We start from the raw sequence: 57060 nt of genomic DNA, 5'->3' as shown, positions 1-57060 counted from the left end.
GCAACGCAGCCGATAGGGCCGCCCTTTTCCGGCAACGGGAAAGGGCGGTTTTTTTTGGGGCTTGGTGTTGGGTCGCGGTGTCGGAGCGGAAGGCGTCGGGCCTGAAGGCCCTCCCACAACGTTCGGACCTCGTCGTCATGCGATGCGCATCGCATAAATCGCGATGCGCGGCACGCGGCGCCCGGTTCGGCCGCCGGATTGCGTTGTAACGGCAACGAAGGCAGGCAAACCCGCCGTGCTTTTATTCCCTTACAAGGACGCACCCATGGATGAGGTCGAATCCCCTTCCGGTATCACGACGCAGATCACCGACGAATTCACCGAACACGACCCGATCACCCAGCGCAACGTCAAATCCATCGCCGAGGCGCCGGCGCAAGCGGTCGCGACGATCTACATGACGCTGGCCCGTGCCATCTCGATCCTGCTCCAGAACGCCGTCGCCGCCCAGCAGTACGAACAGCACCTGGCAACGGTCTCGCTCTCCGAAGGCATCGCCCGGCTCTACGCCCACTCATCCGCCGCCAGCGACGGCGCGCAACGCCCGGAGACGAACATGAGCCAAGGCAACGAAAAACCGCTCGCGCCCGCAATCGCTCTGGGCAATGCGGCCGATGCGCCGACGATCGCATTCAAGGCCGCGGCGCGAGCCGACGATTCGCAACCCGAGCCCGACAATGATCCGGCCACGCTGGTGGAACGGTTGCGGGCTCAGATCGAAGCCGAACACGACCGCCAGCCGGTGTATTCCGGCATCAATCAACAGATCGAACAGGCGGTCAAACTGAGCAACCAGCAAGTGCTCGGCTCAGCCGGCGAAGTCGCCTACGCGCAGCGCGCCAGCGCCGACGCCTTCGTCGCCGGCTTGCGCCAGGTGTCCGACGCCCAGCATCTCCAACGCAAGCAGGCGCTGCAGGAGGCGGCGACCGCGGTGTGTCTGGATGCGATGCTCAAATCGCCGGAACACGCCGGCGACTACGCCGAGCTGTTGAAGATCATCAAGCACCTGGTTTGACGAACGCGCGCGGCGGTCAGCGCCGCGCGTTCCAGGCCGCCAGCAACACCGCGGTCGCGGCGGCGACGTTGAGGCTTTCGACCTTGCCGCTGCCGGGAATCGACAGACGCAGATCGCAGGCGGCGGCGAGTTCGCGGTCCATGCCCGCGCCTTCGGCGCCGAGCACGTAGATCAAGCGTTGCGGCAATGTCGCGGCGAATACGTCTTCGCCGCCGCTGACCACGGTCGCGGCCAGCACGAAGCCGGCGCTGCGCAACTGCGCCAGAGCGTTGTCGGTGCGGCCCATGCGCACCATCGGCACCGCCTCGGCGCCGCCTTCGGCGACCCGCGCGGCCGCGCCGGAGACGCTCAGCTGCGCGTCCTTCGGCAACAGCACTGCGCCCACGCCGAAGTGCGCCGACGAGCGCAGGATCGCGCCGAGGTTGTGCGGATTGCCGACGCCGTCGAGCCAGATCGCCAGTTGCGGGCCCGAGCCCAGATCGCGCAGCCATTCCGACAACGACACCGGCTCTTCGCGCAGCACGTCGGCGACCACGCCTTCGTGATGGCTGCTGGCGGCGAGCTTGTCCAGATCCTGCGACTCGACCACGCGATAACCGACCCGGTTGGCCACGCACCACGACAGCAGCGGTTGCAACTGCGGAATGCGCGGCGCGTCCAGATACAGCTTGCGGATCGCTTCGGGGCGGCGCGCGAATACCGCGCGGATGGCGTTGATGCCGTACAAGCGCAGCTCCGCGTCGCGGCGCGCGCGCGACGGCGAGGGCGAATCGAATCCGTCCTCACCCAGGGGCAAGGCGAATTCGTCGTCGCGTTCGCGATAGGCGCGCTCGGCGCGCGGCGGGCGATCGTGATGGCTGCGTTCGCGCGTATCGCGCACGTCGTCGCCGTGGCGATGGCGCTGCTCGCGGCGCTCGGAGCGATCGTGCGGATGGGCATGACCGCCGTGATGCGGCGGCGCGTCCGCCGCGGCAGGCACGGCCTCGCGATTGCGAGGCCCGCTGTTGCGATACGGGCCGCCGGCCGCGGGCGGTGCGCCGCGTTCGCCCGGGCGGCCATCGCGCGCACCCGGCGCCGGCGCGCCCTGACGCGGCGGCGCGGCGGGACGCGCATTGCGTTCGTCCTCGCGGCGCGGACCGCTGCGCCACGGGCTCGGCCCCGACCCTTGCCGGGGTTCCTGCTTGGGTCCCGGGCCCTGCCCGCTGTAAGGCTTGCGCGGACCGCGCGGCGGATCGTCACGTTGCATCGTTCAAACTCCTTCGTACTTTCGCGAACACGCGCAGGTCGTGCACTTGCCCGTGTTTGAAGACCGCGCAACGTTGCGCGCCCTCCTCGGTAAACCCGTTTTTCAACAACACCCGCGCCGAGGCCGGATTGTGATCCAGCACAGTCGCGCACAGACGATACAGCGACAGCTCGCGCATCACCCACGGCGCGAACGCCGCCACCACCCGGGTCATCAGCCCGGCGCCCCACAGCGAATGACCGAGCCAGTAACCGAACTCGGCCGCGTGCTTGCGTTCGCCCTTGCCCGGATGCGCGCCGATGCCGCCGCAGGCGCGGCCCTCGACTTCGATCGCGAACAAAGGCTCATTCAGATCGACGACCTGTCCGGACAGGAACAGCTCGCCGTCGCGGCGGGTGTAGGGATACGGGAAACGGTCGCTCAGACCGCGCGATATGCGCTCGTGATTGGCTTGCGCGACCAGGTCGTCGAGGTCGTCGTTGCGCCACGGACGCAGCACGAAACCATCGCCCCGCGGCGGCGGGCTGGCGGCTGAGGGGGGAAGGTTCATAGGATTAGCCTAATTACGTGGCCGCCGCGCTGCAAATCGGCTTGTCCGGCGGCCCCGCCCCTGATCACTCCCAACGGCCTTTCAACCGATGAAAATGTACATCCTGGTCCGCGACGACATCCCGCTCGGCTTCGCCATGGTCGCCGTCGCCCACGCGTCCCTGGCCGGTTACCTGAAGTTTCGCGACACCCCGGAAGTGGCTCAGTGGCTGGACGGGCCGTTCTTCAAAGCCGTGTGCAAGGTCAATGCGAGCGAATTCGAGAACGCCAAGCAAGTCGCCGATCACCTGGTGCTGACCGAATCGGCGCTGGACGGGCGCGAGGTGGCGATCGTGCTCAAGCCGCGAGAGGAATGGCCGAAGATGTTCAAATTCTTGCGGTTGTATCGCGAGGCGCCGGCTGCAAACTGAAGCAGATGCATTGCCCCTCCCACAGAGACTTCACAGTATCGGGGCCAGACCAGCGCCCCACCGCCACCGATCAGGCGTGACCACCCGCCTGCGGCGTTTCCTTCTCCAGCTTCTCCAACTCCTGCGCCACCGCTTCGGGCGAGCGGGTGAAGCGCGCCAGCAGCACGTAGAAGGCCGGCACGATGAACAGCGACAGCAGGGTCGAGAACGACACGCCGAAGATCACCACGATGCCGATGGTGGCGCGGCTGGCCGAACCCGGACCGCCGGCCAGCACCAGCGGCACCGCGCCGACCACGGTGGCGATCGAGGTCATCAGGATCGGCCGCAGGCGCACCGCCGAGGATTCGACGATCGCTTCGTGAATGCTGCGCCCTTCATCGCGCAGCTGATTGGCGAACTCGACGATCAAAATGCCGTTCTTCGCCGCCAACCCCACCAGCATCACGATGCCGATCTGACTGAACAGGTTCAGCGTGCCGCCGGTCATCCACAGGCCGATCAAGGCGCCGAGCACGCCCAGCGGCACGGTCAGCATGATCACGAACGGATGGATGAAGCTTTCGAACTGCGCCGCCAGCACCAGGTACACGACCAGCAGCGCCAGGGTGAAGGTCATCAACACCGCGCCGCCGGCCTTCTGGTATTCGCGCGATTCGCCCTTCCAGTCGATCTGCGCCTGCTCTGGCAATTCTTCCGCCACCGCCTGATTCAACCAGGTGATCGCCTCGCCCATGGTGTAGCCGGGCGCGAGGCCGGCGCTGATGGTGATCGCGCGCAGGCGGTTGAAGCGGTTGAGGCTGCCGGCTTCGGCCAACTCGTTGAGCGTGACCAGATTCGACAGCGGCACCAGGCCGCCGTTGCGCGCGCGCACCTGGATCGCGGACAGATCGGCCGGCGAAGTGCGCAGGTCGCGATCGGCCTGGACGATGACGTCGTACTCCTCGCCGTTCTGCACGAAGGTGGTGACGCGGCGCGAACCCATCATGGTTTCCAGAGCGTGGCCGATGTCGGTGACGCTCACGCCCAGATCGGCCGCGCGCTGGCGATCGATCTCCACCCGCATCTGCGGCCGGGTTTCCTTGTAATCCGAGTCGGCCGAGAACAAACCCTTGTTCTGCTCCATGCGCGCGAGCAGACGGTCGCGCCATTTGGCCAGTTCGCCGTATTCCGGACCGCCGAGCACGATCTGGATCGGCTGCCCGCGCGTGCGCACCAGGCCGCCGCCGACCTGCGGCAGCGCACGCACGCCGGTGAGCCGGCTCAGCTCGCCGCGCAAGCCGTCGGCGACTTCGGCCGTGCTCTTGTCGCGCTTGTCCCAGTCCTGCAGGAACACCGCGATGCGGCCGGTATGCATTTCCTCGCTGGCGCCGAAGCCGCCGGGCACGCGCGGGTTGTAGCGCTGGATGGTTTCGTTCGGGCCGGTGTGCGAGGCGACGATCTTCTCGACCTGCTGCACCTGCTTGACGGTGTAGTCGTAACCGGCGCCTTCCGGGCCCAGGATCGAAATCTGGAACGAGCCACGGTCTTCCTGCGGCGCCAGTTCCGAGGGCACGAACTTGAACAGCACGAAGCTCATCGCCAGCGCGACCAGCATCAGGATGCCGAACAGCCACGGCCGCTCGACGGTGTGATCGAGCAGGCCCTTGTAGCGCCGGCTCACGCCGTCCAGGCGCGCGTTGATCCAGCGATTGACCGGATTGGATTTCTCTTCGCTGTGCGGACGCACGAACTTGGACGACATCATCGGCGTCAAGGTCAGCGCGACGAACGCCGACAACGCCACCGCGCCGGCCAGCGCCACCGACAGTTCGCGGAACAAGCGCCCGGTGTTGCCTTCCATGAAGCCGACCGGCAGGAACACCGCCACCAGCACCGCGGTGGTCGCGATCACCGCGAAGGCGACCTGCTTGGTGCCGCGCGCGGCCGCGACCAGCTTGGGCTCGCCCAGGTCGGCGCGGCGCTGGATGTTCTCCAGCACCACGATCGCATCGTCCACCACCAGGCCGATGCACAGCACCAGCGCCAGCAAGGTCAGCAGGTTGATCGAGAAGTCGAACAGGTACAGCGGGATGAACGCGGCGATCAGGCACACCGGCACCGTCACCGCCGGAATCAGCGCGGCGCGGAAGCTGCCCAGGAACAGCCAGATCACGATCAGCACCAGCACGATCGCCTCGGCCAGCGTGTGGTACACGCGCTCGACCGCCGACTCGATGAAGATGGTGGTGTCGAAGGCGACGAAGATGTCCGTGCCCTGCGGCAGGCCCGGGCGGATCTGATCGGCGGCCGCGCGCACCGCGCGCGCCACGTCCAGGCTGTTGGCGGTGGAGGTCTTGACGATGCCCAGGCCGATGTTCTGCTCGCCGTTGCTGCGGTAATAGGCGCGGCGCTCGGCCGAGTCGAGCTGGATCTTGGACACGTCGCCCAGCCGCACCACGTAGCCGTCGGCGCCTTTCTTCAGCGGAATCTGGGCGAAATCGGCCGGTTTTTGATAGCTGCGGGCGACGCGCAGGGTGAAGTCGCGCGCCTGCGATTCGATGCGGCCTGCCGGCAATTCGACGTTCTCCGCGCGCAGCGCGGCTTCGACTTCGTTGACGGTGATGTCGCGCGCGGCCAGCGCGTCCTGGTCCAGCCAGATGCGCATCGCGTAGCGCTGCTGGCCGCCGATGCGCACCTGGGCGACGCCGTCCACCGAGGACAGGCGATCGACCACGTAGCGCTCGGCGTAATCCGACAGCTGCAGCGTGTCCATCTGCTTGGAGCTCATGTTGAGCCACAAGATGGGGTCGGCGTCGCTTTCGACTTTCTCGATCTGCGGCGGATCGGCCTCTTCCGGCATGCGGTTGGAAACGCGGCTGACCGCGTCGCGCACGTCGTTGGCGGCCGCTTCGATCTCGCGCTGCAGAGTGAACTCGATGCTGATCGAGGCGCGGCCGTTGACGCTGCGCGACTCGATGCTCTCGATGCCTTCGATGCCGGCCAGCGCGTCTTCCAGCACCTGGGTGATGCGGGTTTCCACCACCGAGGCCGAAGCACCGGGATAGGTCACGTCCACCGACACCACCGGCGGATCGATCGCCGGCAACTCGCGCAAGGTCAGGCGCGAGAACGCCATGACGCCCAGGGTGATCAGCAACAGGCTCATCACCGTGGCGAACACCGGCCGGCGGATGGACAGATCGGAGATATTCATCGACCGCCGCCCCGGCCTTCGCGGCGCTTGGGTTCGCCGCGCTTGGCGGCGACGTAGACGGGCGCCTTGCCCGCGGTCGCGTTGTTATCGCGGCTGCGTTTTTGCTCGTCATTCCCGCGAACGCGGGCTCCGCTTTTACTCGGCGTATGCCGAGCATCCAGTGTCTTTGACGCATCCGCACGGAAGTCGCTGGATTCCCGCGTTCGCGGAAACGACGAAATGAACAAACGCAGCCGTTCGAGCAGACCAGACGAATCAGCCATTACGGCCGTCCTTGCCCGCCGCCGCGCCGACGGACGACGCCGGTGCCGATGTCGCCGGCGCCTTCGCATCGGTCTGCGCCTCGCGCGTCTGCGCGGCGGGCGCCGGCGCCGCCGACACATCGACCTTGCTGCCGACCCGCAGCTTGCCGGTGCCATCGACGACGACCTTGTCGCCGACCTTCAGGCCCTCGACGATTTCCGCCAGGCCTTCGCGGCGCGTGCCGACTTCCACGTCGGCGCGTTCGACCGTGTTGTCCGGCTTGAGCCGGAACACATAGGAATCGGTGCCGACCTGGACCACGGAGATCTCCGGAATCAGCAGCGCCTGGCGCTCGGGCTGCAGCAAGGTCACCTGCACCAGCATGCCCGGCCGCAACAGATGATCGGCATTGGGGAAATCGCCGCGCACGGTGACCGCGCGCGTGGCCGGGTCGATGCGCGCATCGATGGTGCTGACTTCGCCCTCGAAACGCTTGCCCGGATAAGCCGCGCTGGTGCCGCTGACGCTCTGGCCCTTGGCGATGCGCGCCAGCAGGGTTTCGGGCACCGGGAAATCGATGTAGACGCGGTCGGTGTCGTCCAGGGTCGCGATCGGCGTGCCCGGCGTCACCAGCGAACCGGGGCTGACCTGACGGATGCCGAGCACGCCGGCGAACGGCGCGCGCACTTGGCGATCGCCGATATCGGCCTTCATCTGCTCGACCCGCGCGCGGGTGGCGTCGCGGGTCGCGCGCTGAGTGTCGAGCGAGGAGCGCGCGATGAGTTGCTGCGCCGCCAGTTCGGTCTGGCGCTTGAGCAACTGGTCGGCTTCTTTCGCGGTCGCCTCGGCCTGGGCCAGCGCGGCCAGCTGGGCGCGGCCGCTCAGGGTGATCAGCGAAGCGCCGGCGGCGACGTGATCGCCGCTGTCGAAATGCACGTCCTGGACGATCTCGCTGACCTTGGCGGTGACGGTGATCGACTCGCGCGCCTTGACGTTGCCCAGCGCCTGCACGGTGTCGTTCCACGGGCGCAGACGCACTTGCTCGGCGGTGACCGGGATCGGACGATCGCCCTGCCCGCCCGGACCCGCGGGCCCGCCTTGCGTCTTGCCGCCTTTGCCGCACGCGGCCAGGGCGATGGTCAAAGCAAGGATGCAGCAGGTGCGAAGTCCGGAACGTGGTGGCATGCGGTTCTCTGAACGGGGCCCGGTGAGGGCGGTGACGCGAATCTGGCGGGCGGCACAGCGGACCAGGCCTTCGATGCGCGCGACGAACGCCGGCCGCGCGGCGCCGAAGCCCCGAGGCTTCGGCCGGCGCGATTCTAGCGGTGGATCGTTAACGCTTGCGTGGGCCATTGGTTGACCACCGTATCGGCAAAATCGCCATCGCGCGCGGCGCGCGTCCCTCCAGGCCGGCCCGCCGGGGTCGTGGATGCGCGCCGTCGATGCCGCCGCGACACTGTGCGCCTGCGCATGTTGCAACGCGGTAACCGTCGCGACGCGGCCCGCGCGCGGCGCGGGGTTCATACTCGGCGCTTCCCCCAAGGAGCCCGTCCCATGATCCACGACAGCATCCTCGACACCATCGGCCGCACCCCGATCGTGCGCCTGCACCGCCTGGCGCCGGAGCACGTAAGCCTGTACGCCAAGGTCGAATCCTTCAATCCCGGCGGCTCGGTCAAGGACCGTCTGGCGCTGGCGATCATCCTCGACGCCGAACAGCGCGGCCAGCTCAAGCCCGGCGATACCGTGATCGAAGCGACCTCGGGCAACACCGGCGTGGCGCTGGCGATGGTCTGCGCGGCGCGCGGCTACAAGTTCGTGGCGACGATGAGCGAAACCTTCTCGGTCGAGCGGCGCAAGCTGATGCGCGCCTACGGCGCCAAGGTGATCCTGACCCCGGCCGCCGAGCGCGGCAGCGGCATGGTGCGCAAGGCGGCGGAACTGGCGCAGAAACACGGCTGGTTCCTGGCCCGGCAGTTCGAGAACCCGGCCAATCCGGCCTATCACCGCAGCACCACCGCGGCCGAGATCCTGCAGGACTTCGCCGGCCGTCGGCTCGATCATTTCGTCAGCGGCTGGGGCACCGGCGGCACCCTCACCGGCGTCGGCGAGGTGCTGCGCGTGGCCCGGCCCGAGGTGCGCGTGACCGCGTGCGAACCGGCCGGCGCTTCGCTGCTGGCCGGCGCGCAATGGCAGCCGCACAAGATCCAGGGCTGGACCCCGGACTTCGTCCCGGCCGTGCTCAACCGCGACGCCGCCCACGCGATCGTGCCGGTGGACGACGTGCTGGCCCGCGACACCGCGCGCCGCCTGGCTGCGGAGGAAGGCGTGTTCGTCGGCATTTCCGCCGGCGCGACCGTGGCCGCGGCGCTGGAAGTCGCGCGCGGCGCCGAGTCCGGCGCGGTGATCCTGGCGATGCTGCCCGACACCGGCGAGCGCTACCTCAGCACCTTCCTGTTCGAAGGCGTGAACGAAGGCAGCGACGAAGAGTGGTTGGCGTCGTTGGGCTGACGGCGGCAGCGGCGATCGGCTCCGGCGCTTTCTCGGTCGCTATACCGGCTTGAAGCGCCCGCAGCGGGAGTGTCGTCGTGGTTGTGTTGTCGCGGTCGCAGTTCGCTGCGGCCGCGATCAACCCGGCCGCTGGATAAAAGTCGCGAACGAGTTTCGCGACCGCCGCACCCCGATCAGCTCGCGACGAAATACCCGATCAAAACCAGCACGATGGCGATCAACGCCGCGGCGAGCAACATCCCGCCGTTGTTGTCGCCCGGGCTGACCGTGCGCCCGCTGTCGCCGATCACGCCGCGCTTTTTCCGCGCGGCTTCGTAATCGGCGATCCGGTTCACCGAATCGGTGGCGGAGTGGCCGAAGTTGGCCTGCAGCAATTGCGCCGCGCGCGTGCGTTCGCCCTTGAGGATCAGCATCAGCACCTCGGCCGGCAGTTGCAGCGTGAGCGAGTCGGCCGGCGCGGCGACACCGCCCAGCGCGGCCTCGCCTTTCTTGGCGTAAGCCTCGACCAGATCCTTCGCCTGGCGCAGATCCAGGCCATAGGCCTCGCGCACGATCTTGATCGCAACGATGGTCTGGCCGCGCTCAATCGCCTCGCGCGCGGCCTCGGGGAAGCCGGCTTTCGGCGCGCGACTGGTCGAAGCGTTTGCCGCGACCGCGGACGCCGCCAGCGCTCCGATCGCCAGGCGCCGTTCGTACTCCTCGACCGCGTCCTTCGCCTGGCGCAGGCCGATGCCCGGATTGCTGTCCAGCACCAGCTTGATCGCCTGGATCTTGTCCCCGGATTTCAGCAGCGTCGCCGCCTGCGGCGGCACGAAGGGCGCTTTGTTGTCCGACATCGCCGTACTCCCTGGCCATCAATCCATCCAGCCTAACGGGCCGCGAGCCGATCCGTCACGCCCGCGCCCGTCGCCTCAGCGCGAAGACCAGGCCAGTTTCACCCCGAATCCCAGCATCAGGCTGCCGACGATGCCGTCGAGCGTGCGCGCCACGCGCGCGCTGCGCATCGATGCGGCCATGCGCGCCGCGCCGAAGGCCAGCAGGCTCAGCCACACCGTGCCCATGAGGTAGTGCAGGCCGATCATCAGCACCGACTGCACCGCCATGTCGTCGCCCGGGGCGAGGAACTGCGGCAGGAACGCCAGATAGAAGATCGCGATCTTCGGATTGAGCGCATTGGTCAGCACGCCCTGCGCATAACCGCGCCACAGCGACGCGTTGGCCGGCGCGGCGCCGTCGATGTCGGCATCGGCGCGCGGACGCAAGGCCGAGCGCAGCGCCTTGGCGCCGAGGTAGATCAGATACACCGCGCCGAGCATCTTCACCGTCCAGAACGCGCGCTCGGAATACATCAGCAGCCGCGCCACGCCGAAGGCGAACAGCGACACGTGGAACAGGCCGCCGGTGAGGATGCCGGCGACCGTCGCCAGCCCGCGCCGCACGCCGCCGCTGAGCGCGTTGCCGATCACCAGAAACGTATCCGGTCCCGGCGCCACGGTCACCATCAGCGCCGCGATGGAAAAGGCCAGCCATTGGGTTTCCATGAAGTCTCCGTGCCTTGTGTTGGATGGAGCGGGGGCGACGCCGGCGGTCGCGGCGCGATCACCGATTCTGCGCAACCGGCGCCCGCGCCGGAAGTGCCGCGCCCTAACGAAAAACGCCGGCGCGAGGCCGGCGTTTTTCGCAGCGATCCAGGCGGTGACTTACGCCGCCGACTTCCACTGGCCCAGCGCGGCCAGGCCGTTGGCCTTGGCGCGCTCGTACACGGTCTGCTGGGCGCGGGCGTAGTTGCCGACCAGGTCCTGCGACCACAGCTTCAGCGCCGCCGACTGCATGGCGCGGCCGTAGGAGAACGACAGCGGCCACGGGTTCGGGCCCATCTGGTTCATGGCGTTGAGGTGCGCGGTCGCGTCCTCGTCGGACTGGCCGCCGGACAGGAACACGATGCCCGGCAGGGTCGCCGGCACGGTGGACTTCAGGCACTGCAGGGTCGCCGCGGCGACGTCATCGACGCTGGCCTGCTCGTGGGCGAGCGTGCCCGGCACCACCATCGAGGCCTTGAGGATCGTGCCTTCGAGCAGCACGCTGTTTTCGTACAGCGCGCCGAACAGCGAGCGCAGGGTGACTTCGGTGACTTCGAAGCAGGTGTCGAGGTCGTGGCTACCGTCCATGATCACTTCCGGCTCGACCATCGGCACCAGGCCCTGTTCCTGACACAGCGCGGCGTAACGGGCCAGCGCGTGGTTGTTGGCTTCGATGCAGGTGCCCGAGGGGATGTCGTCGCCGATGTTGATGACCGCGCGCCACTTGGCGAAACGGGCGCCGAGCTTGTAGTACTCCTCCAGGCGCGCGCGCAGGCCGTCGAGGCCTTCGGTGACCACTTCGCCCGGGAAGCCGGCCAGCGGCTGCGGGCCCTTGTCTACCTTGATGCCCGGGATGATGCCGTTGTCGGCCATGTGCTTGGCGAACGGCACGCCGGCCTTGGTGGACTGGCGCAGGGTTTCGTCGTACAGGATCGCGCCGGAGATGTATTCGTTGAGCTTGGGCGTGGTCAGCAGCAGCTCGCGGTAGGCGCGGCGGTTCTCTTCCGTGTTCTCGATACCGACGCCGGCGAAACGCTTGGCGATGGTGGCGGTCGACTCGTCGATCGCGATGATGCCCTTGCCCGGGGCGACCATGGCCAGGGCGGTTTCGGCAAGCTGTTCGATGCTCATGGAGATCCTGCGGCAGCGGTGGGAAGCCCGCGATTATAGCCGCTGACGGTGAACCTTGCCCCTTCGGCCGGCCTGTCGAATCAGGCACTTGCGCACGATTTGACCGACGTTCGCGGGTAACCGTTTACATCCGCCGCGGCTCGCGGGCCGTGCGAGGTTTCTTGCGGAAGGGGCTTCGGCCCCGAGGCTGTTCGATCCGACACTGCGATCTGAAAAGAAAGCCTCGGGGCCGAAGCCCCTCCCACAGGAAACCTCGCGGCCCGGACCCGGCCGGGGTTTACAGCTCGCCCAGGCCCTCGGCGCTGCCGCCCTCGCCCACCTGCAGCAGACGCAGGGTGTTGGTCGCGCCGTGCTGTTCCATGGTGTCGCCGCTGGTGAAGATCACCCGCTCGCCCTGGGCCAGCTTGCCCGAATCGAACAACTGCTTGACCACGTTGCGCGCGGCATCGCGCGAGGCCTGGCCGCGGCTGTCGAAATCGATCGGGTAGACGTCGCGCATCATCGCCATGCGCCGGCGCGCGCCGTCGTGGCGCGAGAACGCGTAGATCGGCGCGTTGGAGCGGAAACGCGAGAGAAAGCGCGCGGTGCCGCCTGATTCGGTCATCGCCACGATCGCGCGCACGCCGATGTGCTCGGACAGGAACATCGCCGCCATGGCGATGGCCTGGTCGGCGCGTTCCAGGTTGCGCGGCGCGGCTTCGAAATCGGTGTCGTGGTTGAACTGGCGCTCGGCGCCCAGGCAGATGCGCGCCATCGCCTCGACCGCCTTGATCGGATAGCGGCCGGCGGCCGATTCCTGCGACAGCATGACCGCGTCGGTGCCGTCGATCACCGCGTTGGCGACGTCGAGCACTTCGGCGCGGGTCGGGATCGGGTTGTCGACCATCGACTGCATCATCTGCGTGGCGGTGATCACCACGCGGTTGCGCAGCAATGATTCGCGGATGATCTTCTTCTGCAGGCCGGGCAGCTCGGCATCGCCGATCTCCACGCCCAGGTCGCCGCGCGCGACCATGACCACGTCGCTGGCCTCGACGATCTCGGCGAGGTTCTCGATGGCTTCGGCGCGCTCGATCTTCGACACCAGCGCGGCATCGCTGCCGGCGGCGCGGGCGATCCGGCGCGCTTCGTTCATGTCCTCGGCGTTGCGGCAGAACGACACCGCGATGAAGTCCGCGCCCAGCTCGGCGGCGATCAGGATCAGTTCCTTGTCGCGCTCGGTCAGCGCGCCCAGCGACAGGCCGCCGCCGAGTTTGTTCAGGCCCTTGCGGTCCGACAGCGCGCCGTCGTTGAGCACGGTGGTGATGATGCGCTCGCCGTCGATGGCGCCGACGCGCAGTTGCAGCAGGCCGTCGTCGAGCAGCAGCACGTCGCCGGGGCTGACGTCGCCGGGCAGGCCCAGGTAACTGACGCCGACTTCGCGCAGGTTGCCCGGCGGCGGGTTTTCCGCGGCGATCAGGTCGAAACGGTCGCCGGCCTTGAGCAATACCCGACCCTCGGCGAAGCGTTCGATGCGGATTTTCGGCCCGGGCAGATCGGCGAGGATGCCGACCTCGACCCCAACCCGCAGCGCGGCCTCGCGCACGGCGTTGGCGCGGGCGACCTGCGAAGACGGATCGCCGTGAGAGAAATTGAGGCGGACCACATCGACGCCGGCGGTGAGCAAGGCATCGAGCACGCCCGGCGGATCGGTGGCCGGGCCCAGGGTGGCGAGGATCTTGGTGCGTCGTGGGGTGGTGGACATGGCAGACTCTCTGGACTGTCGGCCAAGCTAGCACAGCTTCGCCACGCTTCGAACCGCGGGCCGGGTTACGGTCGCGCGCACCGCGCACACGCCACAGTACGTAACTGTCCGAGGTGGTCATGACGATGTCGAAACCCGGCGAGGCCATCGCCGCCGCGCTCGCGGCGCTGGAGGATTTCCCGCTGCTGCAGGGCCCGCGCGTGCGTCTGCGCGGGCCGCGCGAAGACGAGCGCGATGCGCAGGCCTTGTTCGCCTTGTTCGGCGACGAGCAGGTCATGCGCTATTGGAGCCGTCCGCCGATGCAGGGCGTGAGCGAGGCGCACGAGTTGATCGCGCAGATCCGCAAGGGTATGGCCGAGCGCAATCTGATCAACTGGGTGATCGCCGACGGCGACGACGCGGTGATCGGCAGCTGCACGCTGTTCCGCTTCGACGCCAACCATCGCCGCGCCGAGCTGGGCTATGCGCTGCATCCGGCGCAGTGGGGCCTGGGCATCGCGCGCGAAGCGGCCACGCTGGCCCTGGACTGGGCCTTCGACACGCTGGGCCTGCATCGCTGCGATGCAGGCATCGACCCGGCCAACGCGTCCTCGCGCGCCCTGCTGCACCGCCTGGGTTTCGTGACCGAGGGTGTGCAGCGGGAAAGTTTCTTCGTCGGCGAGCGGGTGACCGACAGCGAATTGCTCGGGCTGTTGGTCAAGGACTGGCGCGCGGCGCGGTCCAGGCACTGAGGGCGATCGGGGCGCGACGGCGTGCGGCCGTCGCCTCCGCATGCGGCAGCGCGAGCCCGCATACGCACCGGAGCCCGCGAACGAGCCCCGGCGCGGCTTGCGATGATCGGCTCAGTCGCAGATCCAGGTGCGTTTCTGGATGATGTCTGAGGTCTCGCCCCATGACAGGTATTGCCCGCCGCAATTGGCGGTGGCGCCGCCGATGACTTCGCCGGCGGCGTTGAAATACGTGATCGAGTAACCCTGCCACGGCGGAGCGGCCTTGACGCTGACGGTCAGCGCGGCGACGGCGAGCACTGCGGCGAACGACGACATTGCGATAACGCGCATGGCGATCCCTCCTGTCTTGGAAGAACGATGAATGCGGACGGCGCCGAGGCTTCGGCGCGCCGCGGGTTTGCGCCGGCACCGCCGGCATCGAAACGGGCGGCCGGTAAAACGGAAAGCTCCGGAGCGAACGGAGCCTTCCGCCCGTCACGCGCGCGACCTCGTCGTGGCCTCGCGCGAAGACCGGCCGGGCCGGTTTGCGATCAGCTTTCGACCGCGCAGCCCTGGGTGAAATGCTTGTTCGAACCGCTGGTGTCGCCCCAACGGCCGTCGGCGGCGCCGCAGCCGGCGGTCCACTTGCCTATCTGCGCGCCTTCGGCGTTGTAGTAGTACCAGGTGCCCTGCCAGCTGTTGGCACCGGCGCTGAAGGACATGCTGCCCATCAACGCGACCGCGAACACCGCGGCGAATAATCCGATACGACGCATGCTGTTGCTCTCCCGAGTAAGGCGGCGCCCATTCGCCGCTCGGGCACCGTAACCAACTGCAGTCACTTAGGGGCGGGTATTGGAGAGTCGAACTGTCATCACTTTGCGCAAACGTGATTGGTTTCGCTTTTGACGTTTTTGACATGCGTAAACGCGTGCGCAATCGCGGCGTTCGCGACGGCCGGGCCCCAGGATGGCCGCTGCCTGCATGTGCGCGCCGGAGCGATCGCGATCCACGCGGGTATCGTGCAGCGCACCATGATGCGGCGCGTTGCGCGCCCGGTTCATCCGACGCGGCGCGGGCCGGTGGAGTACATCGGCAGCAGCGGCAGGCGGCGCGGCGCCTGCGTGAGGCGTTCTTGCAAGAACGCCATCGAATGAATCGCGCCGCCGCCGCGGCAGATCGCGGTGAATCGCCGGCGCGCAACGCCCCGGCGATCGCGCTCAGGCCGCGAGCAAGCCCGGCAACTGCGTCGGCGCCGCCGCCAGGCGCTGCGCGCCGGCCTCGCGCAGTTCCTGTTCGCTGCCGAAGCCCCACAGCACGCCGATGTTGCCCATGCCGTGCTGCAACGCGCCTTCGATGTCCATGCGCCGGTCGCCGATCATCAGGCACTGCGCCGCCTGCAGGCCGAAACGGCGCAGCGCTTCGGCGATCAGATCGACCTTGTGAGTCAGGCGGCCGTCCATGGTCGAGCCGATCACGTCCTCGAAATATCCGCCGAACGGCAGATGCGCGAGGATCTTGCGCGCGTTGTTCTCGTTCTTGGCCGTGACCACGGCCATGCGATAACCGGCCGCGCGCGCGGCATCGAGCATGTCGCCGACGCCGTCGTAGACCTGGTGCTCGGTCCAGCCTTCGCGGCTGTAGCGTTCCAGATATAGGGCCACCGCCTGCTCGACCCGCTGCTCATCGACCAGCAGCGGCAGGAAGCTGGTACGCAGCGCCGGGCCGATCCACGAGCGCAGCACCTGCTCGCTGGGCACCGGATGCTGCAATTGCTCCAGCGCGTAGGAGATCGAGCGGGTGATGCCGACCGAGGAATCGATCAGGGTGCCGTCGAGATCGAAAAACAGCGTGGGCTTGCCGGCCTGGATCGACGCCTCGGACATCGCGCTCAACCCGCGCGCTGCTTGAGCGCGGTCACCGCTGGCAATTCCTTGCCTTCCAGGAATTCCAGGAACGCGCCGCCGCCGGTGGAGATATAGCTCACGTCCTGTTCGATGCCGTACTTATCGACCGCGGCCAGGGTGTCGCCGCCGCCGGCGATCGAGAACGCCTTGGACGCGGCGATCGCCAGCGCCAGGGTCTGCGTGCCCTTGCCGAAGGCATCGAATTCGAACACGCCGACCGGGCCGTTCCAGACCACGGTGCCGGCGTTCTTGATCAGCTCGGCGTAACGCACGGCCGTGTCCGGGCCGATGTCGAGGATCATGTCGTCGGCGCCGACCGCATCGACGGCCTTGACCGTGGCCGGCGCATCGGCGGCGAAGGCCGGCGCCACCACCACGTCGGTGGGCACCGGGATATCGGCGCCGCGCGCCTTGGCGTCGGCCATGATCTTCTTCGCGGTGTCGATCAGATCGTTTTCGACCAGCGACTTGCCCACGCCGTGGCCCATCGCGGCGATGAAGGTGTTGGCGATGCCGCCGCCGACGATCAGCTGATCGACCTTGCTCACCAGCGACGACAGCAGTTCCAGCTTGGTCGAGACCTTGGAACCGGCGACGATGGCCAGCAGCGGGCGTGCGGGATTGTCGAGGGCCTTGGCCAGCGCATCGAGCTCGGCCATCAGCAGCGGGCCGCCGGCGGCGAGCTTGGCGTGGCGGATGACGCCGTGCGTGGAGGCCTGGGCGCGATGCGCGGTGCCGAAGGCGTCCATGACGAATACATCGCACAAAGCGGCGTATTTCTTCGACAGCGCTTCGTCGTCCTTGCCTTCGCCGACGTTCATGCGGCAATTTTCGAGCAGCACCAGTTGGCCTGGCTGCACTTGCACGCCATCGACCCAATCCTTGATCAGCGGCACTTCGATGCCGAGCAGTTCCGACAGGCGCTGGGCGACCGGCGCCAGCGAATCGGCCTGGCTCCACTGGCCTTCCTTCGGCCGGCCCAGATGCGAGGTGACCATCACCGCCGCGCCCTTTTCCAGCGCCAGCTTCAGGGTCGGCAGCGCGGCGAGGATGCGCAGCTCGGAGGTGATGCGGCCGTCGTCGATGGGGACGTTGAGATCTTCGCGGATCAGCACTCGCTTACCGGCGAGATCGAGATCGGTCATGCGGACGATGGACACGGGGCCTCCTGGGGCAATGCGTAGGGGATGCAGCGGCCGGCGCGGGGCGCGGCTGGGGGTGGCTATTGTCGCGGGGCGGGGGCGCGAAATAAACCTTGGGGGCTGAATGGCGGGGGGCGATGGGGCTGGCGAGGTCTCAATTCCGGATGGCGGCGCATCGGATGCCGGTCTCGTAGCTGCCCCACCCCGCGCCTGCCACTGCCACTGCGGTTGCGGTTGCCGTTGCCGTTGCCGTTGCCGTTGCCGTTGCCGTTGCCGTTGCCGTTGCCGTTGCCGTTGCCGTTGCCGTTGCCGAGATTTTGCTTTGCCCCGGCTTCGCTTTGCTGTGCCCTGCTTCGGCTTCGGCTCTGGCTTAGCTTTTGTTGTTGCCGTTGCCGGGCGCCGCTAGTAACTCGCGAGACCGAAGGACACCCGGAGGGCGGCGCACATGGACGTGCGCCGGGTGCCACCTTGGGCAGGATGCCCAATGTGGCACCTGCCTGCGTCGGCATCGCACTCGTGGCTCTTGATTCGAAACAGTCCAAAGCCTTTTCTTTGGTTACTTTTGACCGAAGGAAATCCCGTGGGACTTTGTGGCTTTGGACAAAGAAAGTAACCCGCCGCTCCATGGCGGAAGCTTTAGGCGTTTGATCTTGCTCCTGCTCCTGCTTGAGGCTTCTTTTGCTCGTCATTCCCGCGAACGCGGGAATCCAGCGACTTCAAGCGTTCTCGCACGAAAGGCACTGGATTCCCGCGTTCGCGGGAATGACGGTAGGTGGTAATGCGCAAGTCTGATTGTTTCGATCATGTCTTTCGGTCTCCCGAGTTACTAGCGGCGCCAGGCCAGAGCTAAAGCAGCGCCGAAGCAGAATCTTGGCAACTGCAACGGCAAAAAAATGCCGCGGCCATCTATCACCGCCTCACGGTGCCGCGGGCTTATTCGACTTCAACAAACTGAAAGCAAACCCCGCCACGATCAACGCGCCCCCCACCAGCACCGCCCACAGCATGTACGAGTACCAATCGCGCTCAGGTTCAGCCGGCACCAACGCCGACGCCCCCGCCAGTGCCACCGCCGACCCCAACGTCGCATCGGCCGGTTGCCAGTCGCGTCCGCGCGAGGTGCGCAAGGCTTCGATCAGATGCGCCAACGGCGAATTCCCGCGCGCCGCGCGCGCACTGCCGGCGACCAATGCGTACGGCGGCTCGCCCTGCGCCAGGAACACCACCACCTCGGGCCGATAACCCAAGCGCAACACCGGCTCGCCCGGCACCGCGCCGTTCGCGCGCAAACGCCAGTGGCGATCGCGCACGGTCGAGGCCAGTTGCCGCGCCGCCGAACGGTCGCCCTCGCCCTTGCCGGCGACCTGATACGCCATCCACGGACCAGCCTGCGCATACCAACCCTGCTCTTCGTTGTCGCGGCTCTCAAGGCGCCATTCCAGCGCGTGATTGCCCGGCAACGCCACGTCGGCCTGCTGGATCGGGAAGCGGCCATCGAGGGTGTATTCGAAGGCGATGCTGCCGTCCTTGAGCTCCACCCGCCGGCCCTTGAGCTCGCGCCACTGCATCGGCGCACTCGCCGCGTTGCCGGCCAGTTCCGCGGTCACCGCGTTGATCTGCGCGGCCGATTTCGGGTCCTGCGGCGTCAACCGCAGATAACGCGCCTGTTCGCCGACCGCATCGAACACGATCCGCCGCTGCACCAGCCGCTGGCCGTCGCGCTGCAGATCGACCAGACGGCCGCTGCTGCCCAGGCTGCGCCAGTGATCGAGATCGTCGCTGGCTTCGACCCCGTAGGCCGCATCCAGCGCCGCGCCCGGCGCCCACTCCAGCTCCAGGGCCAGGATCGGCGCGCGCAGGCGGCTGGCGTCGATCAGCAATGACGTCTGCGGCAGCTTGGCGGTGTCGGCGGCGGTGCTGCGCGCTTCGACCCGGCGCAGGCGGCCGTCGGTTTCGACTTCGCTGACCAGTTCCCAACCTTGCGTGGCCGAACCCGACGGCGACGCCGGCAACGGGAACCACGGCAGCATCACGCGCTGCGGCGCGCGCGCGATCGGCTGCTCGGGCGCGAACACCGAGGCCGGCACGACCGCGCCGCTGCGATCGATCACGTCCACGTCGCGCAACTGCGCGCTTTGCGCCTGGCGATACACCGCTTCGTCCAGCACCACGCGATACGCGCCGCCGTCGTCGCGACTGAGTTGCAAGGACCACTGCTGCGCGTAGTCCTGGCGCGGGCCGGCCGTGGCGAGCAAGGGCAGCGCCGCCAACCACATCAGATAACGCTTCATGCCTGAGTCTCCTGCGGATTTCGATCGTTATCGGCGGAGCGGCTCGGTGGCGCCGGCGCGAAGTAACCGACCAGGGTGCACAACAGACCATAGGCGATGAACGAGGCGATGCCGAGCAGATTGCCCAGATGGCCGCGATCGACCACGACCAGCTTGGCCAGCACCACGCCCATCAACACCGCGCCGGCCAGCCACAGCCCGCGCTGGCCGCGGCGCGAGCCGGCGATCCAGCCGGCCACGCCGAGCACGCTCCACACCACGGTCAGGCTGGTCTGCACCAGGCTGGTGGAGAACATCGACGAACCCCATCCGACATGGCCCCAGAAGTGCGCGCTGCGCAGCACTTCGACGGTGATCAACACGAAACCGATCGCGGCCAGAATCGGCACCCGGCGCCGCCTCAGCGCTTCGCCGACCAAGGGCGTGGCGAGCCAGAAGCCGAGCATCAGCAAGGTCGCGGTCTGCATCAGCGACAAGGGATTGAGCAGCGGAATCCACAGCAGCGGATGCGGATTGGCCGGCGTCAGCAGGGTCAATGCCAGCGTCGCCACCAGCACCAGCATGAAACTGGCCATCGCCACGGCGCGCCATTGCTCGAAACGTTGCGCCACCGGCCGGCCGATGATCGAAGCGCGCCACAGGCTCAGCGCCGCCATCGCCAGCACCGGCAACAACAGCACCGTCGCGGTCCAGCCCGAGCCGAACGCGGCGACATCGTTCTGCATCGACAAACGCAACAGCCGGAACAAGGTCACGCCGATCGCCAATGCCCACGCCCACAGCCAGGCCAGATGGCCGAGCGCGAGTTCGGGCCCCGCGCGTTCGCGCAGATTGCTCAGGCTGCGCCAACCCAGTCCCGCGTACAGCGCCCACGCCGCCCAGCCCCACTCGGCGAACGGATAGCGGTGCGCATCGGCCTGCCACAGCGCCAACGGCAGCGCCGCGGCGAAAGCCAGCGCCGCGGTCAGCGACAAGGCCTTCCAGTCGTGGCGACGGAACACTTCCGCCGCCGCCCAGCCGGTCACCGCGACCAGCATCAGCACCGCATCGGCGCTGTTGCGGTCGGCGATGAAATCGGCGATCTCGCTGCCGGTCGCGCCCAGCCACCACGCCAGGCCCCACAGGTAATAGGCCAATGCCGGCGCGCGCGCGGCGTCGCGGCGATAACTCCATGCGCTGGCAAGGCCCGCCACGGCGATCAGTACCGCGCCGGCGAAGTTGGCGTTGAGTATCGGCGTGTAGCCCTCCCAGACCGAATCGCTGGCGCCGACGATGAAGGCGAACGCGGCCGCGATCTGCAGCCCCAGGCCGGTGAGCTGCGGCAGCAACCGCTGCTGGCGCAGGCCCAGCCACGCCAACGCCGCGCCTTCCAGCGCGAACACGCAGGCGGTGGCTTCCGCGGCCAGCGCCAGCGGCACGGCCAGGGTCGCGAAACCGACCGCCAGCAGCGCATACGGCGTGGACAGTTCGACGAAGCGCTGATCGCGGCGCAACCACCACGCCAGCGCCGCGTACAGCGCGCCCAGGCCGAGCGCGCAGAACGCCAGCGGCATGCGATCGCCGTCGAGCAGACCGGCCTGCAGGGTGAAGGCGATCAGCGGCGTGCCGAACACCAGGCAACCGTCGATGAGATCGCGGCGCCCGGCGGCGCGGCGGCGCGCGTACAGCACCGGGATCAACAGATAGAAGGCGAAGAACAACAGCAGGAACGGCTCGGTGGTCGAGAAATGCTCCGGCCGGTACTTCAGCACGCCCCACAAGGTGCCGATGCCCCAGGTGAAAGCGAAGCCGATCAGATTCAGCACCCGCCACGGACGCCACCACGCGATCGCGAAGATGCCAGCGTTGAGCACCGCGTAGTAACCGAACAAGGCGACGTGGTTGCCCGAACCGGTGGACAGCCAGATCGGCGCGAGGAAGCCGGCCAGGATCGCGAACACCGCCAGCGCCAGCGCGTTCTGCTTGACCGACAGCACGCCGGTGCCGGCGACCAGCACCACGCTGATCGCGAACGCCGCGCCGGCCGGGATCAGGCCGTAGAGCTTGAACGCGGCGAACACCACCAGCAGCAGCACGCCGATCGCCCCGCCCTGCAGGCTCAGCGCGAACACGCGCTTGCGCTCGCGCTGCTGCCAGCCGAACACCAGCCCGCCCATCGCCGCGACGGCGATGCCGGCGAGACGGAACTCCATCGGCACGTGCATCCAGCCCTGGTCGCTGGCGTACTTCAGCAACGCGGCGACGCCGGCGAGCAACACCAGCATGCCGACCTTGACCGGCACGTTGCCCTCGGTGAACCAACGCCGGACCCAGCGCGCGCCGAGAGTGAAGATGTCCGGCGGCGACGGCGCACGCGGTGCGCGTGGCGTCGGCGCGACGGGCGCGCGAAGCGGCATGGGCGAGGCCGCCGCGGCGGCCGGTCGCGGCGGCAACGGCGGCGGCACGGACGGCGGCGTGGCCGGGAACGGCGGCGGAGTCTGCGGCGCAGTCGCGGCGGGCGGCGCGGCGCTGGCGATCGGGCGCGCCGGCGTCTGCGGCAGCGCTTCACGATCGATGCGCTCGATGCGCTCGGCCAGGGTTTCGTCCTCGCGGCCGCGCGGTGCCGGCGGAGCGGCTGCGGACGCACGAAGCTGTGCCAGGGTCCGTTCCAGGCCCGACACCCGGGACTTGAGCCCGGAGATCTGGACCAGGGCGACGATGAGCAGCACCGGCACCAACAGCAAAGCCAGTACCAGCAAGACAATCAGTGCTTCCATCACAGTTCCCCGTTCCTTATGGCGGGCACGTTACACCAAGGCGCGGCGTATGGAAGCGTCGCCTTCACTCGCTATATACACGATTCATTCACCACATATCGCGTTGACGAAATCGCATAACCACACTATGTTGTGCCCGTCGGTGCCGATCTTGCGATCGGCTGAAAAGGGAAGTCGGTAGGGACGCGACCGCGAGCACTCGCGGCGGGGTCCGAAGCCGGCGCTGCCCCGCAGCGGTATGGGAAACGAACGGGTCATGGCACTGGGCGGTATGCCTGGGAAGCGACCCCGGTAGGAGGAACGAGAAGCGGGCGAAGAAAAGTGAGAACCGGGTCACCCCGTAGCGCTCACTTCTCTTTGCCCGTTTCTCGCTCCGAGTCCCGAGCCCGAAGACCTGCCGACAGCCGCGCGTCGCACAACCGCGCGGTACCGGCCCACAGGAGTCTTCGGGGGAAGACGGCCGGTGTCGCGGCACGACGGACCTCCGTCGCGCCCGTCCGTTCCGGCGCGCAGCGCCGAGCGGACCGTCCCGGACCTCGCGTCTCGGGCCGCGCGACACCCAGCCGACACACTCCCAAGCTCTGCGCCCGCGGGGGCACGGCCGCGCCACCGATGACACCGCGCGCGCGGTCCGTCGTCGCCGGCGCGTCCGCGTTCTCCGCACCGTGCACCCACGCCCCGGAGTAATGCCATGACCACACTCGCATCCGATCCGTCCCTCGCCCCCGCCACGGACGCCGCCGCCACTTCCAACGCCGCCGCCAAGCCGGCCGCAGCCCGTACCGCGCAAGACGCGCCCGGCTTCGCCCTGACCCCGCCCGCGGCCAACCTGACCATGAGCGTGACCAAGCGCAACGGTCGCCGCGAACCGGTCGATCTGAACAAGATCGTGCGCGCGGTGACCCGCAGCGGCGAGAACCTCTACGCGATCGATCCGATGCGCGTGGCCACCCGCACCATCTCCGGCCTGTACGACGGCGCGACCACGCAGGAACTCGACGAACTGTCGATCCGCACCGCCGCCCTGCTGACCGCGGAAGAACCCGAATACGGCCGCCTCGCCGCGCGCCTGCTCGCCGGCGTGATCGAGAAAGAAGTCGCCGGCATCGAAATCCATGCGTTCTCGCAGTCGATCCAGCGCGGCCATGAGCTGGGCCTGATCAACGAGCGCCTGGTGACCTTCGTCCAGGCCAACGCGCGCAAGCTCAACGACGCGATCGACCGCAGCCTCGACGCCAAGTTCGATTACTTCGGCCTGCGCACCTTGTACGACCGCTACCTGCTGCGCCACCCGACCGCGCGCACCGTCATCGAGACCCCGCAGCAATTCTTCCTGCGCATCGCCTGCGCGCTCAGCGAAGACGTCAGCGACGCGCTGGCGCTGTACCGCCGCATGGCGCAGCTGGACTACATCCCGTCCTCGCCGACCCTGTTCAACGCCGGCACCACGCACGAGCAGCTGTCGAGCTGCTTCCTGCTCGATTCGCCCGACGACTCGCTGGAAGCGATCTACAAGCGCTACATGGACGTGGCCAAGCTCAGCAAGTTCAGCGGCGGCATCGGCCTGAGCTACACACGCATCCGTTCGCGCGGCTCGCTGATCCGTTCCACCAACGGCCTGAGCAACGGCATCGTGCCGTGGCTGAAGACGCTCGACGCGTCGGTCGCGGCGGTCAACCAGGGCGGCAAGCGCAAGGGCGCGGCCTGCGTGTACCTGGAGCCGTGGCACGCCGACGTGGAAGAGTTCCTGGAACTGCGCGACAACACCGGCGACGAAGCGCGCCGCACGCACAACCTCAATCTGGCCAACTGGATTCCGGACGAATTCATGCGCCGTGTCGAGGCCGACGCCGACTGGTCGCTGTTCGATCCGTCCAAGGTGCCGCAGCTGACCGACCTGTGGGGCGAAGCCTTCGACCGCGCCTACCACGCCGCCGAAGCCGCCGGCCTGGCCGCGAAAAAGGTCAAGGCGCGCGACATCTACGGCCGGATGATGCGCACCCTGGCGCAGACCGGCAACGGCTGGATGAACTTCAAGGACAAGTCCAACCGTGCGTCCAACCAGACCCTGCGCGACGGCAACGTCATCCATCTGTCGAACCTGTGCACCGAGATCCTGGAAGTCACCTCGCAGGACGAGACCGCGGTGTGCAACCTGGGCTCGATCAATCTCTCCCATCACGTGGAGCTGTTTGAGGACGGCAAGGGCGCGTTCGATTTCGACAAGCTCGCCGAGACCGTGCGCCTGGCCGTGCGCCAGCTCGACCGCGTGATCGATCTGAACTTCTATCCGATCGAAACCGCCCGCCGCGCCAATCTGAAGTGGCGTCCGGTCGGCCTGGGCTCAATGGGCCTGCAGGATGTGTTCTTCAAGCTGCGCATGCCGTTCGACTCCGAGCCGGCGCGCAAGCTCGCGCAGGAAATCGCCGAGGCCATCTATTTCCACGCGCTGTCGGCGTCGAACGAGCTGGCGATGGAACACGGCAAGCACCCGTCCTTCGACGACACCCGCGCTTCGGTCGGCGAGCTGCAGTTCGAAGCCTGGGGCGTGACCCCGTCGCAGCCCGAGCGCTGGGACGCGCTGCGCAAGCGCATCGCCGAGCACGGCCTGCGCAACTCGCTGCTGATCGCGATCGCGCCGACCGCGACCATCGCCTCCATCGCCGGCTGCTACGAGTGCATCGAGCCGCAGGTGTCGAACCTGTTCAAGCGCGAGACGCTGTCGGGCGACTTCCTGGTAGTCAACAAGTACCTCGTGGAAGAACTCAAGAAGCTCGGCATGTGGACCGCCGAGATGCGCGACCGCATCAAGATGGCCGAAGGTTCGATCCAGTCGGTGACCGAAGTGCCCGAGACGCTGCGCCAGGTCTACCGCACCGCGTGGGAACTGCCGATGCGTTCGCTGATCGACATGGCCGCCGAGCGCGGCGCGTACATCGACCAGAGCCAGTCGCTGAACCTGTTCATCGAAAGCCCGAACATCGGCCAGCTCAGCTCGATGTACATGTACGCGTGGAAGAAGGGCTTGAAGACGACGTATTACCTGCGCTCGCGTCCGGCCACCAAGATCGCCAAGACCACGGTGAGCGCGCCGGCGACCAGCGCGCCGAAGCCTGAGTTGGTGCCGGTGGAGTTCACCGCCAGCGAGGCGATCGCGTGCTCGCTGGAAAATCCCGAGTCCTGCGAAGCCTGCCAGTAACACGCTCTGCTCCCTCTCCCGCTGCGCGGGAGAGGGCCGGGGTGAGGGCAAACGCACCATCTAGCTCGCGTCGTCGCCGACCCTCGCGCGCCCTCATCCGCCCTCCGGGCACCTTCTCCCGCCAGCGGGAGAAGGGAAGCAACATCCAAGGAATTGCCATGTCCACCGATTCAACCCGCCTCCTCCTCGATCCCGGTTTCGACCTCACCCTGCGGCCGATGCGCTACCCGCATTTCTACGAGATGTACCGCGACGCGATCCGCAACACCTGGACCGTCGAGGAAGTGGATTTCTCGCAGGACGTGAACGATCTCAAGCACAAGTTCGGCCCGGCCGAACGGCATCTGGTCGAGCGGCTGGTCGCGTTCTTCGCCACCGGCGACAGCATCGTGTCGAACAATCTGGTGCTGAACCTGTATCAGCACATCAACGCGCCCGAAGCGCGCATGTACCTGTCGCGGCAGCTGTACGAGGAAGCGCTGCACGTACAGTTCTACCTGACCCTGCTCGACACCTACCTGCCCGATCCGAACGAGCGCGCCAAGGCCTTCGACGCGGTCGAGAAGATTCCCTCGATCCGGGCCAAGGCCGAGTTCTGTTTCCGCTGGATCGATTCGATCCAGGGCCTGCACCGCATCGAGACGCGCGAGCAGCGCCGCCAGTTCCTGCTCAACCTGATCTGCTTCGCCGGCTGCATCGAAGGCCTGTTCTTCTTCGCCGCCTTCGCCTACGTGTACTACCTGCGTTCGCGCGGCCTGCTCAACGGTCTGGCCTCGGGCACCAACTGGGTGTTCCGCGACGAGAGCTGCCACATGGCGTTCGCGTTCGAAGTCATCCGCACCGCGCGCGAGGAAGAGCCCGACCTGTTCGACGCCGACCTGCGCGCGCAGGTGGTGAAGATGTTCGAGGACGCGGTGGAATGCGAATTCCAGTTCGCCCAGGACGTGCTGTCCGGCGGCGTGGTCGGCCTGTCGCTCAAGGACATGCGCCAGTACCTGGAATACTGCGCCGACCAGCGCATGGCCCAGCTCGGCATGCCGAAGCATTTCGGCTCGACCAACCCGTTCGCGTTCATGGACCTGCAGGACGTGCAGGAAGTGACCAACTTCTTCGAGCGCCGAGTCTCGGCGTATCAGGTCGGCGTGCAGGGCGAAGTGGCGTTCGACGAAGCCTTTTGAGGCAGGAACGAGTGCACAGGAGTGAGGAGTCAGTAAAAGCCTCCCTCGCTCACTTTGCACTCGCCCACTCGTTTCTCACTCCTCTCCACTCATTCCTGCCCCAATGACCGAAGCCCGCATGACCGAAATCGTCTTTCCCGACCACACCAATCACCTGGGGACGCTGTTCGGCGGCCAGGCGCTGGCGTGGATGGACAAGGCCGCGTTCATCGCCGCCTCGCGCTATGCCCGCACCGTCGTGGTCACCGCGCGTTCGGAGCAGATCGATTTCCATACCGCGGTGCCCAAGGGCGCGCTGGTGGAGCTGATCGCGCGCGTGGTCGAAACCGGCCGCACCTCGATGCAGGTTGAGGTCGATATGCTCAAGGAAGACTTGCTTACCGGTCAATCGCAGCTCGCAACGCGTGGGCGGTTCACCATGATCGCGCTTGGCGCCGACGGCAAGCCGACGCCGGTGCCGCCGCTGTCGCGTTGATGAGGGCCGGTGGGTTTCGATTCGACTTTCAGCTTGCGCTGTAAGTCCGAAACTGCGTGTCGGGGCTGAAGCCCCTCCCACAAAAGACTTCCGGCCTTCGCTGTTTCCATGACAGCGCGGTGCACTCGCTGCTTCGCGTGAACGTTGCTTGCGAATGCGCCGAAGTCTTTTGTGGGAGGGGCTTCAGCCCCGATGCTTTCCGCTCAGATAGCGAGCATCAGCGCCCCGCAGCCATCGCATCGCAATCGCTGCCCGCCTGCACGCAAGGCCGCAGCACATCGAAGGAAACACCGGCCCAACTGCGGCGCAGATCGATCCGCACACGCGGCCGATCGGCCAACACCGAGGCCAGCGGCTGACGGGTTTCGACCCGCAACGGCGCGGTTTCGCGACCGTTCTCAGGCATCACGGTAAACCGCAAAGTAATCGTCACAACTCCGCCACGCCCCCGCCGCTGACGCTGCTGCAAATCGCTCGCCACGCCGACCACGCTCGAGGCCTGCCCCCAATGCGCGTTGTACCGCGTCACGCTCAAGCCCAACGTACGCCAGGTCACCAGCAGCAACGCCACCGCCAACACCGCCGCCGGAATGCGCCATGCGCGCAGTCGCGGTCCCGAGGTCGCGCCGTAACCGATCGCCGCCAACACGACCACCACGCCGAAACTGCACGCCCGCCACGCCACGCTCGGCTGCGGTATCGCCGCCTGCGGGCCGGCGATCGAGGGCAGCCACAACGCCACCGCGACCACCGCGGCCGTCGCCGTCAGGATCACCGCGATCAGCTTCCACACCGCGGGCTTCGACAGATCGATGCTGTAGCTCTTGGGCGCGTCGCCGGACATGCACGGGCTCCGTGAATGGTTGCACGGCGATCTTAGCCCCCGCGCGCGCAAGCGCAAGCTACGGATATTTCCAGGTGAACGCGCTGCCTAGACTCGCGGCAACTTCACCCAGGACGCACATCATGCAACTCGATCACTACCGCACACTCGGCCGCTCCGGCCTGCGCGTCAGCCCGGTGTGTCTGGGCACGATGACCTTCGGCAAGGACTGGGGCTGGGGCAGCGATGCCGACGAAGCCCGGCAAGTGTTCGACGCCTACCTCGAGCGCGGCGGCAATTACCTGGACACGGCCAATTTCTACACCGGCGGCAGTTCGGAAACCTTGCTCGGCCAGTTCGCGCGCGGTCGCCGCGATCGATTGGTGATCGCGAGCAAATACTCGCTGTGCACCGACCCAGGCGATCCCAACGCCGGCGGCAATCACCGCAAGAATCTGCGCCAGTCGGTGGACGCGAGCCTGCGCCGCCTCGACACGGATTACATCGACCTGCTCTATCTGCATGCCTGGGACGACACCACGCCCGGCGATGAAGTCATGCGCGGTTTCGACGACCTGATCCGCGCCGGCAAAGTGTTGTATGCCGGCGTGTCGGATCTGCCGGCGTGGCAAGCCGCGCGTTTGCAGACGCTGGCCGAGGTGCGCGGCTGGTCGCCGCTGGTGGCGCTGCAGATCGAATTCAGCCTGGCCCAGCGCGAAGGCGAGCGCGAATTGCTGCCGATGGCGCGCGAACTCGGCATGGGCGTCAGCGCCTGGTCGCCGCTGGCCTCGGGCGTGCTCACCGGCAAGTATTCGCGCGCCGATCTCGACCCAGCCACGGCGCAGGGCCGGCGCGCGGTGGCGATCGGCAACGGCGCGTTGACCGAGCGCGCGCTGGTCATCGCCGATACGGTCAAGACGGTCGCGGCCGAACTCGAACGGCCGCCCTCGCAGATCGCCCTGGCGTGGTTGCTGCAGCAGCCGTTCGAGATCGCGCCGGTGATCGGCGCGCGCACGCTGGCGCAGTTGCAGGAAAACCTCGGCGCGCTCGAGGTCGAATTCGACGACGCGCAGCGGCAACGCCTGGATGAAGCCAGCGCGATCGCGCTGGGCTTTCCGCACGATTTCCTAGCGCTACCCGGCATCCAGCAGGCGATGTTCGGCGGCGCTCAGATCCGCCGCGGCTGGTAAGCGTCGCGGGCGCGGCCCACACCGCGCCCGCATTCTTCCGTCACGCTCGCGATCAGAAGCGGTAGTCCATGGTCAGGCTGACCGTGCGCGGCGCGCCCGGCGCGTTGAAACCATCGACCGAACCGTGCGCGGAGGCGAAGTAACGCTTGTCGAACGCGTTCTCCAGACGCAGGCGCCAATCCCACGACGGGGTCTGATAACGCAGATTGAAATCGAAGCGGGTGAACGCCGGCAGCACGCTGAGATTGGTCGGCGCGGCGTATTGCATGGCCACGTGCTGGGCCAGGGCGCCGACGCTGAAACCGCGGCCCAGGGCGTACTCGGCATAGACCGAGGCGCTGTGACGCGGCGTCAACGGCGAGGTGCGGCCCTGGAACGACACGCCGCTGGCGGTGTTGTTGGATTTTGTGATCTCGCCGTCCAGATAAGCGTAACCGGCGTACAGATCCAGGCGCTGATCCAGCAACGAGGCCGACAACCCGACTTCGGCGCCGCGCGTGCGCTGCGTGCCCACGCCGATCTGCTTGCGCGGATCGACCGGGTCGGTGGTTTTGATGTGTTCGCGTTCGGTCTCGAACACCGCCACGTCGAAACTCAGCAAGCCGTCGGCGCGCGCGAACTTGTAGCCGACTTCGCGATTGCTGGTGGTTTCCGGGCTCAGATCGACGTTGACCGTGCTCAGCGGCAGGCTCTCGCCCGAGGGCTGGAACGATTCGCCCCAACTCGCGTACAGCGACTGCTGCGGCGTGGGCATCCAGATCAGGCCCAGGCGCGGGCTCCATTCGCGGTCGGTGCGGTCCAGCGCGGGCGCGGCGGCGTTGACGCGGTCGCGGGTCTGCTGGCGATAGTCGTCGTAGCGCGCGCCGATCACCGCCTTCCACTGCGGGTTCAAGCTGATCTGGTCCTGCACATACAAGGCCGCGTTGCGCAGGCGGCTGCGCGCGGCGGCTTCGGCGCGCGGATTGAAGGTCGGACGGTCGAGCACGGGGTTGAGCAGATCGATCGGCGTGGCGATGCCGCCGTAACTGGCCTGATCCTTGCGCTCGTAGCTCAGCTCGTTGCCGATCAGCAGACGGTGGCGCTCGCCTTCGTAGACCAGATCGGTCTGCGCGAACCAGGCCTGCTGGTCGCGGGCATTGCCGGCATGGCGTCGCGCCGACATCCAGCGGCCGTTGCGCAGGAACGGATTGCCGGTGATCAGGGTGTTGCGGCGGTCGAGCGTGTAATCGGTGCCGCGCAAGGTCACGCGCAGATCCAGCTGCGGCGTCAGCGCCTTGCTGTAGCTCGCGTTGAAGATATTGACGCGGGCGCGGCTGTAGTCGTCGTGGCGCGCATCGGCCGAGCCGTAATAGGTATCGATCGGAACGTCCACCGGGCGACCGAACAGGCTGGGAATGCCGAAGTCGGTAACGCGTTCGTCGCGCTGCGCGCTGGCCTGCAGCAGCAACTGGCCGCCGCCGAGTTCGAAGCGATACGACGGCGCGATCAGCCAGCGCTCGATGAAGCCCTGGTCGCGGAAAGTGTCCGAATCCTCGACCGCGCCGACCAGACGGCCGGCGCCGATGCCGAGCGGGCCGGTGACGTCGAACTCGCCGCGACGGCCGCCCTCGCTGTCGGCATACAGACGCAGCTTGCCCTGCGCGGTGTCCAGCGGCTGCTTGCTGACGCGATTGACCAGGCCGCCGGAAGAACCGCGGCCGAACAACATCGCCGCGGTGCCCTTGAGCACTTCGATGCGCTCGGTGTTGGCCAGATCGCGGAAGTACATCGCGTCGTCGCGCACGCCGTCGAGGTATTGGTCGGCCAGCGCGCTGAAGCCGCGGATCGCGACCTGATCGCGCTGGCCGTCGCCGTTGTTGAGCCCCACGCCGGGCACCAGCGACAGCATTTCGTTGAGCGAACGCCCGCCCTGCGCGTCGATCAGCGCGCGCGGCAGCACGGTGACGGCTTGCGGCACTTCGATCAGCGCGGTGTCGGTCTTGGTCGCGCTGGAACTGCGCTGGGCGCCGAACTTGGGAGCGGCGACGCCGCGGACCTGGATCTGGTCGAGTTCGTGGACCTGGGCGCCGGCGTCGGCCGCGTCGTCGGCGTGGGCGGCCAGGGAGAACAGGCACAAGGGCAACAGGGCCAGCGCGAGACGCGCCGGCGCCAGCCGGGAGAGCGGAGAGGCGGACATCGGTAAAACTCCTGCGAGGCTTTTGGCTCGAGCCCCACAGGCGCTCTGGCTATACAGGCGGGGATTTTCCGGTGCTGAGACGGCGATCGCAAGTGCGCGGCGCACTCAAGGCCGCGGCGCGGCCGTGTCGGGCGATCGGCGAACGGGCCGTTTTCGCCGGGTTTGCGCCGATTATTCCCCCGGCGCGGACGCGGATTTCTTCTTCGCCAGGCGCTTGGATTCGCTCTTCGACAAGGCCTCGTTGGAGGCCTGCGCGGCGTCCGCGGCCTGCGCTTCTTCGGTGGGGAACAACTCCGGCAGATCGCGCGCGTACAGATCGGCCGGGCTGTCGGACGGGCAGGCCTTGTCCGGGAAACCGAACTGTCCCTGCAGAGCGTTGGCGCACTGAGGCATGGATTCGAAGTTCTTGCCGGTGGCCATGCATTGCGCGTCGAAGGCGCGGCGGAAGGCGTCGCGGCGGCGGACGAAGTCCTCGCCGCACTTGCGGGTCAGGCGGATGCGGTCCAGATCGTCCTGGGCGGCGTTGGTGCCGTCCAAGCCGTATTGCTTGAGTTCGTCCGGGGTCAGGATGCGCAGGTCGCGGTTGGCGATGGTCATCATCAGGTCCGACACCGCGGTGGCCACGCCGTTGCGCTCCAGGTAGTCGCGCACCTGCTGATTGATCGCGCGCAGTTCGCGGCTGAGCTCGGCGCGCGAGGTCGCGGTGGAGCGGTCGCGCATCAGCCGGTGGATGCCGACCTTGCCCTCGACCGAGCGCGTATCGCCCGCGGCCAGCACCAGCACGCAGGCGCTGTGGCAGACCGAGTCCTCGCGCACCCAGATCGCCCAGCCCGATTCGGCGATCGAATCGCCAGCGCGGATCGCTTCTTCGACGTGACCGCCGCTGGAGTCGATATCCAGGATGCGGGTCTGGATTTCCATGCGCGTGGCCATCGCCGAGACCCGCTGCACCAGCGCGGTGAAGCCGGCGCCGATCTTGCCCTGATAACGCAGCCGCACCACCCCGCGCGCCTGGCACGGCGACAGCGCATCGACCAGGCTGAAGAACTCCAGCGAGGTCAGCCGCTGGCCTTCGCCGAATTGCGGGTAGTCGTATTCGCAGCTGATCCGGGCGACGCCGCCGTCGAGTTTGGCCGGCGGCCAATAGGTGCCCTTGAGGATGTCCTCTTCGCTCGGCGGCACCGGCGCGACCTTGGGCATCTCGTTCTGGCTGCCCAGGGTGACCGACTCGTCCTGCGCCGGCGCCGGCGGATCCTTCGCGCACGCCGTCAGGACCAGCGCGCACAGCAACGATGCGAGCAGGCCAGCCAGTAACGGGGTCCTTTCGAAAAACATGTTCCACCCACCGGATTCGGGATCGCGCGGGACCGTCCTGGTCCGCGCCGTGCGCGTAGCGCCTGTGCAAACGTTAGCCCCAGCCTTCGCCAAGCTCAACGGCGGCGTGAGGCGCGGCGTCACGGCTATCAGGGTGAGGTCATCTTCGTCGGCGGCGGATGAACGCCAGCCGCCGGAAACCGCGCCGGGCGCGTGCCGCCGCGCAGGGGCCATAAACCGCAAACAACCGGTGCCGCCGGGTTTTTTGCAGGAGGGGCTTCAGCCCCGATGCTTTTCGATCCGTTCACCGCGATCTGAGCCAAAAGCATCGGGGCTGAAGCCCCTCCTACAAAAGACTTCGTGCTTCGGCCTGCCGGGAGTCGCCGATTGACTTCGCCCCGCCCCCTGCGTACCTTGGCGCCGTTACGGTGAACATCGCTTCATAAAGATAGAGCGATGGGACACGCCATCGACGGCCTCGCGCCGGCGACGGCCAGAGGGAATCCGGTTCGAATCCGGAGCTGCCCCGCAGCGGTATGGGAAACGAACGGGCCATGGCACTGGGCGATATGCCCGGGAAGCGGCCTCAGTAGGAAAAAGCGAGGGGTAGAGTTCAGAGGAGTGAGAAACGAGTAAAAGCATCGGCTTCGACTCGTTTCTCACTCCTCTGAACTCTACTTCCCGCTCCAAGTCCCGAGCCCGAAGACCTGCCGCGACCGGAAGGTTCGCCTTCCGTCCGACTCCGGCCCGCGTGGCGCCGGACGGCGTGCCCGCACGCCGTCCGCGCGGCGCGGATCGGTTCGCCCGCGGGGGCGAAGGTCGAAGCCAAGGTTCGCGATGGAGTCCGGCGCTTACGCGTGCGGGCCGGCGTGGCCGTGGTTTCCTTCGTTGCCCTGCGTCATGCCCACGCATCGCAGGTACTCATCATGATCAGCGTCACCCCTCTCGGCTTCCCGCGCATCGGCGCGCGGCGCGAGCTGAAACAAGCTTTGGAATCGTTCTGGAAAGGCGACAGCGACGCGCAATCGCTGCACGCCACCGCCGCCGCCCTGCGCGAACGCCATTGGCGGCTCGCGCGCGAGGCCGGCGCCGACATCGTGCCGGTCAACGACTTCTCGCTCTACGACCACGTGCTCGACACCACCGTGCTGTTCGACGCGATTCCCGCCTCGCACCGCGCCGCGTTCGACGAAGACCCGCTGACCGGTTACTTCGCCCTCGCCCGCGGCCTGCAGGACGGTCGCCGCGATCTGCGCGCGCTGGAAATGACCAAGTGGTTCGACACCAACTACCACTACCTGGTGCCGCAGTTCGAGGCCAACCAGCGCTTCGCCCTGCGCGGCGACAAGCCGCTGGCCGAACTGGCGCAGGCGCAGGCCCTGGGCCTTGAGGCGCGTCCCGTGCTGCTGGGCCCGGTGTCGCTGCTCAAGCTGGGCAAGCGCATCGATGGCGGCGATCCGCGCGAACTGCTCGACAACCTGTTGCCCGCCTACGCCGAGTTGCTGTCCAAGCTCAAGGCCGCCGGCGCGCAGTGGGTGCAGATCGACGAACCGGCGCTGGTGCTGGACCTGGACGACGCCGACCGCGCCGCCTACCGCCGCGCCTACGCCGCGCTGGCCGAAGTCGATGCACCGCAGCGCCTTTTGACCACCTACTTCGGCGCGCTCGGCGACAACGCCGCGCTGGCCGCGCAGTTGCCGGTGGAAGGCCTGCACCTGGATCTGGTGCGCGCGCCGCAGCAACTGGAAAGCGTGCTGCCGCTGTTGCCGGAAGATCGCGCGCTGAGCCTGGGCGTGGTGGACGGCCGCAACATCTGGCGAGCCGATCTCGACGCCGCGCTGAGCCTGGCCCGCCGCGCCGGCGCGCGGGCGAAATGGCTGGCGCCGTCGTGTTCGCTGCTGCACGTGCCGGCCGATCTGGACCTGGAAAAGAAGCTGCCGACGCCGCTCAAGCATTGGATGGCCTACGCCAGGCAGAAGATCGAAGAACTGCGCCTGCTCGCCGACGCCCTGGCCGGCAACGCCGACGCCGAACGCGACCTGGCCGCGGCCGCGAGCGCGCGCGCCGCGCGCCTGGCTTCGCCGCTGCTGCGCAACGCCGGCGTGCGCAAGCGCCTGGCCGCGGTCGAACCGGCCATGGCCAATCGCGTCTCGCCCTATCCCAAGCGCGCCAAGCTGCAGCAGGACCGGCTGAATCTGCCGCTGTTCCCGACCACCACCATCGGCTCGTTCCCGCAGACCGCGCAAGTGCGCCGCGCCCGTGCCGAACACAAGGCCGGCAAGATCGACGACGCCGCTTACCAGCGCTTCCTCGAAAACGAGACCGTGCAATGCCTGCGCGAGCAGGAAGCGCTCGGCATCGACGTGCTGGTGCACGGCGAGTTCGAACGCAACGACATGGTCGAATACTTCGGCGAGCAGCTCGACGGCTTCGCCTTCACCGCGCACGGCTGGGTGCAAAGCTACGGCTCGCGCTGCGTGAAGCCGCCGGTGCTGTTCGGCGACGTATCGCGGCCGCGGGCGATGACCGTGGACTGGACCCGCTACGCGCAGTCGCAGACCGATCGCCCGGTCAAGGGCATGCTGACCGGGCCGGTGACGATCCTGCAGTGGTCGTTCGTGCGCGACGATCAGCCGCGCGCCGACAGTTGCCGGCAGATCGCCCTGGCCCTGCGCGAGGAAGTGCTGGATCTGGAATCGGCCGGCATCGCGGTAATCCAGATCGACGAACCGGCGCTGCGCGAAGGCCTGCCGCTGCGTCGCGCCGACTGGCCGGCGTATCTGGCCTGGGCCGGCGAATCCTTCCGTCTGGCCGCCAGCGGCGTGGGCGACGCCACCCAGATCCACACCCACATGTGCTACGCCGAGTTCAACGACATCATCGACGCGGTCGCCGCGCTCGACGCCGACGTGATTTCGATCGAGACCTCGCGTTCGCGCATGGAACTGCTGGACGCGTTCGCGCGCTATCGCTATCCCAACGGCATCGGCCCGGGCGTGTACGACATCCACTCCCCGCGCGTGCCCAGCCAGGCCGAGATGAGCGAACTGCTCGACAAGGCCCTGGACGTGCTGGGGCCGGCGCAGTTGTGGGTCAATCCCGATTGCGGCCTGAAGACGCGCGGCTGGCCGGAAGTGCGGGCGGCGTTGCAGGCGATGGTGCAGGCCGCGCAGGGCCTGCGCGAGCAGAGCACGGCCGAAGTGAGTTAAGCGATCCGCCGTCGCGGCGCGCACGCCCGCGACGGCGCCGCGCCGCGCAAACGCCCCTTCCGGACGCATCCGGAAGGGGCGGCATTGCATTCATCCCTCAGCGCAACGCGTATCAGCCCAGCGCGACCCACAGCTCGGGATCGCCGGAGCTTTCCACCGAGCGCACGATGGCGCCGACGTCAGCGCTGGAGACGCTGAAAGGGGCGACTTCATAAGCCAGATCTTCGACGTGCAGATTACCTTCCATAGACTGCTCCTTGTATGCCGGCCCGATGAGGCCCCGCGGCGTGCCGGCGCCGCCGCGGGCCGTTATTGCAGTTGGCTCAGGGCGCTGCGCGCATGCAGGCGCACCATGTCCGATTCGTCCGCGTACAGCCGCTCCATCGCGCCGCGATAGGCGGCCTGATCCTCGCGCAGGCCTTCCAGGCACATCAGGCGCATGCGCGGCGGCAACAGCGGCGCATCGACGATGTCGTTGAACAGGCCCATGAGTTCATCGCCGCCGACCATCACCGCCATCTCCGCCAGCATCGACAGCCGGCTGTGAATGCTGGCCGAGGTGTAGCTGAGAATCCGCGCGCGTTCTTCCTCGATGACGAAGTTGTACTGGCACTTGGAAATCTGGCTCTGGTTGTTGAACAACACGTTCAACGAGATCGACAACTCGTCCGGCGGCGCCTGCCGGTGCACGTCGCGATGGGCCTGATAGAGCATGATCTTGCCCTTGGGCAGGCTGGTGACTTCCGAATCCAGGATCGGCGCGCTGTCGCCGATTTCGCCGTTCAACTGCGACGGGTCGATCTGCACGATGTGGGTGCGATAACCCGCGCCGAAATAGCCGATGGTGAGGAAATTGAAGTTGTGGTCGTGGGCGGTGTCGTAGGAATACACCCGCTCTTCGTTCTTGCGCAGCGCGCCGGTCTGCTTGAGCGGCGTCCAGACGTTGGCGCGGATCATGATGTGCCTGCGCCGCGCGATCACATAGCACTGCGGCGCCACGAACGGCGGCGGCTGGCCGTCGAGGATCGAGCGCATCGACTGGGCCATGGTGCGCGCCACCAGTCCGCTGTCGCTGGCGTAGGCGGCCAGCACCGGCGCGGCGTCGGCGATGCTGTCCGGGTCCATGCTGTCCACGCGGCTGAAGATGTAGTCGAACAAATCGTCTTCGCTGGCCGTCGAGGTCGCGGTCGCATTCAAGGTATAGGCCATGTCGGTTCCTCGCGCCTCAAAGGGCGGGTTGCAGGGCGGCGAGCGAACGCGTCGCCGCCGCGCGGATATCGTCGTGCTCGTCGTCGAGCGCTTCGTGCAGGCGGTCCAGGGCGATCCGGCGATCGACCTTGGCCAGATGCTGGATCGCCGACCAGCGCACGAAATGTCGCGGATGCCGGCTCAATTCCAGCAACACCTCCCGCGCCTGCTGCGCGCCGATGGCGGCCATGGTGCGGCCGATGCAGATCAGTTCCGAATCGCTGAGCCGAGCGGAGATGCAGCTGTCGGCGCGCAAGGTGTCCGGATCGAAGCGCCACTGCAGGTCCGCGGCGCTCTCCGACAGCAGCAGGGCGACGATGGTCGGCCGCTGCACATCGACCTTGAACGCCGCGTCGCCCGCGCTCATCGCCGCGGCCTGGCCGGCGTCGAGTTCGATCTGGCGATTGAGCCGCACGCTTTGCTCGCGTTCGAAATACGCGTTGCGAAAACTCTCGCCGGTGGCGTAGGTGCTCAGCGTCATCGCTCCGGCGGCGACGCCGATGCAGGCGTATTGCGAGAGCGTGAAGATGCCGCTGGAGGAGCTGAAATACCGCGACAAATGCAGCGACCAGCCCGGCCCGGCCAGCAGCAACAGGCCGTGACGGCTCCACAGGCTGCCGCGATTCCAGTGCTCCCACCACAAGGCGCGCTCGCCGTCGGCGAGCACGTCGCGCAACTCCGCGCCCAGCCGCGCGGCGATCGCGCCGGAGCGCAGCAGGGTTTCCACTTGCGGTTGCATATCGACGATGGCCGACAGGCCGCGCTCGGCGATGCCGTCATCGACGGTCTGCTTGAATTGCGCGAACCGGGGATCGGTAAGCGAACGCGTTTGCGCGTCCATGGCGTCCTTCCTTGGTTGTGGTTCGGTGGATTGGAACCTTCCGCGTCCTGCGGTCGCCACTGCGCGTCATGCAACAACGCGCACAGGCTCTGCGACGATCGCGTCGTCGCGGAGGATCGTCGTCCGCCGCATCGCGACGGACAACTGGATCAGATACTAGCGGCAAGCCGGCGCGCGAACAGCGACGCGGATGCGACCGCAATCACAGCTCCGACGATGCGTTCGGATTGCGTTTGCATCGTTCGCATCACATGTCTTCTGTGTGATGCAAGACAAGCGGCGTCGCCGGCCGCCAAAACCAAACAGCCCCGCCGAGGCGGGGCTGTTCGATCGTTCGCGCGGGCCGCCGATGCGGCGACACGCGCGGCGAGGGTTCGCGGCTTACTTGCCCGCGACCACCTTGACCATTTCCAGGCACTTGTTCGAGTAGCCCCACTCGTTGTCGTACCAGCTCACCAGCTTGACGAAGGTGCCGTCCAGGGCGATGCCGGCTTCGGCGTCGAAGATCGAGGTGCGCGCGTCGCCGCGGAAGTCGGTCGCCACGACCTTGTCTTCGGTGTAGCCCAGCACGCCCTTCAGCGCGCCTTCGCTCTGCGCCTTCATTTCCGCGCAGATTTCCGCGTAGGTGGCTTCCTTGTTGAGCTCGACGGTCAGATCGACCACCGACACGTCCGAGGTCGGCACGCGGAACGACATGCCGGTGAGCTTCTTGTTGAGCTCCGGGATCACCACGCCGACCGCCTTGGCCGCGCCGGTGCTGGACGGGATGATGTTCTCCAGGATGCCGCGGCCGCCGCGCCAGTCCTTGTTGCTCGGGCCATCGACGGTCTTCTGCGTCGCGGTGGCCGCGTGCACGGTGGTCATCAGGCCGCGCTTGATGCCCCACTTGTCGTTGATGACCTTGGCCAGCGGCGCCAGGCAGTTGGTGGTGCACGAAGCGTTCGACACGATCGCCTCGCCCTTGTAGGTCTTGTCGTTGACGCCGAACACGAACATCGGCGTGTCGTCCTTCGACGGCGCCGACAGCACGACCTTCTTCGCGCCCGCGTCGAGATGCTTCTGCGCGGTGGCCTTGTCGAGGAACAGGCCGGTGGATTCGATGACCACCTCGGCGCCGACTTCGTCCCACTTGAGATTGGCCGGATCGCGTTCCTGGGTCAGGCGGATCTTCTTGCCGTTGACGATCAGGGTGTTGCCCTCGACCTTGACCTCGCCCTTGAAACGGCCGTGGACCGAGTCGTACTGCAGCATGTAAGCCAGGTAGTCGGGCTCGAGCAGATCGTTGATGGCCACGATTTCGATGTCGTCGCCGAAGTTCTGCACGGCTGCGCGCAGGACGTTGCGTCCGATGCGGCCGAAGCCGTTGATGCCTACCTTGATCGTCATTGAGGTAACTCCTGCGGCCGCTGGGCGGTTCGAAGTGGGGAAACCGCCATTCTAGCAAGGCGTGGCCGGTGTCGCAGTCCCGCCGCGTTACCCGGCTGCAGTTCGCAGAACTGCAATCGTCCCAGCCCGGATTGCGATGGAAATCAAGGTTTACCGTTCTTGGCCGTATTTAGAGTGCGGCACAGGCCGCTCGCCTGTTCAGCCAGTTCCGCCTTCGGGCAATCACCGACCACAGGGGACTCAAGGAATGAACCATCGTCTGATCGGCGGCGTTCTCGCCGCGGCCCTGGCCTGCGCGGCCCAACCCGTGCTGGCCCAGGAGGCCCGCAGCTTCACCATCGGCATCGGCGCGCATCAGGTCCAGCCCAAGTCCAACAACGGCTCGCTGCTCGGCGGCGCGGCCCAGCTGGAAATCGGCGACAACGTCCAGCCGACCATCACGTTCGAGTATTTCGTCCGCGAAAACCTCGGTATCGAAGTGCTGGCGGCGACGCCGTTCAAGCATGACATCGAGATCAAGGGGCTGGGCAAGGTCGCCACGACCAAGCACCTGCCGCCGACCTTCTCGCTGCAGTACCACTGGAACAGCGACGGCGCGGTCTCGCCCTTCGTCGGCGTGGGCGTCAACTACACCACCTTCATGAGCGAGAAGACCACCGGCCCGTTGCGCGGTTCCAAGCTCAAGCTGGAGGATTCGGTCGGCGTGGCCGCGCATGTGGGCGTGGATTTCGGCGTCGGCGAACGCGGCGCGATCCGGGTGGATGCGCGCTGGATCGACATCAACTCCGACGTCGAGCTCAACGGCGAGAAGATCGGCAAGGCCGAGATCGACCCGCTGGTCTACGGGCTGGCCTACGTCATCAAATTCTGAGCGGCGCAAACCAGCGGTCGCGGCCGCGTGAGCTGTCGCGATGCGCCGCCGCTGGCCGCGTAATCGTCGGGGGCCGGCACGGCCGCCGCCCTCGATCCGCGCAGCCGCGTCCGACGGCCGCATCGCCCGTTTCGGACAGCGGCCGCGCGCGGCGCGTGCAGTACAGTGGCCGGCATGAAAAACACCCGACTGCCCGTCCGTAATCCGCTGCGCGCCCTCGCTGCCTTGCTGCTGGCGCTGCCGCTCAACGCCCTGGCCTGGGGCCCGCAAGGCCATCGCCTGGTCGCCGAACTGGCCTGGGAAGGCATGACCCCGGCCGCCCGCGCCGAGGCCGGCAAGCTCCTGGCCGGCGAACCCGACCCGACCCTGCCCGGCATCGCCAACTGGGCCGACGAACTGCGCGCTCACGACCCCGACCTCGGCAAGCGCAGCAGCAAATGGCATTACGTGAATCTGGCCGAAGACGAATGCCATTACGACGCCGCGCGCGATTGCCCCAACGGCAACTGCGCGGTCGCCGCCATCGCCGCCCAGACCGCGATCCTGGCCGACCGCAGCAAGTCGCAGGCCGACCGCCTGCAGGCGCTGAAGTTCGTCGTCCACCTCGTCGGCGACGTGCACCAGCCGCTGCACGCCGGCTACGCCCGCGACAAGGGCGGCAACGACTTCCAGCTGGCCATTCCGGGCGAACCCGAGCGGCCCGGCGGCTACGGCGGCAACCTGCACTCGCTGTGGGACAGCAGCCTGCTCAATACCCGCAAGCGCAACGACGCGGCCTATCTGGCCGAGCTGCGCAAGATCGCCGTGCCGACCGTGACCGGCGCCGGCCTGCCCGCCGACGCCGCCGGCTGGGCCGAGGACTCGTGCAAACTGATGCTGCAGCCGGGTTTCTATCCGCCGACGCACAAGCTGGAGCCGGGGTACGTCGCCACCTGGCGCCCGCTCGCCGAAACCCAGTTGCGCCTGGGCGGCGAACATCTGGCCGAAGTGCTCAACGCGGCGCTGGCGCCGGGGCGCTGATCCGCGGGCGAAGCGCCTGTTCCGTCCCGCCGAACCTGATCGAGCGCAATGAAACGATTATCTCTGTTCGCCGCCGTCGTCGTAGCCCTGCTGATTTTTGCGTTGGTGACCTACAACGGGTTCTGGGAAAGCGCGAACACGTCCAGTAGTCCAGTCACGTTGTCCAGCAGCGACGCCCAGGCGCAAGGGCGACTGCTGGCGCGGCTGCGCTTCGATCCTCCGGTGTTCGGCGGATGCTCGGTACACGACGCGTGGCTGGAAAAGTCTTCGACCTATGTCGCGCGCGGCTGGTACCGCATTCGCCTTGGAAACGAAACCGTGGAGACCACCGCGATCCGTGTGGTGATGGACATGCCCGAAGACCGCACGCTTCCTCCGACCCATTTGAGTTTCGAGGAAGCCAATCCGGCGGCTTATCGCCTGGGCCTTACCGGTTCGGCCACGCAGCCGCTCAACACCTATGGCGCGCGCTACCAGTTGTTCGAGTCGAATACGGTTTTTCCGCCGCCGGCCATCATGAAGTTCAGCTGCGACGACGCAATGTGGAATGCGACCGTGGTGAACGAGTCGCCCTGATCCGTACTGCTGTGGCGCGTCGCCGTAACCCGAGACTTGCGGCGCGGGTAATCTGAAACTTCCGTTCGATCCGTTCTGGAGGACCGCCATGGGCCATCGCTGCACGATCCGTTCGCAGGTTTCGCTGGCCCTCGCCATCGCGTTCGCCTCGGCCGCCATCGCCCCGGCAGGCCTTGCCCGCGCCGAAGCGCCGCACAAGCACGAAGCGGCCCGTGGCGGCTGATCGCGCCGGGCGAATCGCGGCCGGCGCGGTGGGTGAAGCAGGTCGAGTCGATCCGGGTGGCGGATGCGCCTTGAGATTGCGATTCGGGATTTCGGTTCGGGATCCGGGATTTGAGCGCTGCGCTCTCGAACATCCGCCCAACCCTCGCACCAGCCCGAAGTCTTTTGTGGGAGGGCCTTCAGGCCCGAAGCCTTCCGTTCCGACGCCAGCAAACCCCACCGCAACTTCGCCACCCTCGCTTCGCGCTACTCTCGCCGTACCTAACCGAGTCCCATCGCATCAGGGCCCCGCATGAATCCGATCCGCCGTCGCATCCTGGGCGCTGTGTGCGCCCTCGGCCTCATCGTTACCGCCCTCACCGCCTCCGCGCAGACGCCAGCCTCGGCCGCGCCGCTGACCGTGTTCGCCGCCGCCAGCCTCAAGGAGTCGCTGGACGAAGCCGCCGCGGCCTACCAGAAAGCCAGCGGCCAGGACGTGCGCATGTCCTACGCCGCCAGCTCCGCGCTCGCCCGCCAGATCGAACAGGGCGCGCCGGCCGATCTGTTCCTCTCGGCCGACCTGGACTGGATGGACTACCTGCAGGAGCGCAAGCTCATCGACGAAGCCAGCCGCCGCAACCTGCTCGGCAACACCCTGGTGCTGATCGCACCGGCGACCCGCAAGGCCGGCCCGGTCGCGCTCAAGCCCGGCGTCAAGCTGTTGCCGCTGCTCGGCGAAGGCCGCATGGCGCTGGCTCTGACCGCCAGCGTTCCCGCCGGCAAATACGCGCGCGCGGCGTTCACTTCGCTCGGCGTGTGGGATCAGCTGCAACCCAAGGTCGCCGAAGCCGAGAACGTGCGCGCCGCCCTGATGCTGGTCGCGCGCGGCGAAGCGCCGCTGGGCGTGGTCTACGGCAGCGACGCGCAGGCCGAACCCAAGGTGCGCGTGCTCGCGACCTTCCCCGCCGACACCCATCCGGCCATCGTCTATCCGGTCGCGGTGATCAAGGCCAGCCGGCATCCGCGCGCGGCCGCGTTCGCGCAGTGGCTGCATTCGAAGGACGCCGCGGCGATCTTCCGCCGCCGCGGCTTCGCGCCGCTGCCCTGAGCGCGCCCGATCGCAACCGCAGCCTAAGCCGTCGATGCCCGACTTCAGTCCCGCCGAACTCACCGCGATCGCGCTCAGCCTGAAAGTCGCGGCGGTGGCGACCTTGTGCAGCCTGCCGTTCGGCGTGGCGATGGGCTGGCTACTCGCGCGCGTGCGCTTTCCCGGCAAGCTGTTGCTCGACACGCTGATGTACCTGCCGCTGGTGCTGCCGCCGGTGGTGACCGGCTATGCGCTGTTGATCGGTTTCGGCTCGCAAGGGCCGATCGGCCGCTTCCTCGCCGAGTACCTGCACATCAGCATCGCCTTTCGCTGGACCGGCGCGGCGCTGGCCAGCGCGATCATGGGATTTCCGCTGATGGTGCGCGCGATCCGGCTGTCGATCGAAAGCGTCGACCGGCGCCTGGAACAAGCCGCATCCACGCTCGGGGCCAATCCCTGGCGGGTGTTCTTCGGCGTGACCCTGCCGCTGTCGTGGCCGGGCCTGATGGCCGGCGCGGTGCTGTGCTTCGCCAAGGCGCTGGGCGAATTCGGCGCGACCATCACCTTCGTGTCGAATATTCCCGGCGAAACCCAGACCTTGTCGTCGGCGATCTGGGGCCTGATGCAGACGCCGGACGCCGAATCGGGCGTGCTGCGCCTGGCCCTGGTCGCGGTCGCGATTTCCTTCGCCGCGGTGTTCGTGTCCGAATGGCTGGTGCAGCGCCAGCGCGCCGGAGCGCAGCGATGAGCCTGCCCGCGAACGATGCCGCGGCCGCGCGCGCGCCCAGCTTCGACATCGACATCGAACTGCGCCGCGGCGACTTCCGCCGCAGCTTCGCGATCCGCAGCGAGCAGCGCGTGATCGCGGTGGTCGGCGATTCCGGCGCCGGCAAGACTTCGCTGCTGCATGCCATCGCCGGCTTGCTGCGGCCCAGCCGCGGGCACATCGAGATCGCCGGGCGGCGTCTGTTCGACAGCGCCGCGCGCATCGACCTGCCGGCGCATCGGCGCCGGATCGGCTACGTGTTCCAGGATGCGCGACTGTTCCCGCACCTGGACGTGCGCGGCAACCTGCTCTACGGCCTGCGCGGCGAGGCCGCGCGCGAAACCCGCTTCCAGCTCGACGCCATCGTCGAGCTGCTCGGCATCGGGCCGTTGCTGGCGCGCGGCACCGCCGGCCTGTCGGGCGGCGAAATGCAGCGCGTCGCGCTGGGCCGCGCCCTGCTGTCGCAGCCGCGCATCGTGCTGCTGGACGAACCGCTGTCGATGCTGGACATGAACCGCCGCGACGAACTGCTGCCCTATCTGCAACGCGTGCGCGACGAAACCGGGTTGCCGATGATCTACGTCAGCCACTACCCGGAGGAAGTGCGGCGCATCGCCGAGGAAGTGCATAGCGTGGGTTGAAACACGGACGCGGACGCGGACGCGGCATCGGCCGCCGGATGGGTTCATCGCGCCGGAGCGGCGCCCGCGGTAGTCGGCGCGTTTCATCCCCCTTCGTCGGCGCAACCAGCGAGGAAAAGTTACGCGGCAGTACCACCGCGCTCGACCCGACCTGCCGCTACCTCGTGGGCACCCGACGCCACAATGGCGACGGTCTGTTCCTCAGCGAAATCCTGCCGTCCGCCGACCGAGGCCGGTGCCCGCCCCCCCCGGAGCCGCGGGACGGCCCCGGCGCCGTCCCTGCGCATGTGGGGCAATGCCTCCGTTTATCGCCTGCCCGCCTGACGGTCGCCGCCGACATCACGAGGCCGGGCGGCCTGCTCATCGCGTTCGCGGGGCCGGTGCCATACTGGCGCGTATGAACCCGCCCCTGCATTTCGACTCCCTGGCCGACGCCATCGACTTTCTCTACCAGCGCCTGCCCGGCGCGCTGCACGTCGGCGCGCCGCTCGGCCTGGGCAAGCCGCATCGCCTGCTCAACGCCTTGTACGAGCGCGCCGAACGCGAGCCCCAGCGGCCGCTGCGCCTGTACACGGCACTGTCGCTGGACCCGCCGGGCGCGGGCAAGGGTCTGGAAGGACGCTTCATCGGGCCGTTCGCGCAGCGCCATTTCGGCGACGACTTTCCGCGCCTGCGCTATGTGCAGGCGCTCAAGCGCAACGCCCTGCCCGAGCACATCGAGATCGAGGAGTTCTATCTGCAATCGGGCTCGCTGCTCAACGCCAGCGCGACCCAGCGCCGTTACGCCAGCCTCAACTACACCCACGTCGCGCGCGCCCTGGCTGATCGCGGCGTCAACGCGATCGTGCAGAAGGTCGCGGCCGATCCCGCCGGCGGCACGCGGCTGTCGTTGTCGTGCAATACCGACCTGACCTTCGACGCGGTCGATGCGATCGTCGCGCGCGGCCTGCCGCGGCCGCTATTGATCGCCGAAGTCGATCCGCAGTTGCCGTGGCTGGGCGGCAGCGCCGCGGTCGAGGCCTCGTTCTTCGATGCGGTGGTGACGCCGCCGGGCCCGCATCCGAAACTGTTCGGGCTGCCGCGGCAACCGGTCAGCGACGCCGACTACGCGATCGGTTTCTACGCCAGCACCCTGGTGCGCGACGGTGGGACGCTGCAGATCGGCATCGGTACGCTGGCCGACGCCTTATGCCATGCGTTGGCGTTGCGGCATACGGATAATTCGGCGTATTTGCGGGTGATTGAGGCGTTGGGGATTGGAGACGCCGCTTCGGTTGAGGGGAACCTCAGCGGAGACCGTAACGTGATGGCGCCGGGTGAGAGATTCGTAGGCACCGCTTCGGGTGAGGGTGACCTCACCGACCACCGTAACGCGAAGGCGCAAGACGACAGATTCGTAGGCACCGCTTCGGGTGAGGGTGACCTCACCGACCACCGTAACGCGAAGGCGCAAGTTGCGCCGCTTGGGTCATTTCAGATTGGGCTTTTTGGCTGTAGCGAAATGATCAACGAAGGCTTCCGCCGCCTGGTCGAAGTCGGCGTGATCAAACGCAAGGTCGTCGATGATCTGGAGCTGATGCGCCGCCTGCACGACGGCACCGCCGGCGCCGAGGATCTGCAGCGACTCGATCGCGAAGGCGAGTTCCTGCAAGGCGGCTTCTATCTGGGCTCGCCGGATTTCTACGACTGGCTGCGCCACATGCCCGCCGATCAGCAGCGCGGCGTCAGCATGCGCCGCATCAGCGAAGTCAACGAGCTCTACGGCGGCAACGAAACCCTCGAACGCCTGCAACGCCGCGACGCGCGCTTCTTCAACAGCTGCATGATGGCCACCGCGCTCGGCGCGGCGGTGTCGGATACGCTCGACGACGGCCGCGTGGTATCCGGCGTCGGCGGGCAATACAACTTCGTGGCGATGGCGCACGCGCTGCCCGATGCGCGCTCGGTGCTGATGTTGCGCGCGACCCGCGATAGCGGCGGCGAAACCCGTTCGAACGTGATCTGGAATTATCCGCAGACGACCATCCCCCGCCATCTGCGCGATATCTACATCACCGAGTACGGCATCGCCGACCTGCGCGGCAAGACCGACGAGGACTGCGTCCTGGCGATGGCCGGCATCGCCGCCAGCGGCCATCAGCTCCCGCTGCTGCAGGCCGCGATGGGCCACGCCAAGCTGTCACCGGCGCGCTATCGCCTGAGCGAGCGCAACAGCCCGCAGCGCCTGCACGCCGCGCTGGCGCCGCTGCGCGCCGAGGGCGTGCTGCCCGACTACCCGCTCGGCAGCGATTTCACCGCGGTCGAACAGCGGCTGGTGAAAGCCTTGACGTGGCTCAAGGCCAACACCGCCACCACCGGCGCCAAGGTGCGCACCGTGTTGGAGGCGTTGTCGTCATCGGGGACAAGAGATGCAGAAGCGATGCAACGCATGGCACTGGAACGGCCCGCCGGGCTCGGCGAGCGAGTGGAAGCCCGTCTGATCGCGCTGGCGCTACGCAAGACCGCATGACCCGGGAGGCGCCGGCCCGGGTGTCGGCACCGCCTGCGCTCGGCGAAAACATTCGCGCCCGCCCCCTTTCGCCGGCACGCCCGGGAACGCATCCGGCCTCGGGCCAACGGCGCGGATCGGCGCAGATCCGCGGGCCGAACGACCGCGCGCGACGTTCGGGCGGATAAAGCCTCGCTTCATCGGCTTTCGTTGCGAACCTGCATCTTGTGCCAGTTTTGGAAGTTCTATTGCTCGCCAATCGCCTGCGAACGATTCAATCCCGCACCCCATATTGGCGACAATGGCGTTATTCGCTTCACTTGATGGCATACCTTTCCGACGCGCGCCGTTTCGGTGATCACGAGATGGATGTGCAGACTTATGCGTACTAGTGCGCACAGCGATGGCACCCAAGCACATCGCCGGCGGAATTTTCCAGACGACGCGGGCTTCGACTTCCACGACAGCGTCGATACGGCATCGAGCGCCGGACAGCCGCGCGAAAAAACCGGCGCAGTCGCGACAGTTGCCATGATTCCGCAACGGGATGAAGCCACGGCATCGGCCAGGCGCCATATGGCGAGCGCATGCGCTCGTCGTCGAATCGCGCTTCCAAGTGGCGCGATCAGGCAACGATCGCCTGTCTGCCCGACTTTTTCATCGCCATTCGTCGCAAAGCGGAAATAGCATCTCACGCACTGCCTGACCGCATTTTTTTTGCGGAGAACGAGCCGCACCAGAACCCGCTTCACACAGGCCGCCCCAATCGGCTTCGCGTAGTCGGTTGCATGCATCCGCCGCGCGGAAAATTTCCATTCACGATCCACTCGCGCGCGTTTTGACGCGTTGACATCGCTCAGATGTCTCCACGATCCTTGCTGGAGTTCCTATCGAAGTAACGCCCATCGCGCGCCTTTGAGCGCAAGCGGGCGCCGCGACACGCGAATCAGTCGAAGGAGCGGCACGGATCCGCGTTGAGGATGGGAATTTGCGAATGATCGATGTCGAGTTTCGGGTGGTTTCCGAGCGCCGCGAGGGTCTGCTGCTGGCATTGGGGCAAGTGATCGCCGCCAATGGCTTCACTCTGCTTCGCCACAGCGCGCTCAACAGCGATGAAGGCACCGTGCTGAAGATGATGGCACGCGGTCCGGTGGAGCAGTTGCTGGTGTTGGAAGATGCGCTGGGCACGCATGCCCAGGTGCGCAGCTTCGAATCTTCACGCGGCGACGACTTCGCCCATCCCGATCCGCGCGCGAACCTCGGCGCGACGCCGGCACGGCAAGCGGCTCCCGCGCTGGCTCGCGCACCGGCGGTCGCGCCGGCGGTCGCGCTCGTCGATTCGCAGCGAATCGAGATCCTGCTGTCGCAACTCGCCCGCGGCTATCCCAACATCCTGCTGCAACTGGTGGCGCTGGAACGCGACCTGCCACCGACGCAGCGCGAGCCGACCTTACGCTACATCGGCCATCGCGTGGGTGCGTGGGTCTACAAACGCGATTTCGCCCTCGGCGGACAGTTGCCGCTGGCCGACTCGGTGCGCCGCATCGCCTTGCCGGCGATGCGCCAGTTGCTCCAGACCGACCTGCGCGAGGGCGCCTTGTACGTGCGCAACAGCCCCTTCTGCCATCGCAATTCGCCTGGGGAATGCTGCCATTTCCTGCGCGGCATGCTCGGCGGGCTGCTGGAAGGCCAGCACGGCGCCCACGTGCACGTCGTGGAAAGCCAATGCCGCAACACCGGCGCGGAGACGTGCCGGTTCGAGTTCCTCACTTGACCGAACGGACCGGTCGAACGTCGCGGCAGGACGGCCACGGCGCCACACGCGGCACGGATATCGCCTCGGCGCGGGACGGCGCCCGGACGAAAACCGCCTACCTCAGTCCGTCCCCAAGCCGTTGAACAAGGGAGTTCGTCATGCCGCTCGATCAAGCGATCCAATGCACTCACAATCCATTGCTGGTCGTGCTGTCCTATCTGGTGTCGGTACTGGGCTCGTTCACCGCCCTGCAGTTGGCGATCGCCATCCCAAGCGCCACCGGCGCGGCGCGCCGACGCGCCGTGGTCTCCGCGGGCGCCGCGATGGGCGGCGGCGCGATCTGGGCCATGCACTTCATCGCCATGCTCGCCTGCCGCATGAACGTGGAGGTCACCTACGACCTGCCGATCACGCTGGGCTCGGCGGTGGTCGCGGTGGTTTCGTGCATGGCCGGACTGGGCATCGCCGGCACCGGCGTATTCAACTGGGGCAAGCTCATCATCGGCGGCGTGCTGATGGGCCTGGGCGTGACCGGCATGCACTACGCCGGCATGGCCGCGATGCTGATGCCGGCCGACACCGTCTACGACAGCACGCTGGTGATGGCTTCGGCGGCGATCGCGATCGTCGCCTCCATCGTCGCCCTGTGGCTGGCCTTCAACCTGCGCGGCTGGGGCCAGATGCTCGGCAGCGCGCTGGTGATGGGCGTGGCCGTGTGCGGCATGCACTACACCGGCATGCTCGCGGCCAGCTTCGTGCCGAACCAGGCCGGCAGCGCGGCCACCGCTGGCGGCGTCAGCGGCGGCTACCTGGGCGTGGGCATCTTCGTGGTCACCACCGCGCTGCTCGCGGCGGTGCTCACGATCAGCCTGCTGCGCCAGCGTCAGCGCGCGATGGTGCGGATCTGAGCAGGCCGGCGCGGCACGGCCTTCGACGCTTCACGGCCCGCAACGGCCGACTGCGCTTCCAAGTCCAGGACGGCGGCCGTGGAGGCGCGCCAGCCGGGATCACGCCGCCGCGCTCGCCACCGCCCGCGATGCCTTCGTCCGCTCGAACGCGCGTCGGCCCCAGCGCATCCCCGGCAGTTCCACCAAGCGATACGTCAGCCACGACACCGGGATCGCCAGGGCCAGGCTCAGCGCCAGGCAAGCCGCGTAGGCCGCGCTATCCGGCAACGCCGCGTACAGGCGCGCGAATACCCCGTACAGGCGCGAGACGACGAACGGGTGCAGCAAATACAGTGAGTAGCTGATCGCGCCGAGGAAGCAGGTGATGCGGTTGACCAGCATGCCGACCACCGCGCCGGTCAAAACGCCGGCGAACGATCGCACGCCACCGCTCTCGCCGGCCAGCAGCAAGCCCAGCAACACCAGTGCGTAACCGAGCGCGCTGAGGTGCCACAACGTCGCCCAACGGCTCGCAGGCAAGCCGCCATAGACCAGCGCCGCCAATCCAGCGGCGCCCAACGCCAACGCGCCCAGGCCGATGGCGCGGCGCTGCACCGGCGGCCGTTTGCGCAAGCGCCGCCACAGGCCGAACACGACGCAGCCGAGCACGAAGATCGGCATCTGGGTGAGCAAGCCGTAGCCGTTTCCTAGGAAGGCCAGCGACGGCGGCGCCGCCAGCGCGGCCCACTGCGCAAGCGCGTAGCTCGCCGCCAGCAGTGCCAGTTGCGCGAACAATCGCCGCGCGTACAGCGCCAGCAGCGGAAACACGGCGTAGAACAGCATCTCCACGCCGATGGTCCAGCTGCCCATGACGATCCCGGCCTGCCACTGCGGCGACAGGCCGAACAGCATCGACAGGTTCCAGCCGATCTCGCTCGCGCCGTAGCGCGCGGGCTGGCGCAACTGGTCGCGCAACACCATCACCGCGAGCAGCACCAACAACAGCGGCGCGATACGGAACAAGCGGCTCAGGTAGAAACTGCGCAGCGGCAATCCGCTGGCGACATGGCGCGGCCAGGTCATGCACAGCGAGAACGCGCTCATCACGAAGAACAGCACCACGCCGCTGCCGCCCATGCCGACGATCGGCAGCGCCGCGGCGGGAACCTGCAGATCGGGATCGGGCATGGCCATGACGTGGTAGAGCACCACGTACAACGCGGCCAGTCCGCGCAGGGCGTCGAGTTGCGGCAGGCGCGGCAGCGCTTGCGGGTCTTGCGGCATGTAGGCGGATTCCACGGCGGTGAGCGAACGCCCCGCACGGTGTCCGGCGATGCCCTCGCCTGCGCGGGACGGTGCGCGATCGGACATCGCGCAACCGTTGGCGGGCACATTATAGGCAGTATCTCGGTACGGTAAGTTTGTCTTTGGCGTGCACTGTAAGCCCGCGACCGGGGCCGCGCCAACGAAAACGGGGACACTGGCGGTCCCCGTTTCGTGCCCAGCGATGTTTCCGCCGCCTGCCCGCGATCGCGATCGACCGGCGCGGCGGCGCAGCCGTGCCGGATCAGCCCAGCGTCTTGACCGTAGCGACCACGCGTTCGACGGTGAAGCCGAAGTACGGGAACAACGCCTCGGCCGGCGCCGATGCGCCGAAGCGGTCGATGCCGACCACCTCGCCGTCCAGGCCGACGTACTTGCGCCAGAAGTCGGTGATGCCCGCTTCGATCGCCACGCGCTTGCGCACGGCGTTGGGCAGCACCGATTCGCGGTAGTCCTGCGGCTGGCGGTCGAACACGTCGGTCGAGGGCATCGACACCACGCGCACCTTCACGCCTTCGCCGGTCAGCACGTCGGCGGCCTGGGTGGCGAGGCCGACTTCCGAACCGGTCGCGATCAGGATCACGTCCGGGGTGCCCTGGCTGTCGCGCAGCACGTAGCCGCCGCGTTCGATCTGCGCGACCTGCTCGGCCGTGCGCGGCTGATGCATCAGGTTCTGGCGCGAGAACACCAGGCAACTCGGGCCGTCGGCGCGCGCGATCGCGGCCTTCCACGACACCACCGACTCGACCGCGTCGCACGGACGCCACAGGTCGTTGTGCGGGATGTAGCGCAGCGAGGCCATGTGTTCGATCGGCTGATGGGTCGGGCCGTCTTCGCCCAGGCCGATCGAGTCGTGGGTATAGACGTGGATCACGTGCGCGCCCATCAGCGCGCTCATGCGCACCGCATTGCGGGCGTAGTCGCTGAACACCAGGAAGGTGGCGTCGAACGGGATGAAACCGCCGTGCAGTTGCAGACCGTTGCTGATCGCGGTCATGGCGAATTCGCGCACGCCGTAATACACGTAGTTGGCGTTCGGATCGCTGCTGGCGACCGACTTGCTGGCCTTCCACAACGTCAGGTTGGAATGGGCCAGATCGGCCGAGCCGCCGATGAGTTCCGGCAGCTGCGGCGCGAAGGCTTCGATCGCCATCTGCGAGGCCTTGCGCGAGGCGATGGTCGGGCCTTCGGCCTGCAGCTTGGCGATGTAGGCGTCGGCCTGCTCGAGGAAGCCTTGCGGCAGTTCGCCCTGGATCCGGCGCAGCAGTTCCGCCGCTTCGGCCGGGAACTGCGCGGCGTAGGCGTCGAAGGCCTGCTGCCACTGCTGCTGCGCGGCGGCGTGATCGCGCGCGCGCCAGCCGCCGTAGATGTCCTGCGGGATTTCGAATTCGGCGTAGGGCCAGTTCAACGCGGCGCGGGTGGCAACGATTTCATCCTTGCCCAGCGGCGCGCCGTGCGAGGATTCCTTGCCGGCCTTGCCGGGCGAGCCGAAGCCGATGGTGGTGCGGCAGCAGATCAGCGTCGGCTTGTCGTCGTGCTTGAGCGCGGTGTCGATCGCGGTCTTGATCTCGACCGCGTCCTGGCCGTTGACGTTGCGGATCACGCGCCAACCGTAGGCCTCGAAGCGCGCCGGGGTGTCGTCGGTGAACCAGCCGTCGGTATTGCCGTCGATGGAGATCTTGTTGTCATCCCAGAACGCGACCAGCTTGTGCAGGCCCCAGGTGCCGGCCAGCGAGGCGGCTTCGTGCGAGATGCCTTCCATCAGGCAGCCGTCGCCCATGAACACCCAGGTGCGGTGATCGATGATGTCGTGGCCTTCGCGATTGAAATGCTGGGCCAGCAACTTCTCGCCCAGCGCCATGCCGACCGCGTTGGCGAAGCCCTGGCCGAGCGGACCGGTAGTGGTCTCGATACCGGGGGTTTCGAAGTTTTCCGGATGGCCCGGGGTGCGCGAATGCAACTGGCGGAAGCGCTTGAGCTCTTCGATCGGCAGGTCGTAGCCGGACAGATGCAGCAGCGCGTACTGCAGCATCGAGCCGTGGCCGTTGGAGAGGATGAAGCGGTCGCGGTTCAACCACTTCGGGTCGGCCGGGTTGTGGCTGAGGTAGTCGTTCCACAGCACTTCGGCGATGTCGGCCATGCCCATCGGCATGCCGGGATGACCGGAGTTGGCGGCCTGCACCGCGTCGATGGCGAGGAATCGGATGGCGTTGGCGAGGTCGCGGCGGCTGGGCGTCGTCATGAGGGTCTGCGAAGGCTGGAAAGGCGGAGCTGGGAAGCCGGTCCCGGAGGCGGGCGGGACGCGGCGAAGAGCCGGCATTGTCCCATCCCGGGGCGGCGATGTCGCCCCGAACCGTGGCGCGACGCCGCCGGTTCAGGCGCGCAGGGCCGGTCGGGGCTGGCAAATTGACAGGATCGGCATGGCCGGCGGTGCGGGAGGGCCCTTGCTCTAGTTGGAGGGCCGGCTTTTGTGGGAGGGCCTTCAGGCCCGATGCTTTCCGATCCGATGCCGCGTGGCGAGCTGAGCAAAAAACATCGGGCCTGAAGGCTCTCCCACATCCGCTGAAGGCCAGCCCAGAAAAAACCCGCCGAACCGGCGGGTTTTTCGTTTCTCGCAGCTTGGTCCGACTCAATCGGCCAACTGCTCCGCCGGCGTGTCTTCGACCCCGCGCGAAACCATCGCGGCGATGGCGATATCGCCGGTGACGTTCAGCGTGGTCCGGCACATGTCCAGGAAGTGGTTGACGCCCAGGATCAGGCCGATGCCTTCCGGCGGCACCTTGACCATGGCGCAGATCATCGCCACCACCGGCAACGAGCCCGACGGAACGCCGGCCGTGCCGATGCCGCCGAGGATGCACACCAACATCACCATGACCTGCTGGCCCAGGCTCAGATCGACGCCGAAGAACTGCGCCAGGAAGATCACCGTGACGCCTTCGAACAAGGCGGTGCCGTTCTGGTTCGCGGTCGCGCCGACGGTGAGCACGAAGCGCGAGATGCGCCGCGGCAGTTTGAGTTCGTCGGCCACGCGCAGCGCGGTCGGCAGGGTCGCGTTGCTGGACGCGGTGGAGAACGCCAGCACCATCGCTTCCTGCGCGCCCTTGAAGAACTCCAGCGGCGAGCGGCCGCCGATGAATTTGAGCGCCAGCGAATAGACCACGAACAGGTGGATGGCCAGCGCCGCGACCACCACGGCCACGTACTTGGCCAGCTTGAACAGCAGGTCCCAGCCGAACGCCGAGGCCAGGTTGAACATGAAGCAGAACACCGCGTACGGCGCCAGCTTGATCACCAGGCCGATCAGGGTCATCGAAATATCGAACAGGCCCTGGATGCCTTCGCGCAGCGTATCCACCGCCTTGGAACGGGTCAGCACGGTGCCGACGCCGATCATCAGGGCGAAGAACATCACCGCCAGAATCGCGTCGTCGGCGGCGGCCTTGATGACGTTGTCGGGCACGATCGAGATCAGCATCTGGATGCCCTTGGGGGCATGCGCGCTGCCGGCGACGATGCTTTGCGTGCGCTCGGCGTTCTCGCTCATCAACTGCTGGGCCTGGGCCGGATCGACGCCGGCGCCGGGCTGGAAGATGTTGACCATGACCAGGCCGAGCACCACCGCCAGACCGGACATGATCACAGTCAGGCCCAGGGTGCGCCAACCCACGCGGCCGAAGGAGCGGATGTCGCCCATCTCGCTCACGCCCATGACCAGGGCCGAGAACAGCAGCGGGATCACCAGCATGAAGATCAGGCGCAGGAAGATCTCGCCGGCCGGCGCGGTGACGATTTCGGTGAACAGCTTGAGCAGCGGGCGGCATTGCCAGCCCAGTTCCGCGCCGGGCGCGAGCGCCGGGCAGGCGTCGCCGGCCAATTGCGCCCAGGTCACGCTGCCGATGCCGGCGGCGTAGACGATCAGCCCCAGGATCAGACCGGCCGCGAAGCCGATCGCCATCTTCCAGTGCAGCGGCAGTTTCTTGCCCGGGTTGGAGGTTTCGCTCATTTATCCGGCCTGGCCAAAACAGCGGGCAGGATACACCAGGGGTTGGCGGGGGCTTTTTGTGGGTGAAGCAAATCCCCCCTGCCCCCCTTTTTCAAGGGGGGAACTCGCTCTGGCGGATGTGTGAGAGCGTGAAGATGCCCGCATCGATGAGTAAGCCACTGAGCCCCCAGACCCCGAGTCCTCACATCGAAGTCTCCCCCCTTTGAAAAAGGGGGCCAGAGGGGGATTTGCTCGTGCCTCTACTTACTCACCGGATAAAGCGGTGCCAGCGGCGAAGCCGCCTCGCCCTGCGCCTGCCGCCACTGCGGCGCCTTGGCGAACGCCGCGCGCAACGCGGTGCGCGCGGCCACGCCGTCGCCGCCGCCCCAGCGCGCGCGGCGCAGCGCCTGCACGGCCTCGCGCTGGCCCGGATCGGCCAGCCGTTCGATCAGTTCGTCGTCGTCGCGGGCGGGCGGGCGCGCGAGCCCGCGCAGCACGCTGGCGATGTGGTCGAAATCGCCGACGTCGATCAGCTGACGCAGAGCCGGCAAGTTCAAGGTCAAGGCCGCGGCCTCGGTTCCGGCCGTCTGCTGCGTCGCCGGCTTGGCCGCGGCGAACGCGCGCAGGTGCAGCGCCCACAGCAGCGTCGCCAGCCACAGCAACGCGAACAGCACCGCCGCGATCGCCCAACCGGTGCCGCCCGAGGTCGCCGCGCCGCTCGCGCCGACCGCGCCGCTGGCGGCGTTGCCATCGCCACCCGCGGCATCCGCGGCCTGGCCGGTGGCGCGGGCCATGCCGGTCGCGCCGGTCGCCGCGCCCGAGGCCGGCGTGACCGTCCAGTTCAGCGCCGGCAGGCTCGCGCTGCGCGCGGTGCCGGCGGCCACGTCCCACCAATCCAGGCGCAGACCGTCCAGATGCACCGGCCCTTCGCGCGCCGGCACCAGCGAGAATTTGCGCGTCAGCTTCACCCGCGGACGGCCGCCGGTGAAGCCTTCGTCGGCCTGCACCGGTTCGGCGAATACCTGCACGCCGTCGATCGGCGGCAACTGCAATTCCGGCAACTGCGCCAGGCTCGCGCCATCGACAGTGGCCTCGACCACCACGCTGGCGGCGTTGCCCATGCGCAGTTGCTGCGGCGTGGTGCGGTAGCGCAGATCCAGACTGCGCAATGGCAGCCACGGCTGCGGCGCGTTGGCCGGCACCGGCCGCACGTTGAGCACGCGCGACTTGCTGCGCGCGTGCTGCGGATCGCCGCCGCCGCCGACCAGCTGATCGATCAGGCTCGGCGCGCTGCGGCCGTCGAACGCCGCCGGCGGCACGCTCATCCGGCCGCTGCGCTCGGGCACCAGCAGATAGCGGCGCTCGACCACGGTGTAGGTGTTGCCGCCGATGTTGCGTTCGTACTGGGCGTCGTCGCCGATCTTCATCAGCGAGGCGCCGTCGGGCACCGGCTGGTCGAGCTTGCCGCCGACGATGGGCACCGACGAATACAGCCGCACCAGCCAACCCACCGCCTGCTGCACGTAGGGGCTTTCGTCGTCGGGCACGACCTCGACGAACACCTGCGCGCTGGAGGCGATCGCCGGCTGCGTGTCCGCCGGCTCGGGTTCGACATACAGATTCAACGGCTTGGTGTAGACCCCGCCCACGCGCAGCGCCGCCACGGTGAGCCGCCCGCTGCGCTTGGGCCGCAGGGTCAGCACGTAGCGGCTGCGCGCCACCATGCCGCCGTTGCCCGGTTCGATGCGGGTACTGGACTTGCTGTCGAGGGGTTCGAAATCTTCGTACAGCGGCGAATAGTCCGGCCCGCCGCCGACGTTGCCGTCGGATTCCACGTTGAGCGTGACGGTCTCGCCGGCGCGGACGCTGTCGCGATCGAGCCAGGCGCGCGTCTGCGCGAACACGCCGCCGCTGAAGCCGGCCAGCAGCAGGCACAGCGCGAATTTAAGCAAGTAACGCGGCATCGGCCTCAATCTCCTTCCAACGCCG

Annotated in this window: 48 protein-coding genes and 2 riboswitches (1 of these 50 cut by a window edge); of the genes, 19 read left to right on the top strand and 29 right to left on the bottom strand. The window is 67.6% G+C overall.

The genetic code is table 11. The annotated features are described in order from the left end of the window. Positions 1 to 265 precede the first annotated feature (265 nt). Positions 266 to 1015 (top strand): RebB family R body protein, encoded by a 750-nt coding sequence (locus LG3211_RS04650; RefSeq protein WP_057941803.1) that lies wholly within the window; start codon positions 266 to 268, stop codon positions 1013 to 1015. 16 nt (positions 1016 to 1031) lie between these two features. Here LG3211_RS04650 and LG3211_RS26985 read toward each other — a convergent pair whose 3' ends face one another. Together LG3211_RS26985 and LG3211_RS04640 are read right to left on the bottom strand one after the other, a co-directional pair. After that, complete coding sequence (locus LG3211_RS26985) at positions 1032 to 1811, bottom strand: TrmH family RNA methyltransferase (RefSeq protein WP_057945273.1); 780 nt, start codon at positions 1809 to 1811, stop codon at positions 1032 to 1034. A 439-nt stretch (positions 1812 to 2250) separates the two neighbouring features. Further along, positions 2251 to 2811, bottom strand: a complete 561-nt coding sequence (locus LG3211_RS04640; RefSeq protein WP_057941802.1) for a GNAT family N-acetyltransferase — start codon at positions 2809 to 2811, stop codon at positions 2251 to 2253. Between the two features lie 88 nt (positions 2812 to 2899). Between LG3211_RS04640 and LG3211_RS04635 the strand changes: the two genes are divergently transcribed. Then, positions 2900 to 3220: a peptidyl-tRNA hydrolase gene (locus tag LG3211_RS04635; RefSeq protein ID WP_057941801.1), complete on the top strand. Its 321-nt coding sequence runs from the start codon at positions 2900 to 2902 to the stop codon at positions 3218 to 3220. Positions 3221 to 3290: 70 nt separating this feature from the next. Here LG3211_RS04635 and LG3211_RS04630 read toward each other — a convergent pair whose 3' ends face one another. The 3 genes from LG3211_RS04630 to LG3211_RS04625 are packed head-to-tail and all read right to left on the bottom strand — an operon-like array spanning position 3291 to position 7844. Further along, complete coding sequence (locus LG3211_RS04630; RefSeq protein WP_057941800.1) at positions 3291 to 6416, bottom strand: efflux RND transporter permease subunit; 3126 nt, start codon at positions 6414 to 6416, stop codon at positions 3291 to 3293. Further along, positions 6413 to 6679: a hypothetical protein gene (locus LG3211_RS25410; RefSeq protein WP_148648744.1), complete on the bottom strand. Its 267-nt coding sequence runs from the start codon at positions 6677 to 6679 to the stop codon at positions 6413 to 6415. Before LG3211_RS25410 ends, LG3211_RS04630 begins: the two co-directional genes overlap by 4 nt. Continuing rightward, positions 6672 to 7844, bottom strand: coding sequence for an efflux RND transporter periplasmic adaptor subunit (locus tag LG3211_RS04625; protein WP_083512851.1), 1173 nt, complete (start codon positions 7842 to 7844; stop codon positions 6672 to 6674). Before LG3211_RS04625 ends, LG3211_RS25410 begins: the two co-directional genes overlap by 8 nt. 369 nt (positions 7845 to 8213) lie before the next feature. Between LG3211_RS04625 and cysK the strand changes: the two genes are divergently transcribed. After that, positions 8214 to 9170 (top strand): cysteine synthase A, encoded by a 957-nt coding sequence (cysK, locus tag LG3211_RS04620; protein WP_057941799.1) that lies wholly within the window; start codon positions 8214 to 8216, stop codon positions 9168 to 9170. Between the two features lie 173 nt (positions 9171 to 9343). On the opposite strand, the gene LG3211_RS04615 is transcribed toward cysK, so the two are convergent. The 4 genes from LG3211_RS04615 to pyk all read right to left on the bottom strand — a co-directional run bounded on the left by LG3211_RS04615 (position 9344) and on the right by pyk (position 13625). Next, on the bottom strand, positions 9344 to 10006 hold the full coding sequence (locus LG3211_RS04615; protein ID WP_057941798.1) for a hypothetical protein: 663 nt from the start codon (positions 10004 to 10006) through the stop codon (positions 9344 to 9346). A gap of 75 nt (positions 10007 to 10081) precedes the next feature. After that, complete coding sequence (locus LG3211_RS04610; protein WP_057941797.1) at positions 10082 to 10711, bottom strand: LysE family translocator; 630 nt, start codon at positions 10709 to 10711, stop codon at positions 10082 to 10084. A 159-nt stretch (positions 10712 to 10870) separates the two neighbouring features. Beyond that, positions 10871 to 11881, bottom strand: a complete 1011-nt coding sequence (locus tag LG3211_RS04605) for a class I fructose-bisphosphate aldolase (protein ID WP_057941796.1) — start codon at positions 11879 to 11881, stop codon at positions 10871 to 10873. A gap of 277 nt (positions 11882 to 12158) precedes the next feature. Then, positions 12159 to 13625 (bottom strand): pyruvate kinase, encoded by a 1467-nt coding sequence (gene pyk, locus LG3211_RS04600; protein WP_057941795.1) that lies wholly within the window; start codon positions 13623 to 13625, stop codon positions 12159 to 12161. A 119-nt stretch (positions 13626 to 13744) separates the two neighbouring features. On the opposite strand from pyk, the gene LG3211_RS04595 reads away from it, so the two are divergent. Beyond that, positions 13745 to 14356, top strand: coding sequence for a GNAT family N-acetyltransferase (locus tag LG3211_RS04595; protein ID WP_083512309.1), 612 nt, complete (start codon positions 13745 to 13747; stop codon positions 14354 to 14356). Positions 14357 to 14467: 111 nt separating this feature from the next. Here the strand turns inward: LG3211_RS04595 and LG3211_RS04590 are convergent, their stop codons facing one another. The 6 genes from LG3211_RS04590 to LG3211_RS04565 all read right to left on the bottom strand — a co-directional run bounded on the left by LG3211_RS04590 (position 14468) and on the right by LG3211_RS04565 (position 22431). Next, positions 14468 to 14686: a DUF6289 family protein gene (locus tag LG3211_RS04590; protein WP_148648743.1), complete on the bottom strand. Its 219-nt coding sequence runs from the start codon at positions 14684 to 14686 to the stop codon at positions 14468 to 14470. A gap of 200 nt (positions 14687 to 14886) precedes the next feature. Next, positions 14887 to 15111 (bottom strand): DUF6289 family protein, encoded by a 225-nt coding sequence (locus tag LG3211_RS04585; protein ID WP_057941792.1) that lies wholly within the window; start codon positions 15109 to 15111, stop codon positions 14887 to 14889. 444 nt (positions 15112 to 15555) lie between these two features. Next, a complete protein-coding gene (locus tag LG3211_RS04580; protein WP_057945272.1) occupies positions 15556 to 16221 on the bottom strand; it encodes an HAD hydrolase-like protein in 666 nt (221 codons plus the stop codon). A gap of 5 nt (positions 16222 to 16226) precedes the next feature. Beyond that, a complete protein-coding gene (locus LG3211_RS04575; protein ID WP_057941791.1) occupies positions 16227 to 17402 on the bottom strand; it encodes a phosphoglycerate kinase in 1176 nt (391 codons plus the stop codon). Positions 17403 to 18301: 899 nt separating this feature from the next. Beyond that, positions 18302 to 19675 carry a DUF3999 domain-containing protein gene (locus LG3211_RS04570; RefSeq protein ID WP_057941790.1) on the bottom strand — a complete coding sequence of 458 codons (1374 nt, stop codon included), beginning with the start codon at positions 19673 to 19675 and terminating at the stop codon, positions 18302 to 18304. Next, positions 19672 to 22431 (bottom strand): DUF2339 domain-containing protein, encoded by a 2760-nt coding sequence (locus tag LG3211_RS04565; protein ID WP_057941789.1) that lies wholly within the window; start codon positions 22429 to 22431, stop codon positions 19672 to 19674. Before LG3211_RS04565 ends, LG3211_RS04570 begins: the two co-directional genes overlap by 4 nt. Before the next feature lie 123 nt (positions 22432 to 22554). Continuing rightward, a riboswitch (cobalamin riboswitch) is annotated at positions 22555 to 22847 on the top strand. 419 nt (positions 22848 to 23266) lie between these two features. Between LG3211_RS04565 and LG3211_RS04560 the strand changes: the two genes are divergently transcribed. The 3 genes from LG3211_RS04560 (at position 23267) to LG3211_RS04550 (ending at position 27283) form a co-directional block, all read left to right on the top strand. After that, positions 23267 to 25630: a ribonucleoside-diphosphate reductase subunit alpha gene (locus LG3211_RS04560; protein WP_222837624.1), complete on the top strand. Its 2364-nt coding sequence runs from the start codon at positions 23267 to 23269 to the stop codon at positions 25628 to 25630. Positions 25631 to 25788: 158 nt separating this feature from the next. Further along, positions 25789 to 26808: a ribonucleotide-diphosphate reductase subunit beta gene (locus LG3211_RS04555; protein ID WP_057941788.1), complete on the top strand. Its 1020-nt coding sequence runs from the start codon at positions 25789 to 25791 to the stop codon at positions 26806 to 26808. A gap of 118 nt (positions 26809 to 26926) precedes the next feature. Further along, positions 26927 to 27283, top strand: a complete 357-nt coding sequence (locus LG3211_RS04550; protein ID WP_237049831.1) for an acyl-CoA thioesterase — start codon at positions 26927 to 26929, stop codon at positions 27281 to 27283. A gap of 217 nt (positions 27284 to 27500) precedes the next feature. Here the strand turns inward: LG3211_RS04550 and LG3211_RS04545 are convergent, their stop codons facing one another. Beyond that, the gene (locus LG3211_RS04545; protein WP_057941786.1) at positions 27501 to 28127 is read right to left on the bottom strand and encodes a hypothetical protein; all 627 of its coding nucleotides are present in this window, start codon (positions 28125 to 28127) and stop codon (positions 27501 to 27503) included. Between the two features lie 122 nt (positions 28128 to 28249). Between LG3211_RS04545 and LG3211_RS04540 the strand changes: the two genes are divergently transcribed. Further along, positions 28250 to 29296 carry an aldo/keto reductase gene (locus LG3211_RS04540; RefSeq protein WP_057941785.1) on the top strand — a complete coding sequence of 349 codons (1047 nt, stop codon included), beginning with the start codon at positions 28250 to 28252 and terminating at the stop codon, positions 29294 to 29296. A 52-nt stretch (positions 29297 to 29348) separates the two neighbouring features. On the opposite strand, the gene LG3211_RS04535 is transcribed toward LG3211_RS04540, so the two are convergent. The 3 genes from LG3211_RS04535 to LG3211_RS27390 form a co-directional block, all read right to left on the bottom strand. Next, on the bottom strand, positions 29349 to 31472 hold the full coding sequence (locus tag LG3211_RS04535; protein WP_057941784.1) for a TonB-dependent receptor: 2124 nt from the start codon (positions 31470 to 31472) through the stop codon (positions 29349 to 29351). 171 nt (positions 31473 to 31643) lie between these two features. Continuing rightward, positions 31644 to 32807 (bottom strand): COG3904 family protein, encoded by a 1164-nt coding sequence (locus LG3211_RS04530; protein WP_083512306.1) that lies wholly within the window; start codon positions 32805 to 32807, stop codon positions 31644 to 31646. Between the two features lie 128 nt (positions 32808 to 32935). Then, entirely contained in the window at positions 32936 to 33115 is a 180-nt protein-coding gene (locus LG3211_RS27390; RefSeq protein ID WP_222837573.1) for a DUF6053 domain-containing protein, read from the bottom strand. A gap of 127 nt (positions 33116 to 33242) precedes the next feature. Continuing rightward, positions 33243 to 33515, top strand: a riboswitch (cobalamin riboswitch). A gap of 197 nt (positions 33516 to 33712) precedes the next feature. Between LG3211_RS27390 and metE the strand changes: the two genes are divergently transcribed. After that, positions 33713 to 35995 (top strand): 5-methyltetrahydropteroyltriglutamate--homocysteine S-methyltransferase, encoded by a 2283-nt coding sequence (metE, locus tag LG3211_RS04525; protein ID WP_057941783.1) that lies wholly within the window; start codon positions 33713 to 33715, stop codon positions 35993 to 35995. A 112-nt stretch (positions 35996 to 36107) separates the two neighbouring features. Here metE and LG3211_RS27200 read toward each other — a convergent pair whose 3' ends face one another. From LG3211_RS27200 to gap, 4 genes are all read right to left on the bottom strand, one after another. Further along, positions 36108 to 36242 carry a hypothetical protein gene (locus tag LG3211_RS27200; RefSeq protein WP_257720561.1) on the bottom strand — a complete coding sequence of 45 codons (135 nt, stop codon included), beginning with the start codon at positions 36240 to 36242 and terminating at the stop codon, positions 36108 to 36110. Between the two features lie 62 nt (positions 36243 to 36304). Continuing rightward, positions 36305 to 37204, bottom strand: a complete 900-nt coding sequence (locus LG3211_RS04520; RefSeq protein ID WP_057941782.1) for a hypothetical protein — start codon at positions 37202 to 37204, stop codon at positions 36305 to 36307. A 16-nt stretch (positions 37205 to 37220) separates the two neighbouring features. Further along, entirely contained in the window at positions 37221 to 38084 is an 864-nt protein-coding gene (locus LG3211_RS04515; RefSeq protein ID WP_057941781.1) for a HEAT repeat domain-containing protein, read from the bottom strand. A 381-nt stretch (positions 38085 to 38465) separates the two neighbouring features. Beyond that, entirely contained in the window at positions 38466 to 39470 is a 1005-nt protein-coding gene (gap, locus tag LG3211_RS04510; RefSeq protein ID WP_057941780.1) for a type I glyceraldehyde-3-phosphate dehydrogenase, read from the bottom strand. Between the two features lie 247 nt (positions 39471 to 39717). Here gap and LG3211_RS04505 point away from each other — a divergent pair, with 247 nt between their 5' ends. The 8 genes from LG3211_RS04505 (at position 39718) to LG3211_RS26980 (ending at position 47141) form a co-directional block, all read left to right on the top strand. Continuing rightward, on the top strand, positions 39718 to 40341 hold the full coding sequence (locus LG3211_RS04505; protein ID WP_057941779.1) for an OmpW/AlkL family protein: 624 nt from the start codon (positions 39718 to 39720) through the stop codon (positions 40339 to 40341). 174 nt (positions 40342 to 40515) lie between these two features. Next, entirely contained in the window at positions 40516 to 41361 is an 846-nt protein-coding gene (locus tag LG3211_RS04500) for a S1/P1 nuclease (RefSeq protein WP_057945270.1), read from the top strand. 48 nt (positions 41362 to 41409) lie between these two features. Further along, complete coding sequence (locus LG3211_RS04495; protein WP_057941778.1) at positions 41410 to 41937, top strand: hypothetical protein; 528 nt, start codon at positions 41410 to 41412, stop codon at positions 41935 to 41937. A gap of 88 nt (positions 41938 to 42025) precedes the next feature. Then, positions 42026 to 42160, top strand: coding sequence for a hypothetical protein (locus tag LG3211_RS27195; RefSeq protein WP_257720560.1), 135 nt, complete (start codon positions 42026 to 42028; stop codon positions 42158 to 42160). A gap of 291 nt (positions 42161 to 42451) precedes the next feature. Further along, positions 42452 to 43246: a molybdate ABC transporter substrate-binding protein gene (gene modA / locus LG3211_RS04490; RefSeq protein WP_057941777.1), complete on the top strand. Its 795-nt coding sequence runs from the start codon at positions 42452 to 42454 to the stop codon at positions 43244 to 43246. 34 nt (positions 43247 to 43280) lie between these two features. Then, on the top strand, positions 43281 to 43973 hold the full coding sequence (gene modB / locus LG3211_RS04485; RefSeq protein ID WP_057941776.1) for a molybdate ABC transporter permease subunit: 693 nt from the start codon (positions 43281 to 43283) through the stop codon (positions 43971 to 43973). Beyond that, positions 43970 to 44632, top strand: a complete 663-nt coding sequence (locus LG3211_RS04480) for an ATP-binding cassette domain-containing protein (RefSeq protein ID WP_057941775.1) — start codon at positions 43970 to 43972, stop codon at positions 44630 to 44632. Before modB ends, LG3211_RS04480 begins: the two co-directional genes overlap by 4 nt. 397 nt (positions 44633 to 45029) lie before the next feature. Then, positions 45030 to 47141 (top strand): acetyl-CoA hydrolase/transferase C-terminal domain-containing protein, encoded by a 2112-nt coding sequence (locus LG3211_RS26980; protein WP_083512305.1) that lies wholly within the window; start codon positions 45030 to 45032, stop codon positions 47139 to 47141. Between the two features lie 224 nt (positions 47142 to 47365). Here the strand turns inward: LG3211_RS26980 and LG3211_RS25405 are convergent, their stop codons facing one another. Beyond that, positions 47366 to 47947: a hypothetical protein gene (locus LG3211_RS25405; protein ID WP_148648742.1), complete on the bottom strand. Its 582-nt coding sequence runs from the start codon at positions 47945 to 47947 to the stop codon at positions 47366 to 47368. Positions 47948 to 48114: 167 nt separating this feature from the next. On the opposite strand from LG3211_RS25405, the gene LG3211_RS04470 reads away from it, so the two are divergent. Then, positions 48115 to 48894 carry a V4R domain-containing protein gene (locus tag LG3211_RS04470; protein ID WP_057941774.1) on the top strand — a complete coding sequence of 260 codons (780 nt, stop codon included), beginning with the start codon at positions 48115 to 48117 and terminating at the stop codon, positions 48892 to 48894. Between the two features lie 140 nt (positions 48895 to 49034). Beyond that, positions 49035 to 49784, top strand: coding sequence for an MHYT domain-containing protein (locus LG3211_RS04465; RefSeq protein WP_057941773.1), 750 nt, complete (start codon positions 49035 to 49037; stop codon positions 49782 to 49784). 99 nt (positions 49785 to 49883) lie between these two features. Here the strand turns inward: LG3211_RS04465 and LG3211_RS04460 are convergent, their stop codons facing one another. From LG3211_RS04460 to LG3211_RS04440, 5 genes are all read right to left on the bottom strand, one after another. Further along, positions 49884 to 51134 carry an acyltransferase family protein gene (locus LG3211_RS04460; protein ID WP_083512304.1) on the bottom strand — a complete coding sequence of 417 codons (1251 nt, stop codon included), beginning with the start codon at positions 51132 to 51134 and terminating at the stop codon, positions 49884 to 49886. Between the two features lie 196 nt (positions 51135 to 51330). Continuing rightward, entirely contained in the window at positions 51331 to 53328 is a 1998-nt protein-coding gene (tkt, locus tag LG3211_RS04455; protein WP_057941771.1) for a transketolase, read from the bottom strand. 387 nt (positions 53329 to 53715) lie between these two features. After that, the gene (locus tag LG3211_RS04450; protein WP_057941770.1) at positions 53716 to 55092 is read right to left on the bottom strand and encodes a dicarboxylate/amino acid:cation symporter; all 1377 of its coding nucleotides are present in this window, start codon (positions 55090 to 55092) and stop codon (positions 53716 to 53718) included. 239 nt (positions 55093 to 55331) lie between these two features. Then, positions 55332 to 57035, bottom strand: coding sequence for a BatD family protein (locus tag LG3211_RS04445; RefSeq protein WP_057941769.1), 1704 nt, complete (start codon positions 57033 to 57035; stop codon positions 55332 to 55334). A 5-nt stretch (positions 57036 to 57040) separates the two neighbouring features. Beyond that, positions 57041 to 57060, bottom strand: the 3' portion of a protein-coding gene (locus tag LG3211_RS04440) for a VWA domain-containing protein (protein ID WP_057945268.1). 1723 nt of this gene lie beyond the right edge of the window; only the last 20 of its 1743 coding nucleotides appear in the window; its start codon lies off the right edge, out of view; it ends in the stop codon at positions 57041 to 57043.

The organism is Lysobacter gummosus, assembly GCF_001442805.1.
Classification (GTDB): domain Bacteria; phylum Pseudomonadota; class Gammaproteobacteria; order Xanthomonadales; family Xanthomonadaceae; genus Lysobacter; species Lysobacter gummosus.
The sequence above is the reverse complement of the archived record's forward strand: the minus strand, read 5'-3'. Positions and strand labels throughout refer to the sequence as shown.

Bases quoted from the DNA above. Each gene is read 5' to 3' on its own strand.
- LG3211_RS04650 (WP_057941803.1), top strand. From the start codon at position 266: ATGGATGAGGTCGAATCCCCTTCCGGTATCACGACGCAGATCACCGAC.
- LG3211_RS04640 (WP_057941802.1), bottom strand. From the start codon at position 2,811: ATGAACCTTCCCCCCTCAGCCGCCAGCCCGCCGCCGCGGGGCGATGGT.
- LG3211_RS04635 (WP_057941801.1), top strand. From the start codon at position 2,900: ATGAAAATGTACATCCTGGTCCGCGACGACATCCCGCTCGGCTTCGCC.
- LG3211_RS04630 (WP_057941800.1), bottom strand. From the start codon at position 6,416: ATGAATATCTCCGATCTGTCCATCCGCCGGCCGGTGTTCGCCACGGTG.
- LG3211_RS25410 (WP_148648744.1), bottom strand. From the start codon at position 6,679: ATGGCTGATTCGTCTGGTCTGCTCGAACGGCTGCGTTTGTTCATTTCG.
- LG3211_RS04625 (WP_083512851.1), bottom strand. From the start codon at position 7,844: ATGCCACCACGTTCCGGACTTCGCACCTGCTGCATCCTTGCTTTGACC.
- cysK (WP_057941799.1), top strand. From the start codon at position 8,214: ATGATCCACGACAGCATCCTCGACACCATCGGCCGCACCCCGATCGTG.
- LG3211_RS04615 (WP_057941798.1), bottom strand. From the start codon at position 10,006: ATGTCGGACAACAAAGCGCCCTTCGTGCCGCCGCAGGCGGCGACGCTG.
- LG3211_RS04610 (WP_057941797.1), bottom strand. From the start codon at position 10,711: ATGGAAACCCAATGGCTGGCCTTTTCCATCGCGGCGCTGATGGTGACC.
- LG3211_RS04605 (WP_057941796.1), bottom strand. From the start codon at position 11,881: ATGAGCATCGAACAGCTTGCCGAAACCGCCCTGGCCATGGTCGCCCCG.
- pyk (WP_057941795.1), bottom strand. From the start codon at position 13,625: ATGTCCACCACCCCACGACGCACCAAGATCCTCGCCACCCTGGGCCCG.
- LG3211_RS04595 (WP_083512309.1), top strand. From the start codon at position 13,745: ATGACGATGTCGAAACCCGGCGAGGCCATCGCCGCCGCGCTCGCGGCG.
- LG3211_RS04590 (WP_148648743.1), bottom strand. From the start codon at position 14,686: ATGCGCGTTATCGCAATGTCGTCGTTCGCCGCAGTGCTCGCCGTCGCC.
- LG3211_RS04585 (WP_057941792.1), bottom strand. From the start codon at position 15,111: ATGCGTCGTATCGGATTATTCGCCGCGGTGTTCGCGGTCGCGTTGATG.
- LG3211_RS04580 (WP_057945272.1), bottom strand. From the start codon at position 16,221: ATGTCCGAGGCGTCGATCCAGGCCGGCAAGCCCACGCTGTTTTTCGAT.
- LG3211_RS04570 (WP_057941790.1), bottom strand. From the start codon at position 19,675: ATGAAGCGTTATCTGATGTGGTTGGCGGCGCTGCCCTTGCTCGCCACG.
- LG3211_RS04565 (WP_057941789.1), bottom strand. From the start codon at position 22,431: ATGGAAGCACTGATTGTCTTGCTGGTACTGGCTTTGCTGTTGGTGCCG.
- LG3211_RS04560 (WP_222837624.1), top strand. From the start codon at position 23,267: ATGAGCGTGACCAAGCGCAACGGTCGCCGCGAACCGGTCGATCTGAAC.
- LG3211_RS04555 (WP_057941788.1), top strand. From the start codon at position 25,789: ATGTCCACCGATTCAACCCGCCTCCTCCTCGATCCCGGTTTCGACCTC.
- LG3211_RS04550 (WP_237049831.1), top strand. From the start codon at position 26,927: ATGACCGAAATCGTCTTTCCCGACCACACCAATCACCTGGGGACGCTG.
- LG3211_RS04545 (WP_057941786.1), bottom strand. From the start codon at position 28,127: ATGTCCGGCGACGCGCCCAAGAGCTACAGCATCGATCTGTCGAAGCCC.
- LG3211_RS04540 (WP_057941785.1), top strand. From the start codon at position 28,250: ATGCAACTCGATCACTACCGCACACTCGGCCGCTCCGGCCTGCGCGTC.
- LG3211_RS04535 (WP_057941784.1), bottom strand. From the start codon at position 31,472: ATGTCCGCCTCTCCGCTCTCCCGGCTGGCGCCGGCGCGTCTCGCGCTG.
- LG3211_RS04530 (WP_083512306.1), bottom strand. From the start codon at position 32,807: ATGTTTTTCGAAAGGACCCCGTTACTGGCTGGCCTGCTCGCATCGTTG.
- LG3211_RS27390 (WP_222837573.1), bottom strand. From the start codon at position 33,115: ATGCTTTTGGCTCAGATCGCGGTGAACGGATCGAAAAGCATCGGGGCT.
- metE (WP_057941783.1), top strand. From the start codon at position 33,713: ATGATCAGCGTCACCCCTCTCGGCTTCCCGCGCATCGGCGCGCGGCGC.
- LG3211_RS27200 (WP_257720561.1), bottom strand. From the start codon at position 36,242: ATGGAAGGTAATCTGCACGTCGAAGATCTGGCTTATGAAGTCGCCCCT.
- LG3211_RS04520 (WP_057941782.1), bottom strand. From the start codon at position 37,204: ATGGCCTATACCTTGAATGCGACCGCGACCTCGACGGCCAGCGAAGAC.
- LG3211_RS04515 (WP_057941781.1), bottom strand. From the start codon at position 38,084: ATGGACGCGCAAACGCGTTCGCTTACCGATCCCCGGTTCGCGCAATTC.
- gap (WP_057941780.1), bottom strand. From the start codon at position 39,470: ATGACGATCAAGGTAGGCATCAACGGCTTCGGCCGCATCGGACGCAAC.
- LG3211_RS04505 (WP_057941779.1), top strand. From the start codon at position 39,718: ATGAACCATCGTCTGATCGGCGGCGTTCTCGCCGCGGCCCTGGCCTGC.
- LG3211_RS04500 (WP_057945270.1), top strand. From the start codon at position 40,516: ATGAAAAACACCCGACTGCCCGTCCGTAATCCGCTGCGCGCCCTCGCT.
- LG3211_RS04495 (WP_057941778.1), top strand. From the start codon at position 41,410: ATGAAACGATTATCTCTGTTCGCCGCCGTCGTCGTAGCCCTGCTGATT.
- LG3211_RS27195 (WP_257720560.1), top strand. From the start codon at position 42,026: ATGGGCCATCGCTGCACGATCCGTTCGCAGGTTTCGCTGGCCCTCGCC.
- modA (WP_057941777.1), top strand. From the start codon at position 42,452: ATGAATCCGATCCGCCGTCGCATCCTGGGCGCTGTGTGCGCCCTCGGC.
- modB (WP_057941776.1), top strand. From the start codon at position 43,281: ATGCCCGACTTCAGTCCCGCCGAACTCACCGCGATCGCGCTCAGCCTG.
- LG3211_RS04480 (WP_057941775.1), top strand. From the start codon at position 43,970: ATGAGCCTGCCCGCGAACGATGCCGCGGCCGCGCGCGCGCCCAGCTTC.
- LG3211_RS26980 (WP_083512305.1), top strand. From the start codon at position 45,030: ATGAACCCGCCCCTGCATTTCGACTCCCTGGCCGACGCCATCGACTTT.
- LG3211_RS04470 (WP_057941774.1), top strand. From the start codon at position 48,115: ATGATCGATGTCGAGTTTCGGGTGGTTTCCGAGCGCCGCGAGGGTCTG.
- LG3211_RS04465 (WP_057941773.1), top strand. From the start codon at position 49,035: ATGCCGCTCGATCAAGCGATCCAATGCACTCACAATCCATTGCTGGTC.
- LG3211_RS04460 (WP_083512304.1), bottom strand. From the start codon at position 51,134: ATGTCCGATCGCGCACCGTCCCGCGCAGGCGAGGGCATCGCCGGACAC.
- tkt (WP_057941771.1), bottom strand. From the start codon at position 53,328: ATGACGACGCCCAGCCGCCGCGACCTCGCCAACGCCATCCGATTCCTC.
- LG3211_RS04450 (WP_057941770.1), bottom strand. From the start codon at position 55,092: ATGAGCGAAACCTCCAACCCGGGCAAGAAACTGCCGCTGCACTGGAAG.
- LG3211_RS04445 (WP_057941769.1), bottom strand. From the start codon at position 57,035: ATGCCGCGTTACTTGCTTAAATTCGCGCTGTGCCTGCTGCTGGCCGGC.